Genomic DNA, 57,671 nt, shown 5'->3' with positions numbered 1-57,671 from the left:
TAGAAAGAATGGTAACAACGTCTGTTTTTAGTACATCTAGTAGGCCTTCAAACAGTTCAAACGACTCACGCTTGTACTCTTGTTTCGGGTTCTTCTGAGCATAACCACGAAGGTGGATACCTTGACGAAGGTGATCCATCGCAGCCAAGTGCTCTTTCCAAAGACCATCTAGCGTTTGTAGCATCACAGACTTCTCGAAGTTACGCAGTACTTGAGCACCAACCACTTCTTCTTTCTGTTTGTACGAATCAACCGCCATACCTAGGATTCGTTCACGCAATGCTTCTTCGTAAAGCTTGTCGTCTTCGTCTAACCAACCTTGAATATCAAAGTCTAGATCAAAGTCATTCTTCAGACGATCTTGCAGACCAGCGATATCCCACATATCTTCAAGAGATTGAGGAGCAATGTACTCATCGATAACCGAAGTAAACACGTCTTCACGGTTGTGTTCGATCATTTCGCTGATGTCGTCAGAACTCATCAGTTCGTCACGAAGCTCATAAACCACTTTACGTTGGTCATTGGCTACATCATCGTACTCAAGAAGCTGCTTACGAATATCGAAGTTACGACCTTCAACTTTACGTTGTGCTTTTTCAATTGAGCGAGAAAGCATCTTAGATTCGATCGCTTCGCCTTCGTCCATACCACTTTGGATAAGACCAGCCATACGATCCGATGTAAAGATACGTAACAGAGAATCTTCCATTGATAGGTAGAAACGAGAAGAACCCGCATCACCTTGACGACCAGAACGACCACGTAGCTGGTTATCGATACGGCGAGATTCATGACGCTCAGTACCAATAATGTGCAGACCACCTGACTCAAGTACTTTATCGTGGATGATTCTCCAATCAGCTTTGATCTTATCGATCTGCTCTTTGGTTGGATTCTCTAGCTTCTCAACTTGTGCCTGCCAGCTACCACCTAACACGATATCGGTACCACGACCAGCCATGTTAGTTGCGATAGTTACCGCACTCGGCATACCAGCTTGTGCAACGATCTCTGCTTCCATTTCGTGGAATTTAGCATTTAGAACGCTGTGCTTAATTTTTGCTTTTTTCAGTGCGTTAGACAGTAGTTCAGACTTCTCGATAGAAACCGTACCAACCAATGATGGTTGACCAGCTGCTACACGGTCTTTGATGTCTTCAATGATCGCATTGAACTTGTCTTCTTCAGTACGATAAACCACATCAGGCATATCGTTACGAACCATTGGCTTGTTGGTTGGGATAACCACAGTTTCTAGGCCGTAGATAGACTGGAATTCGAAAGCTTCAGTATCGGCAGTACCTGTCATACCTGACAGTTTTTCGTATAGACGGAAGAAGTTCTGGAATGTAATCGATGCTAGAGTCTGGTTTTCATTCTGAATCTTCACACCTTCTTTAGCTTCAACAGCTTGGTGTAAACCTTCAGACCAACGACGACCTGGCATAGTACGACCAGTATGTTCATCAACGATAACCACTTCGCCTTCTTCAGTAACGATGTAGTCGACGTCTTTCTCAAACAATACGTGTGCACGAAGCGCTGCATTAACATGGTGCAATAGGCTGATGTTTGTTGGAGAGTAAAGCGTATCGCCCTCTTCCATCAGGCCGTTTTTCACCATTAGCTCTTCTACAAATTCTTGACCGTTTTCAGTCAGGTGAACCTGCTTCGATTTCTCGTCCATGGTGTAGTGACCTTCACCACGGTACTCTTCAGAATCTTCTTTATCTTGGCGCTCAAGGTTCGGAATTAACGTGTTAATACGCGTGTAAAGGTCTGAGCTATCTTCAGCAGGGCCAGAGATAATAAGTGGAGTACGAGCTTCATCAATTAAGATTGAGTCAACTTCATCGACAACAGCAAAGAAGCGTTCGCGTTGAACACGATCTTCAGCACGGAAAGCCATGTTGTCACGTAGGTAATCGAAACCAAACTCGTTGTTTGTTCCGTATAGGATGTCAGCTTGGTACGCTTCTTTTTTCTCTGGCGGAGCCATGTTTGGCACGTTCACGCCAACGGTCATACCAAGGAATTCAAATAATGGGCGGTTTGTTTCCGCATCACGTTTCGCTAGGTAGTCGTTCACCGTTACTACGTGAACACCTTTGCTAGGTAGGGCGTTAAGATAAGCTGGTAAGGTTGCTGTAAGAGTCTTACCTTCACCAGTACGCATTTCTGCAATTTGGCCAGCATTTAGAACCATGCCACCAATCATTTGCACGTCAAAGTGACGCATGCCGTAAACACGCTTAGACGCTTCACGTACCGTAGCAAATGCTTCCGGTAGAAGTTGGTCTAGCGATTCACCTTTATCTAAGCGCTCACGAAACTCAACCGTTTTTGCTTTTAGCTCTTCGTCTGAAAGTGCTTCAAACGTTGGTTCGTAGTTATTAATTTCTTTTACAATTTTTCTAAGGCGGCGCAGTGTTCTGTCATTGCGACTGCCAATTACCTTTGTCAGCAGCTTAGTAATCATGTGCTTGGAATCTCTTCGTTCTCAGATCGTCCGCGATCTATTTTAAATGCCGTCAGTCTCTACTAGCTATGAACTAGTCTTCAGTTACTAACCAAGGATACTGAGATAAATCTAGTATCTTTGATATTGTACTTGAGAGTAGAGTTTTCAAGGCTTGAGTTAAAATTAATGCCCTTTAGTGTAAGTAATTTTCACACCAACGACCATTAATAACCCCATTTGTTTGATGTGCTTGGAACTTTTCTTTCTAATTGCTGACGGATTAGCCAGACTGTAGCTCATTGGTAGACAACTTTCGGATGTTGACGACACTGTATCTGGAAAATAGATACAAAAAAACCAGGTCAATGACCTGGTTTTCGAAATCTTATATTGTTGTAAACAACAATTACGCTAGAACCATTCCTGGCTCAGCAAATGCAACAGGAGAGCCTACTTCCTCTTCGAATGTTGCCCATTCCCAAGCTTCTGCGTCAGCAAGTACTGCACGTAGTAGTTGGTTGTTTAGGCCGTGACCTGATTTGTATGCACGGAACTCACCAATAATAGCGTGTCCACACATATACAAGTCACCAATCGCATCGAGTACTTTGTGAGTTACGAACTCATTGTCAAAACGTAGACCTTCTTCATTAAGAATTCGGTATTCGTCTAGAACGATAGCATTATCGAAGCTACCGCCAAGTACTAGGTTTTGAGATTGTAGATACTCAATATCACGCATGAAACCGAAAGTACGAGCGCGAGAGATCTCTTTCACAAAGCCTTGTGAAGAGAAATCAAACAACAAACGTTGCTCATCAGATTCAATTGCTGGGTGGTTAAAGTCGATCTCAAAGTCCATGCGGAAGCCGTTAAATGGAACAAATTCTGCCCACTTATCGCCATCTTCAAAACGGATAGGCTTTTTGATACGAATAAAACGCTTCGCTGCATTCAGTGTTTCTACACCTGCTTGCTGTAGCAAGTATACGAATGGGCTTGCGCTACCATCCATAATTGGGATCTCAGGAGCATCTACTTCAACAATAATGTTGTCGATGCCCATACCCGCTAGAGCTGCGTTAAGGTGTTCCACTGTAGAGATACGTACGCCTTCGTCATTAACAAGAGCTGTACATAGCATAGTGTCACGAACTGACGCTGGATCAGCTGGAAAATCTACAGGTGGATTTACATCTGTACGACGATAAACAATGCCTGTATTTGCAGCTGCCGGGCGAAGAGTAAGTGTGACTTTACGACCAGAGTGGAGACCCACACCAGTTGTTTTCACAATTTCTTTCAGAGTACGTTGTCTGATCATCTGCTTGCCTCGTTATCAGTGCTACAAATCACGGTCAGTATTTACCGACCGCGAATTTTACCATTAATTCGACGATAGTCAAATTTTGGGTATTTGTTAATCAGCCTGACGTCGTAAGAATGCTGGAATATCTAAGTATCCACTCTCTTTCTCAGCTTTAGGTGCTGCACTTTGGCTAGCGCCTGTACCTGAAGAAACAGGAGACGTTGTTGGCTGCGGCTTAACTTGAGGTTTAACCTCAGTTTTTTCCTGCAATGGCTGTGCCACTTTCTCTTCCACTTTTGGTGCAGTTTGAGCCGCTACCTGTGGTTGAGGAGTTGTTGCAACCTTAGCTTTACCACCAGCAACTAATGTAATGTCTGGTTTTTTCTCTGTACCGATACCTGTTGCAACAACAGTTACACGGATTTCATCCGTCATATCAGGGTCTAGAGAAGTACCAATCACAACTGTTGCGTTATCAGATGCGAATGCCTTAACTGTATTACCTACTGTTTCGAACTCATCTAGACGCATATCTAGGCCTGCTGTGATGTTCACAAGAACGCCACGCGCGCCAGCTAGGTCGATGTCTTCTAGTAGTGGGCTAGAAATTGCCGTTTCAGCAGCTTCTTCAGCACGGTCTTCACCTTTTGCGATACCGCTACCCATCATTGCATGACCCATCTCAGACATCACGGTGCGAACATCCGCGAAATCGACGTTAATCATACCAGGGCGAGTAATTAGCTCTGCGATACCTTGTACAGCATTTTTAAGTACATCATTTGCACTTGCGAAAGCTTCTAGCAGAGTTACGCCGCGGCCAAGTACTTTAAGTAGCTTCTCATTTGGAATCGTAATTAAAGAATCCACATGTTTAGAAAGCTCTTCAATACCTTGCTCAGCAAACGCTAAACGCTTTTTGCCTTCAAAGCTAAATGGCTTAGTTACCACAGCAACCGTTAGCACACCCAACTCTTTCGCAACTTCAGCAATAACTGGAGCAGCACCTGTACCAGTACCACCGCCCATACCAGCTGCGATAAATACCATATCGGCGCCAGTTAGAACTTCTTTAATTCTTTCTCGATCTTCGAGAGCTGCATCACGGCCTACTTGTGGGTTTGCACCAGCGCCCAAGCCTTTAGTGATATCACCACCAATTTGGATCACGCTGCTCACGCTTGTTTTACGAAGTGCTTGTGCGTCAGTGTTAACACTGATGAACTCTACACCTTCGATTGACTCACGCACCATGTGCTCAACAGCGTTACCGCCACCGCCACCAACTCCAACGACTTTAATTACCGCATCGTCAGACATTTCCATCATCGGTTCAAACATGTGTTATCTCCGTTTTTTCCTGCAACTCAGGTTAAAACTCTTTTTGTATCCAATTACGCAATTTACCAAATAAACCAGACATAGAAGGTGCTGAACGCTTAGGTTCGCTATAATCACCTTCATCACTGATCTGACAATCTCTTGCGTAATGAAGTAAACCAACCGCCGTAGAATGATACGGCTCTTTAACATAGTCAGTTAAGCCACTAACTTCTAACGGCTTACCAACTCGAACTTGATTGCGGAAAACACGTTCCGCACACTCTACCAACCCGTCAATTTGTGCCGCTCCACCAGTGAGAACGACGCCAGCTGCAAGGTGGTGTTTAATACCCTCATCGCGTAGCTGTAATTGAACCGTATCAATAGTTTGGTTAACGAGACCCATAAGTTCAGTGTAACGTGGTTCGATCACTTCCGACAAAGTTTGTCGTTGCAAACTTCTCGATGGGCGACCACCAACACTTGGGACGTTAACAGAGTCATCCTTGCTTACGAGTTCACTCAGAGCGCAACCATGGTTTACTTTTATCTCTTCAGCATCGCTCACTGGCGTGCCGAAAGCGAAGGCAATATCACTGGTTACTGCATTTCCTGCGTAGGAAAAGACTTCTGTGTGTCGAAGTGCGCCGCCAGTCCAAATGGAAATATCCATCGTACCCGCACCGATATCGACCACACACACTCCAAGCTCTCTCTCGTCTTCAGTAATTACCGCATTGCTTGAGGCAAGTCCTGAAAACACGATTTGTTCTACTGTGAGACCACATCGTTCAACAGCTTTAATAATGTTTCTCGCCATGTCGCTATGGCAAGAAATTAGGTGAACACTGACTTCCATTCGAACACCGGATAAGCCAAGTGGGTTCTTAATCCCTTCTTGATAATCAATGGTAAATTCTTGTGGGATCACGTGCAGAATTCTCTGCTCATCACCTATTTTAATTGATTTCGCGGTATGGATCGCTCGATCCATATCGTCTTGAGACACCTCTTCATCAGAGATAGTGCCCATGCCTTTTTCAATTCGGCTTGCGATATGTTTACCCGATAGCGAGATAAATACATTGCTGATTTGGCATTCCGCCATCAACTCTGCTTGATCAATAGCTCGCTGAACCGACTTCACTACCGACTCTAGGTCGTTTACACCACCTTTATCCATACCTCTGGATGGGCTTTGCCCAGAGCCAATGATATTGATTTGACCATCAGGCAATATTTCACCAACCAGAGCTGATATGGTCGCAGTGCCTATATCAAGACCAACGATTATGTTGTCATCTGCGGTCTTAGTCATCTGTGCTCTCTTCTAACTCTTGCTCTGGAAACCAGCCTACAGCGGCTCCCGTATCATACCTGAGGTCGATGTAGCTCACTTGATTCGCTTTACTACCAAGTTCGTTGTAAAGCGAAATAAAGCGTTCAACACGCTCATCTAAAGAATCTTTACCTAGTTCTAAACGGATACCGTTATCTAGGATTATTTGCCAAGCGCGACGCTCATTGAGAACGAGCGAGGTAACGGTTAACCCTAGACTGTTAATCAAAGGGGTTATCTGTCGCCACTTTTCTATCACTTCTTGGCTGGTGCCGTCTGGGCCGTAAAGCTTAACTCTATCACCCTTCAACAGGCCGATATCACCATTAAACACCTGACCATCGTCATTCAGCAGCATGTTGCCGTTCCAGATTGCTGCTGCATGGTACTCAGTCAAAAATACTTTTATTGTGTCTGGCCACTGCTTACGAATGGAGACCACTGAAACCCAAGGTAACGCTTCTAAACTGTCTTGCAACACACCAATGTCTTGCGACATGAATGTTCCGATATGCTCTAGCTCGCTAAACGCATGTTGAACATCACCAGCGGTTACGTAAGTTAAGTCGCCTTGAAGTACTATTTTGGAGAGAGGCAATCGCTGATCGTCCCACATCCAAGTCAGTGTGGTATAGAAAAGAAACCCAATGAAAAGCAATACCATGACAAAAAAAGACCCACCTAAGGCGTGTTTCTTGAGCGACGGTAAACTGAATAGGTGGCGGTTTTCGCTAAAAGTACTTTCTACCAAAGCCCGCATTCCCTGTCGTTGGTTCGCAATTCTATTCCCTATCTTCGTAATAGAGGTAAAAGCACTTACTTTAACCTATGAATTATACTGAGCAAAATCAAACTATCAAACGTTGATAATAAGATTTTTGGTCAATTTTAGGTCAATCGCAAGAAGTGAGCGATTGACCACAGTCTGTAGACAGTATTCTGTTACGCGTTCTGCATTTTATTAATGTCTAACTGTAACGATTCCAACTGCTTCGCCACTCGACCAACATCGCCTGCCCCCTGCGTTAAAACAAGGTCACCGCCTTGAATTACATTGGCTAAAGCCGACGGCAGCGCGTTGATATCGGCAACAAAGATTGGATCTATCTTACCACGCCCGCGAATAGTTCGACTTAATGAACGTCCGTCTGCCCCTGCAATAGGTTTCTCACCTGCAGAATAAACATCTAACAGAATTAGGACATCAACCTGTTCAAGAACGTTCGCGAAATCATCATACAGATCGCGAGTACGGCTATAACGGTGTGGTTGGAAGATCATCACAAGACGTTTATCAGTCCAGCCACTTCGTGCAGCTTGAATCGTCACATCAACTTCGGTTGGGTGATGACCGTAATCATCAACCAACATAGCAACGCCTTTACCTGTTTCGTACTCACCTAGGTGATCGAAACGGCGACCAGTGCCTTCGGTTCCCGCCATCGCTTTTAGAATCGCTTCATCGCTGATGTCATCTTCTGTTGCAACAGCGATCGCCGCTGACGCATTCAGTGCATTGTGACGACCCGGAATATTTAATGTGATATCAAGGTTAGCTTTACCTTCACGTACCACCGTGAACTTACCTTGTTGACCTTCTTGTACGTAGTTCTCAATACGAATATCCGCATCTTCTGAGAAACCGTAAGTAATCACTTGGCGACTTACCTGAGGGATAAGCTCACGTACTACAGGATCATCAACACACATCACAGCCTGACCGTAGAATGGCAGGTTGTGTAAGAAGTCAATAAACGTCTGCTTTAGCGTTTCAAAATCGCCACCGTAGGTATCCATATGATCCGCTTCGATGTTAGTTACGATACTAACCATTGGTTGCAGATGTAAGAATGACGCATCACTCTCATCGGCTTCAGCGATAAGAATACGGCTTGAACCTAAACGTGCGTTAGTGCCTGCACTTTTCACCAAACCACCGTTTACGAAGGTTGGATCTAGGCCTGCTTCCGAGTAAATCTGTGTCACTAGCGCAGTCGTGGTTGTCTTACCGTGCGTACCTGCCACAGCAATGCCGTGACGAAAACGCATCAGCTCAGCCAGCATTTCTGCACGACGAACGATAGGTGTACGCGCTTCACGAGCAGCAATAATTTCTGGATTTTTTTCGTTGATAGCGGTTGAAACCACCACCACACTTGCGTCGGCAACGTTACTTGCTTGGTGACCGATATAAACGGTCGCGCCCTTGCTAACTAAACGATCAGTCACTGGGTTTTGAGCAATATCAGAACCCGTGATCTGGTAGCCTTCATTTAGCAAGACTTCAGCAATCCCGCTCATTCCAGCACCACCAATACCAATGAAGTGGATAGATTTAACACGGCGCATCTCTGGCACCATTGCACGGATTTGCGCTAAGTCTTGGGTATGTTCAATCGTCATCAATTCAATCTCATTATTTTGCTAAAGCTTTAATTGCTTCAGCGACGGTCACATCAGCATCAAGCTTGGCTGCTTGACGAGCTTTTGTTGCCATCATTTTTAATTCATTTCTATCAAGCTGAGCGATAGTGTTCGCTAACTTATCAGCCGTCAATTGAGGCTGTTCAATCATTAACGCTGCTCCACATTCAACTAAGTGGTCGGCATTCAACGCTTGTTGCCTATCTTTATGCATAAACGGAACGAAGATAGAACCAACACCTGCTGCAGATACTTCTGATACGGTTAATGCCCCTGACCGACACACTAATAGATCTGCCCACTCATAAGCTTGCGCCACATCATCAATAAATTCAGTCACTTGTACATTATCTACAGAATGTGATTTGTATTGTTCAATCACTTGCTGTTGATTGTTTTTACCGGCTTGGTGCATCACAGTAAAACCAGCGCCTAACTGAGCCAATGTCAAAGGCAGTGTATCATTTAGGATTTTAGCGCCTTGGCTACCACCCATAACCAAAATGCGGATGTCACCATCACGCTCAGCCATGCGTTGATCGGGTTCAGTTAAGGCAACAACATCTTCGCGTACTGGGTTACCCACGACTTCTGCAGTAGGAAACGCACCCGGAAAAGCTTGGAAAACCTTTTTAGCAATCTTAGACAGCCATTGGTTGGTTAAACCTGCCACTGCATTTTGTTCATGCAGAACTACTGGAATACCAGACAACCAAGCCGCGATACCACCGGGACCACTCACGTAACCACCCATGCCGAGCACCACATCAGGCTGCCATGCTTTAATGTGTTGTCTTGCTTGAAGTATGGCATTAATAATCTGGAACGGCGCTTTAATTAGCTTGCTAATGCCTTGACCACGAAGGCCTTTCACCTTGATAAAGTCGATCTCAATACCATGCTTTGGCACCAAATCCGCTTCCATTCTGTCTGCAGTTCCTAACCAGCGAATTTCCCAGCCTTGTTGCTGAAGCTTTTTAGCCACGGCTAAGCCAGGGAAAACGTGACCGCCAGTACCACCAGCCATCACTAAAAGTTTTTTGTTTTTTGTCATCACGTTAGATTCTTATTCTACTAATTCGTTTTGATTATCGGCTTGTTCTTTTTGTTGTATCCGGCACTCGTGATCGATACGCAGCAACATAGAAACCGCCACCGACATCACGATAAGACTTGAACCACCATAACTGATCAACGGTAAGGTTAGACCTTTGGTCGGGACGATACCTGAAGCAGCACCCACATTAACAAGCGTCTGAAAAGCAAACCAAATGCCGATGCCAAATGCCAGGTAGCCACTGAACACTTGGTCATTTTCAAAGGCCTTTTTACCAATAAGAATGGCTTTAAAAACCAAGCTAAAGATCAGCATCAACACCAAGGTTACGCCAACAAAACCCAATTCTTCTGCCAACACAGCAAATACAAAATCGGTGTGCGCTTCGGGTAGGTATTCGAGCTTTTGAATTGAGTTACCAAGCCCTTGCCCCATCCAATCACCACGGCCGAACGCCATCAATGACTGAGTTAACTGGTAACCACTACCGAAAGGGTCGTTCCAAGGTTCCCAGAATGAGGTAACACGTCGAACACGGTAAGGCTCTATAACAATCAAGCCGACGACTGCGGCAATACCCGCCACCATCAAGGCGATAAACTGTGAAAGCTTGGCACCAGCAATGAATAGCATGCCAAACAAAGTAACTAGCATTACGACTACGGTACCTAAATCGGGCTGGCCCAATAGCAACACGGCAAAGGCGCCAAACACCATGATGGGTTTGGCAAAACCACCGAAGAAGGTTTTTCTCACTTCGTCCTGTTTACGAACCAAGTAGCCCGCCATAAAGATAAACAGCGATAACTTGGCTACCTCAGCAGGTTGTAAGTTAAATAACCCTAATGGGATCCAACGCGATGCGCCGTTAACCGATTTACCGACGGCTAATACCACAATCAGCAAGAAAAAGGATAAGCCCAGTAGATACATACTGTATTGAAACCAGCGCTGCATAGGGATTTGCAATATGACGCTGGAGACACCTAATGCCAACACAAGGAAGATGGCATGACGGAACATAAAGTGAAACGGTTGATCGGTTAAACGAGCACTGATTGGGAACGAAGCCGACGTTACCATTACCAAACCCGTCAGCATCAGTCCAAGAGCAATCCATACCAATTGACGATCATAGAGCGCCTCTGGTGTGGCACGGTTAAGCCATTGCCAAATAGATTGATTGATCTCTTTCACTCTTTGCACTGAATGTTAGTCCTTCAACACGTTAGGCATACTCATGAGCAAGTTCAGTGAACGCATCACCTCTTGCCATGAAGTTATTAAATTGATCGAAGCTTGCGCACGCAGGAGAGAGCATCACCATATCTCCAGCCACCAACTGTGGTGAGATGGATTCGATTATCTGCTGCATGGTATCGAACTTTTGTGCAGATGGGTGTAGAGGCATGAATTGATCGGCATCTTCACCAAAACAACACAGTTGAACGCGTACTAGTTGCGACAACACAGGCTTAAGCTCACTGAAGTCGGCACCTTTACCAACCCCGCCAACCAGAAGATACAAAGTACCTCGGCACTCTAAGCCCGACAGAGCCGCTAATGTACTGGCTACGTTGGTCGCTTTTGAGTCGTTAACCCATTTAATTTCGTGTTTGTCAGCCACTACTTGGCAACGATGCGTTAAACCATTATAGGCTTTCAGGGCTTCAAGGCTTTTTCTGTAATCGATACCGACTTGTTTAAGCAGTGCTAGCGAGACTAACGCATTTGCCACATTGTGACGTCCAACCAATGTTAAATCTTGGGTAGAAAGTACAGGTCTACCGTTGTCCATTAGCCATTCGGTACCATCAACTGTCGCGACACCAAACTCTTGGTCGTCGAGCCCGAATGTTACTAATGACATGCTGTGGTCTGGATACGTCTCTTTATCGTCGCGGTTTACAATCGCATATTGAGCATTGTTAAAGATTCTTAGCTTGGCATCGCGGTAGTCGGCCATGCCTTGATAACGATCCATATGATCTTCAGACAGGTTCAGAAATGCTGCTGCTGCTAAGTTTAGGCTTGATGTTGTCTCTAACTGAAAACTTGAAAGCTCAAGAACATATAAATCAGCATTAAGCTCTAAAAGTTCTAAGGCAGGGATACCAATATTGCCACCCACACCGACATTCAAACCCGCAGCCTTTGCAAGTACACCAGTAAGGTCGGTCACGGTGCTCTTGCCATTAGAACCTGTTATTGCCACGACGGGTTTGTCTACCGCCCAGCCAAACAGTTCAATATCGCCAACAACCGGAGTTCCCGCTTGAATAACATCTTGTATTTCAGGGGTCGCTAAGGCGATACCTGGGTTAGCGACCACTAAATCAGCCTCAGCTAACCATTGGCTATTCCAGCTTCCAGAATGCAGTTCTACCGATTCAGGCAAAGACTCTCTGCCCGGTGGTAGTTCTCGCGTATCAATGACCTTCACATGAGTGTGAGGCTGATATTTTACGAGATGTTTAACGACAGAGAGCCCGGTAATACCGAGCCCCACAACCACTACATTTTGAATATTTTGCCAACGTTCCATTTAAACAAGATGCTCTTAATAGTTTTAAAGAGCCTCTATGACAGAGGCTCACATAGGATTAACGAACTTTCAGTGTCGCTAGGCCAACCAGTACTAATACCATTGAGATGATCCAGAAGCGCACGATTACGCGCGGCTCAGGCCAACCTTTAAGTTCATAGTGGTGATGAATCGGTGCCATGCGGAAAATACGCTGGCCACGCAATTTGTAAGAGCCTACCTGCAGGATTACTGACAGGGTCTCCATTACAAACACACCGCCCATGATAACCAGTACCAACTCTTGGCGAACCAACACAGCAATCACACCCAGAGCACCACCTAGTGCTAGAGAGCCAACATCGCCCATGAATACTTGTGCTGGGTAGGTGTTGAACCATAGGAAACCAAGTCCAGCACCAACTATGGCAGTACATACAACCACAAGCTCAGAAGTGTATGGGATGTATGGAATGTGTAGATATGCTGCGAAGTTAACGTTACCTGTCGCCCAAGCAATCACAGCAAAACCAGCAGCAACCATAACCGTTGGCATAATCGCCAAGCCATCTAGGCCGTCTGTTAGGTTCACCGCGTTACTGGTACCCACAATAACAAAATAAGTCAGTACGATGTACAATAAACCTAATTGTGGCATCACATCTTTAAAGAAAGGAACAACCAATTGGGTTGCCGCAGTATCGTGCCCGTGAGCATACAGCGCAAACGCCACAACCAGTGCAATAGCCGATTGCCAGAAGTATTTCCAACGCGCAATCAAGCCATCTGTGTTTTTACGAACCACTTTACGGTAGTCATCAACAAAGCCAACCGCACCGTAACCGCCAAGGACAACCAATACAGCCCAAACGTAAGGGTTAGAAAGATCAGCCCACATTAATACCGTAATAATGATGGCAGCTAGGATCATCACGCCACCCATGGTAGGTGTGCCACGTTTGCTAAAGTGAGATTCAGGGCCGTCGTTACGAACAACTTGGCCAATTTGTAGCATTTGCAGACGCTCGATTAAACGAGGTCCCATCCACAGCGACAGGCATAAAGCCGTCAAAATACTCGCGATTGCACGAAACGATAGGTATTCGAACAAACGGAAAAAAGAAAAGTGTGGCTGTAGTAGCTCTGCAAGCCAAATTATCATGAAAAGTTCTCCTTTAAAGCAGCGGCTATTTTACTCATTCCTGCACTATTAGCGCCTTTTACCAACAAGGTATGCGACGCGTTTTCTGGCAAGCTTAAGTGCTGCTCTATGTGCGCGAACATCGCTTGATGCGTTGCAAAGTGGGTACCATTACAGACCTCACTAATCACCTTGGTATCATCACCGTAAGTGAGTACATGCTCAAAAGCGAATGGGGCAGCATATTCACCGACTTGACGGTGAAGTGCAAGGCTTTCGTCGCCTAATTCAGCCATATTGCCTAAAATCAACCAACGTTGACCTTTGAAGCTCGACAGCAGTTTAGCTGCCGCTTTCATCGCAGGTACGCTGGCGTTGTAACTGTCATCTATCAGCTTGATATTCTGACTTAATTGTTGAACCTCAACTCGTCCTTTGACAGAGATAAGATTTGCTAAACCATTTTTCACTTCATCTAGCGTGGCGCCAAATTGGATGCTCAACGCCGCTGCTGCTAATGCATTCGCTACGTTATGTTGACCGATAATACCGAGCTCAACCGGCATAGCGCCTTGCGGAGTTTGCATCTCAAAGCAGGCTTCACCCTGCTCATTAATACCAATGTTCTTAGCAAAGTAATCTGCATTGCTGTCGCTTTCTGAAAATGTCAGTACCGTTTTATCGGCAAGTACTTCATTCCAAAAGTCACCACCGTTGCTATCTAAATTAACAATAGCAGCATCACCGGCAGCAAGCCCTTGAAAAATTTCACCTTTCGCTTTTTTAACACCATCAATTGAGCCAAAGCCCTCTAGATGCGCGGCTGCGACGTTATTAACTAAGGCCACCTGTGGTTTCACAAGTTGCGTAGTATAGGCGATTTCACCAATATGGTTCGCACCCAGTTCTATCACGGCATAGTCGTCATTTGGTTCACTGCGCAGTAAGGTTAGTGGTACTCCAATATCATTATTGAAGTTACCCGCCGTATACAGCACCTTGCCACGTTGTTGCAGAATGCTCGCCACCATCTCTTTGACGGTCGTTTTGCCACAGCTTCCTGTTATCGCCATGGTTGGCACGTCACATTGTTTGTGGATCCAAGCACTTAGCTGACCTAAAGCAAGTTTAGTGTCTTCAACAACAACTTGAGTAATATTTAGGTCAAGTTTTCGTTCGACTAACAACGCACTCGCATTTGCCTCAACCGCTTGATGACAAAAGTCATGCGCATCAAAGCGTTCTCCAACAAGAGCGACAAACAATGCGCCTTCTTCAACGGTGCGAGTGTCGGTAGAAACGGCATTAATTACGGCATTGTTTGAGTTACTAGACTCAATCAACTCACCGCTGACCGCAGAACAAATCTGTTCGAGTGATACATCAATCATTATGAAATACCTAAAAGTTGAAGCGCAGACTCTCGGTCTGAGTAATGTACCGTTTTGTCTTTCAATACTTGGTAATCCTCATGGCCTTTACCAGCCAAAAGAATAATGTCATTGCTGTCTGCCTGTTCAAGCGCGAACTTAACCGCTTGGTAGCGATCGTGTTCCACAAATGCAGATTCAGGTTTGCTTAAGCCTGACAGCATGTCTTGGACAATCAAGGCAGGAGCTTCGCTACGAGGGTTGTCATCTGAAATAATGATTTTATCGGCGAACTGCTCTGCGGTCGCTGCCATCATAGGGCGTTTACCAGTGTCACGGTCACCGCCGCAGCCAAAGATAGCCCACAGTTTTCCAGAACAATGAACACGCAATGCTGCTAATGCTTTTTCTAAAGCGTCTGGCGTATGCGCGTAATCGACAACCACTTTTGCTTTGCTCGGCACTTGGAACAGTTCCATGCGACCAATCACAGGTTGTAGCTGAGGCGCAGTGTCGACCAAGGTTTGCTTATCGATACCTAATGACAGCAAGGTCGTAAAGGCAACCAATACGTTTGATGCGTTGAACTGACCAATCAGTGGAACCGAAAGATCGCCTTGTCCCCAACTACCATCAAAAGAGAGCTTAATCCCAGTTTCTGCATAGGCAACGTCAGATGCCCATACCGACTGCTGGTAGCCCGTTAATGGAAGTAATGAAACAGCAATCGCACTCGATAAATCTGTCATCCAAGCTTTACCTACTTCGTCATCAACGTTTATGACAGCGTGATTGCATTTGTGCTCAGTAAACAGGCTCTTCTTAGCCAAAGCGTACTCTTCCATCGTGCCATGGTAATCAAGATGATCACGGCTCAAATTCGTGAATACACCTACTTCGAAGTCCAAGGCTTTAACTCGACCTTGCACCAAACCATGAGAAGATATTTCCATTGCTGTATAAACGGCGTTTTCTTCAGCCAACTCACTCAGTGTGCGTTGTATTTCGATGGCACTGCCGGTGGTATTCGCCGCCGTTTTAAGGTTACCTAGAAAACCGTTACCCGTGGTGCCCATTACTGCCGAACGTTGGCCGACTAAATCAAGCCACTGAGCAATCAATTGGGTGATGGTGGTTTTGCCATTGGTGCCGGTAACACCAATCAACTTAGTCGCTTGAGACGAGTAAACACGGCCGGCCAACTCAGATAACACCAAGTTAAGGTCTTTAATGTAAATGACCGGAACAGTACCCAACCACTCAATCAGACCATGGGGCTTTTCAGCATCGGCCTGTGCAATAACAGCATGAGCTCCCTGTGTGACCGCTCTGTCAATGAAACGACGGCCATCGACAGCATGTCCGACTACAGCAACAAAAATATCACCGTCCTTGATCGCACGGCTATCCAACTCCAACTGCTCAACAGCAATCGCATCTAGCTCAGAAGAACCGAAGTCTCCCCAAGGAGAAAGTAAAGATGACAGCGTGAGGCTATTACTCATATTGAATCCTGATTGGCTCTATTCTTGAAATTTGTTTTCATCAGCAGGGACATTAAGTATTTGCAGTGCACCCTTCATGATTTCAGAAAAAACGGGGGCTGCGACTGAACCGCCATAGTAAAGGTCACCTTGAGGCTCGTTAACCACAACAACCAGCGCCACTCTAGGGTCACTGACTGGGGCAAAGCCAGATGTAATAGCGATATATTCATCGCTGTACCCACCAGCTTCTGCTTTACGAGATGTACCTGTTTTTGCTGCTACTCGGTAACCAGGCACAGCAGCTCTCGTTGCCGTACCACCCTTTTGAGTTACCCCTTCTAGCATTTGCAGAACCAGCTCAGCGTTCTCACGCTTGATGATCTGCTTAGAGAAATCTTGGTCGTTACTTTTGATGATGTGAATTGGTTCATACATACCTTTGTTAGCTAACGTTGCGTAAGCATGAGCCAATTGAAGTGGCGTAACTGCTAATCCATAACCAAATGCCAAGGTAGCGATTTCAAACTTAGACCAGCGACGACGGTTCGGGAAAATACCCGCCGTTTCCCCCACCAGGTTCAACCCTGACATCTCACCTAAACCGACAGAGCTGTACATCCCAAGCAAGGCTTCAAGTGGCATATCAAGCGCTAACTTCGCTACACCGATATTACTCGATTTTTTGAGGATCAACGCTAAATCAGCTTTGCCGACTTTCGACGTATCACGTACGCGACTGCCACCAATCTGCATGATACCATTACCTGTATCAATGATGGTTTCCGCGTCTGCCGTCCCATTCTCCAGTGCCGCTAACACCACGAAAGGTTTTACTGTCGAACCAGGCTCCATGGCATCAGTGAGCACGCGGTTTCGCATCTTAAAGCTTTGTAAGTCAGAGCGGTTGTTCGGGTTGTAAGACGGTGCATTGACCATGGCTAACACTGCGCCCGTCTTGACATCGAGTAACACTGCAGAGCCCGAAGTCGCCTTATGATCGGCTACAGCTTGCTTGATCGCTCGATAAGCTATCGCTTGTAATCGTTGATCGATTGTGAGCTCGAGTGGCTTACCTTCTTCACGCTCTTCTAAAGCAATGTTTTCAACAACGCGTCCATAGCGGTCTTTACGAATCGTTCGCTTACCCGCCTCGCCCGTAAGCCATTTGTCGTAGCTGCGCTCAACACCTTCTAGGCCGTGCCCATCAATCCCGGTAACGCCGATAAGGTGCGCGCTGACTTCGCCTGCAGGGTAGTAACGTCGAGATTCAGCTTTCAGACCAATACCCACTAGCTTCAGATCGCGAATATATTTAGCCATCGCAGGGCTAACTTGTCTTTGCAGGTAAATAAATCGACGGGATTTGTTGCTAGAGATCTTGTCGATCATTGATTGTCGTTCTAACCCAAGCACATCAGCTAGCGCATACCAACGATCAATGTTGGCCATGCCGTTTTTGTCAAAAATCGTTTTTGGATCAGCCCATACCGCCTCAACAGGAACACTCACAGCAAGCGGCTCGCCATTGCGGTCTGAAATAATACCGCGAGCAGAAGGAATGGCCTTAACACGTACTGAACGAAGGTCGCCCTGACGAATTAAGTTATCTGGTTCAATAATTTGAATGTAAGCCACACGGCCAACCAGTGCAGCAAAGGCAAGAAACACGAAAGCAATAACGACGTTAAAACGCCATTTAATAAGAATTGGATCCGAATCCTTTTCGCTCTTCACACGCTCTTTCGTTGATTTCTTAACGGTTTTTGCGGGTGCTTTTTCCTTTTTACCGGTCATTTCAGTGTGATCACAACTTCTTTGTCAGAGTCTGGACGTTTCATGTCTAGCTCTCTTTTTGCCGATGCTTGAACGCGACTGTGTTCAGCCAGAGCCGTCTCTTCAAGCATTAAATTTCGCCACTCATCATCAAGCTGTTCTCGCTCCACCAATGCCATGTCTTTTTGAGTGATCGCCTGACGTGACATATGTGTCGTAAGAACGACCCCCATCGCACTTGCAAAGATACAGATAAGAAGCATCAATGGGATCTTACCCACGGAGATCAAATCAAAAAATATTATCTTGGCTAAGTTAGGTTTGGAGGTCTTCATTGACTATAGCTTTTCTGCGATTCGTAATACTGAGCTACGTGAACGAGTATTCTCATCCACTTCGCCTTTTGATGGTTTAATCGCTTTACCAACAGGCTTAAGATCAGCACTGCCTAGCGCTTTGATCTGCTCTTCTGTTAGTGGCAAGCCATGTGGTACTTGCGGGCCTTGGCTCTCTTTACGGATAAAGCGCTTCACCATGCGGTCTTCAAGTGAATGGAAGCTGATAACAGATAAACGACCTTCTGGAGCAAGAATACTTGCAGCACCTTTCAGTGCCGTGTCGATCTCTTCAAGCTCGCTGTTGATGTAGATACGGAATGCTTGGAAAGCACGTGTCGCTGGGTGCTTTTTCTCTTTAAAGCTTTTTGGTGCTACATCTGAGATAAGCTTAGCCAACTGGCCAGTGCGCGTTAGCGGTTCGTTCTCTTCATTCTCTTGATAAGCAATGATGCCTTTCGCGATACGGCGAGCGTGTTTGTCTTCACCAAACTCACGGATAACCCATGTGATGTCATCAAGGTCAGCTTCAACTAACCACTGAGATACAGGAATGCCAGTTGTTGGATCCATACGCATATCAAGCGGGCCGTCTTTCATGAAGCTAAAGCCACGCTCTGCGTCATCCAGCTGTGGTGAAGAAACACCTAAATCCAGTAATACGCCATCCACTTGACCGACTAAGTCGTAACGCTCTGCATATTCAGCCATACCTGAGAATGGGCCATGAATAATCGTAAAACGAGGGTCATCAATCTTTTGTGCTTCTGCAATCGCTTGTGGATCGCGGTCGATACTAAAGAGTCGTCCATTCTCGCCCAGTTTAGACAGGATTGTACGGCTGTGACCACCACGACCAAAAGTACCATCGATGTAGGTACCGTCAGGTTTGATCGCAAGTCCGTCAATAGATTCGTTAAGCAATACTGAAATATGTTTGAATGCTTCTGTCATAGTCTTCTCAGTGAGTGGATTGAGCCATTAGTTCGGCAATAATTTGTTCTATTAACGTTTTAGTGTACTGATTTCACGCTGTATCTCCACCATATTGTGTCTAGGCTTTGGGAATTTTTGACCCAAGCTCATATCAGGGTGAAGGATTCTAAGGAAATCTAAATAATTTACGTCAATATAAAGCAAAAAACCCATCACTACCGTTAAGTAATGATGGGTTCTTTATATAGGTGGAGTTGACACATACGCCGGGTTCTGTTCCGCTTGCGCGGCGGTAACCATTCGTCTAGGCCTGCAATCGCTCACAGGCTCAAGCAATCTACCCGCCCCCATACGCGAGCAACGCAATGTGAGGGCCTATTTGATCTTGCTCCGGGTGGAGTTTACCTTGCTACGAACTGTTGCCAGTCGCACGGTGCGCTCTTACCGCACCCTTTCAGCCTTACCTGTGCCCCTTCCGAAGAAATGAGGCCATCGGCGGTCTTCTCTCTGCTGCACTTGTCGTGGGCTCGCGCCCCCCAGACGTTATCTGGCACCCTGCTCTATGGAGCCCGGACGTTCCTCCCCTCTACCAGTCTCCCGAAGGACTTCAACGTCAGTTTCCCGAAGGACCTCAACGTCAGTCTCCCGAAGGACATCAGCAAAGCAGCGATTACCCGTTCAACTCCGAGGGCGGATTGTATAGAGATTAGAGCGCAGTGTCTAGCGAGATCACAAATATGCTGCAAACCTCTAAGCAACTGCATGAATTTCACACAATTAAGACAAAAAAGAGGAGTGACGGTATTACCCTCACTCCTCACAAGCTTTTCAATACAGGTTAGCTACTCTATAAAGAGGTTTCTACTCAACAAAAAGGTATCTAGTTGTCTAGATGCTCTAGGCCCCATTTGTATAAAGCGTTCTTTTTCAGATTGTAGATTTCTGCCGTCATCGCCGCCGCTTTTTTAAGGGGCAACTCTTTGGTTAGAATACCTAGTGTGCGAGTCGCTTCGTCTGGCAATTCTGTGCTCGCTTCTTCACGGTGACCATGAATCAGTAACACCATCTCACCGCGCTTACGGTTCGCGTCTTCTTCAATCCACTCAATAAGTTCACCCAGTGGTAGACCTTGGATGGTTTCAAAGGTTTTGGTTAGCTCTCGCGCCAATACAACCTCACGGTCAGGGCCAAGAATCTCAAGCATGTCTTGTAGAGAATCTGAAATACGGTGTGGTGATTCATAGAAGATGCAGGTGCGCTCTGCCTTTGCGATCTCTAAGAACTTGTCTTTACGACCTTTGCTCTTTGGCGGTAAAAAGCCTTCAAAGCTGAAACGATCTGACGGTAAACCAGAAGCACTCAACGCCGTAATCACAGCACAAGCACCAGGAAGTGGCACAACTCTCACACCCGCTTGACGACATTGTGAGACAAGATGGTAACCTGGGTCACTAATTAAAGGAGTACCCGCATCAGAGACTAATGCGATAGACTGACCTTCTAATAACCTTTCGACTAGAACTTGCGCTTTAGTTTGTTCATTATGATCATGTAAAGCGAACGTTCTGGTTGATATATTGAAGTGAGCAAGCAGCTTACCCGTGTGGCGTGTGTCTTCGGCTGCAATAACATCGACACTTGATAAAATTTCAATTGCTCTTTGAGTGATATCTCCCAAATTTCCGATTGGGGTTGGCACAATGTAGAGAGTTGGGCTCTCTGTGAGCAAGGTTTTGTTATCTGTCATTTGTTTACCATCACTTCAACGATTAATATAGATACAAATTTATACGGAATTTAAAGAACTCATGGCAACGATGAACCATAAGAGACTCAGTGTACCACGCTTACTAACTCCAATTGCATTAGCAATTACATTGGCGGCTTGTTCTTCAGGTCCTCAAGCACCAACGAGCGTTGATATTACACTAGATCCAGCGCAATCAACTGAAAGTTACATGATGCAGGCGGATAGTAGTAAAGGAAGTCTACAAAACGACTGGTTAATCATGGCGCTTAAGGCTTCTGTGCAAGCTGGAAAAACCGATCAAGCAACTCTGCTGATCAAACGCTTAGCCAAACAAAAGCTGAGCGAAACGCAACAAGCGGAATGGCAATTAGCTCGTGCTCAACTGTTGGTGAATAACTCGCAGCCGGAGCAAGCTTATAGCCAACTGAACTTTCAGCCTTGGTGGAAAATTCCGAACGAGCAGTGGAAAGATTATCACGAGCTACGCGCGAACATTTCTGAAATGCAAAACGAGTATTTTGAAGCAAGCCGTGAGTTAGTTCTCTATTCAGAGTACCTAGACGCTGACGACGAGCTCCAACAACAAGCTGCTGACCGTATTTGGCAAAACCTAAATAGCTACTCTCAATATGAGATTCTAGAGCTTAAGACGTCGCCTACAGAAGACGTTCTTGCAGGTTGGTTACAACTGGCGATTTACATGAAGACGCTGAATTCAAATCTTCCAAACCTACAGGAAACCCTGTCTGATTGGCTAGCAGAGAATCCTCAGCACCCAGCAGCGACATATACACCTCAGGCGATCACTGACATCTTGGCGCTAGAGATCAGCAAGCCAACTAGCACTGCACTATTACTGCCTCTAACCGGTAAGTACGGCAAGCAGGCACAACTTGTGCGTGACGGTTTCATCTTTGCGATGATGAATGACAAAGAGCGTGAAGAAGATGCAACGCTGACGGTAATGGATACCAACGTGCAAAGTGCCGCTGAGATTAAAGCGACACTCGAAGAGAACAACGTTGATTTCATCGTTGGCCCGCTGATTAAGAGCAACATCACTAAGCTTCAGCAAGCGCAGAAAAACCACGAGAACTCGATTCCAGCTTTAGCTTTGAACATTCCAACGCAACTAGAACCAGATACCAACATTTGTTATCTCGCTCTATCGCCAGAGCAAGAAGTCGCTCAGGCAGCGAAGCACCTATTTGCTCAAGGCTACAAGTACCCGCTTATCCTTGCGCCAAGAGGGCGTTTAGGTGAGCGTGTTGAGCAAGCGTTTAAAGAAGAGTGGAAAAAATACAGCAGCAACGATGTTGCTATCAGCTTGTTCTCTGACAAACGCCAACTGCAACGTAATGTGAATCAGGTATTCGGCTTGCAAGAGAGCCAACAGCGTATCGCTCAAATGGACGGGTTACTTAACCTAGACCTAGAAACAGAGCCACGCAGCCGTCGTGATATCGATTCTGTCTACATTGTGGCTAAGAACTCAGAGCTAACGCTAATCAAACCCTTCATTGAAGTGGCAATTAACCCTGATGCTAGCCAACCCGCTCTTTTCTCAAACTCACGCAGCAACAGCGGTGATAAGCAGTATGAAGACCTAACCGGTGTATTCTACAGCGATATCCCACTATTGGTTGAAAACAAAAACGAGCTTAATAAAGAGCTAAACGACCTATGGCCAGCACATTCAAATGGCCAAAAACGTCTGCAAGCATTGGGAATGGATGCATACTACCTAATGGATGCACTACCACAGATGAAAGCCGTACAGGGATATAGTATTCCAGGTGAAACGGGGGTGTTAACCATCGATAACAACTGTGTGGTCCAACGTGAAATCAGCTGGGCAGAGCATGGGGCTTTTTAGCCGAAAGTTCCGATCCAAACCAACTATCACCCACAAACAAGTGGGTGATAAATACGAGGCCGTGGCAAAATCTTATCTGATTAACCACGGTTTATCGTTAATAGAAGAAAACTTCATAGCAAAATGTGGCGAGATTGATCTTATAATGCGCCATAACAATACGGTTGTGTTTGCTGAGGTAAAATACCGCAAGCAAACCCGCTACGGACATGCCGCTGAAATGGTGACTGCCAAGAAGTCACAGAAGCTGCTCAAAACAGCCAATGTTTGGCTTATGCAGCAAGGCTTGTCGGTGCACTCTACAGATTTCAGGTTTGATATCGTTGCCATTGAAGGGCCGAATGACAATATCGACTGGATTCAAAACGCGATTACCCAAGGATAAACATGCTAGACAGCATTAAAGAAAGTTTTACAGAAAGTATTCAAATCCAAATTGCGGCTGCAGAAGCTCTGCCTGACGCAATCACGCATGCCGCTCAAGCAATGGTTGCGACCTTGCTTAACGGAAACAAAATTCTTTGTTGTGGTAATGGTGGTTCGGCGTCGAATGCTCAGCAATTTGTATCGTGTCTACTCAACAGATTTGAGACAGAGCGCCCTAGCCTTCCAGCGATGGCACTCACTGCAGACAACACTACGCTAACGGCGGTAGCTAACGATTACCACTATGAAGAGATCTTCTCTAAGCAGGTACGTGCGTTTGGTCAAACTGGCGATATTCTGTTGGCTATCTCTACTAGCGGTAATAGCAAAAACATCATCAAAGCAATGGAAGCCGCAGTAACTCGCGACATGACAATCATCGCCTTTACAGGCAAAGATGGGGGTGAAATGGCAGGCTTGCTTGGTGAACACGATGTAGAAATTCGTATCCCTTCACACCGTACAGCGCGCATTCATGAAGTACACATGGTGACACTACACTGCCTATGTGACCTAATCGATCAAGTACTCTTCCCTGCTCACGAAGAGTGATATACGGAGCATCACAATGAAATCATTAACCTCTATGATGCTGTTTAAGCTGATTAGTGTTTCGCTACTTACACTATCCCTATCTGGTTGTGCTGGCATTTTCATTGCTGGTGCAGCAACCACAGCAAACCTAGTCACAGATACGCGAACGACCAAAGAGATTTGGAACGATAACAATATCGAATTTGAAGTTGCAGCTATCACCAATAAACAACCATACCGTGGTAGCGTGCGTGTCACCGCAAGCTCTTACCGCGGCTCTGTAGTGTTAATGGGCCAAGCAACGACAGACGCTGAACGTCGTGCTTTTGAAAGCCAAGCCAAGGAAGTAACAGGCGTCGAAAGTATACATAACCAGATTCGAGTCAAAGAGCCTTTGTCAGTTAGCGCGATTAGCAAAGACAGCTGGATTACCACTAAAGTGAAATCAGCTCTGCTTGCGAATGCTGAGCTTAACGGCATCAAAGTAAAAGTGATTACTGAGGATTCAGAAGTATTCCTGCTTGGACTCGTCACTCGAGAGCATGCTGATATCGCTACAGAAGTTGCGCGTAACATCTCAGGTGTAAAACAGGTCATTCGAGCGTTTGAATATGGCGAAGAAGAGACGGCCGTTAACTAGCCTTAAGCCAGTCAATTAAATGCCATTTAGCAGACAAGAAAAAGCAGCGACGAATCGCTGCTTTTTTATTTGAGTCGTTTTAACTAACGTTATTTGATAACACGAAGGCTTGGGCGACCTTTCACTGGACGAGGTGGCTCAGGATCTGAGTCAGGCTCTTCAGCATCTACGTCTGCCGTTGCTACGCTCAAAGATGGACCTTTTTCTGGTTCTTCAAAAGGAGTTTCTTCAATCCCTTCTTCAAACGATTCCATGTAAGCCTCTTCAGGTTCAAACATAGTACCAGCACCATTCTCACGAGCGTAAATCGCTTGTACAGCATAAAGTGGAACAATCACAGAGTGTGGGCGACCACTAAAGCGAGCACTAAACGTCACAGCTTCGTTACCCAATTCAAGTTGTCCAACCGCACGAGGCGCGATGTTCAGAATGATCTGACCATCTTGGACAAACTCTTCTGGAACTCGCACACCTGGTAGTGTTGCTTCAACAACAAGGTGTGGAGTTAGTTCGTTATCAACCAGCCATTCATAAAATGCACGAAGCATATATGGTCGGCGTGGAGTCATATTTGAAATATCCATAACGCTTAGCGAACGAGTCGCATCTCACGCTCAGCTTCAGTTAGAGAAGCTAGGAATGAATCACGTTCAAATACGCGGTTCATGTAAATCTTAAGCTCTTTAGAACCAGGACCAATTAGTTCAATACCAAGCTCAGGTAAACGCCATAATAGCGGAGCTAGGTAACAATCAATTAGGCTAAACTCTTCGCTCATGAAGTATTCATACTCAGCGAAGATAGGAGCAAGAGTCAGTAGGTCGTTACGCAATTTAACGCGGGCTGCTTCAGATTCTTCAGCGTTGCCTTTAACGATCTTCTCTGCAACTGAATACCAGTTACGCTCAATGCGGTACATCATTAGACGGCTATTACCACGAGCAACCGGGTATACAGGCATCAATGGTGGATGAGGAAAACGCTCATCTAGGTATTCCATGATGATCTTTGAGTCATATAGAGCAAGCTCACGATCAACAAGAGTAGGTACTGATTTGTACGGGTTCAGTTCAACAAGTTCTGCTGGTAGATTTTTTTCATCAACCAACTCAACTTCAACACTTACGCCTTTTTCAGCAAGAACAATGCGCACCTGATGGCTATACATATCAGAAGCACTTGAGAAAAGAGTCATTACAGAACGTTTATTGGCAGCTACAGCCATGGAGCCCTCCAGTACACTTTAAATAAAAACAATGGAGGCCTAAAGCCTCCATTGAACATTAACATAATTTGGGAATTAGCACGGTATTATAGCACAATTAGTGCACATCACGCCAATACTCTTTCTTCAGCAAAATCACGATGATAGTGAAGATTACTAAGAAGGCCATTACCCACCAACCCATAGCATGACGCTCAAGTTGAACTGGGTCGCCCGAGTAAACCAAAAAGTTAACAAGGTCACGAACCGCTTCGTCGTATTCACCGGCACTTAATTCGCCAGAACCGTCAGTTTCAGTACCAACAACAACCGTCACTTCCTCGCCATCTACCATATGCGTATCGTAGATTGGTGTTGGGATACCTTGCAGTTCTTCAAGAACGTGCGGCATACCTACACTTGGGAAAACAATGTTGTTCACGCCAAACGGACGAGACGGATCTTCATAGAATGTACGAAGGTACGTGTATAGCCAATCTGCGCCACGAACACGAGCCACCAAAGTTAGGTCAGGTGGCGGAGCACCAAACCAACTTGCCGCTTGCTCAGAAGGCATAGCGTTAACCATCAAGCTACCAATTTTCGCCTCTGGGTCGAAAATCAGGTTTTCCTTCATTAGATCAACAGGGATCTCTAAATCATTCGCAACACGTTCATAGCGCTGGTACTGCGTTGAGTGACAAGCGAAACAGTAGTTCATGAACATCTTAGCGCCATTTTGCAATGAAGCTTTGTCTGTTAAGTCATTGTTCGCTTTGTCTAATGGTACGTTTGCACCAGCTGCCATCGCCAATGACGGCAACATAGCAAATAAAATTACAATCCACTTTTTCATTTGAATGTCACCCTTTCTGGTAATGGTTTCGTCGCTTCATTTTTACTGTAGAACCACAGTAGAACGAAGAACATGAAATAACCTAAGCTAAAGATTTGAGCCAGTAACGTGTATGTTGGCGTTGCAGGAAGCGCACCAAGTACACCAAGCGCAATAAAGCTTATTGTGAATTGGATGATGTTGATCAAATGCAGTTTGCTACGGTAACGGTAAGAACGAACCTTACAGCGGTCAAACCATGGCAATAGGAATAGCACAACAATTGATGCGCCCATTGCGACTACACCTAACAGCTTATCAGGAACAGCACGAAGTACAGCGTAGAACGGCGTGAAGTACCAAACTGGAGCGATATGCTCAGGTGTTTTCAGCGGGTTCGCAGCTTCAAAGTTAGGCGGTTCAAGGAAGTATCCACCCATTTCTGGGTTAAAGAACAGCACGTAACAGAACAAGAATAGGAAGCCAGCAACACCTACCATATCTTTCACCGTCCCGTATGGGTGGAAAGGAATAGAGTCGATGATGTCGTATTTCTTAGTGTAATCCTTATGGAATGGGAACTGAGTTTTGTAATCGTCGCCCATTGTGCCTTTAGGAAGTTTAGTTTCGATACCGTCAGGGTTGTTCGAACCCACTTCGTGTAGCGCTAGTACGTGAAGCACGATAAGCAGCAGAAGTACGATTGGTAGCGCGATAACGTGCAGTGCGAAGAAACGGTTCAGCGTTGCACCAGAGATGATGTAGTCACCACGGATCCAAAGCGTTAGGTCATCACCGATAACAGGGATCGCACCAAACAGAGAAATGATTACCTGAGCACCCCAGTAAGACATTTGACCCCATGGTAGTAGGTAACCCATGAAAGCCTCAGCCATAAGCACTAAGAAGATCAACATACCGAAGATCCAAAGTAGCTCACGAGGTTTTTGGTAAGAACCGTAAATTAGACCACGGAACATATGCAGATAGATAACAACGAAGAATGCCGAAGCACCTGTTGAGTGCATGTAACGCAGTAGCCAGCCGTATTCCACATCACGCATGATGTATTCAACAGAAGCAAATGCACCGTCACCAGACGGTACGTAGTTCATTGTTAACCAAATACCAGTAAGAATTTGGTTAACCAGTACCAACATAGCTAAAGAACCGAAAAGGTACCAAAAGTTAAAGTTCTTAGGCATTGGGTATTCAGACAAGTGCTTTTTATAAGCATTCATCGCGGGTATACGTTTCTCTACCCAGTCTAGTAGTCCTTGCATTATGCATCTCCCTCGTCAATACCGATAAGGATCTTGGTGTCACTTAAATACATATGCTTTGGCACAACAAGGTTCAACGGTGCAGGTACACCTTGGAATACTCGACCTGCCATATCAAACTTCGAACCATGACAAGGACAGAAGAAACCAGACTTAACGCCCTGAACTTGTTCTGCAAAAGAATCTGGCAGGTAAGTTGGAGAACAACCTAAGTGCGTACAGAAACCAACAGCAACGAAGAATTCCGGCTTAATTGAACGGAACTCGTTCTGCGCGTATTCTGGTTGTTGTTCAGCTTCAGATTGAGGGTCACGAAGTTGACCACCGATAGCTTTTAGGTTTTCTAGTACCGACTCAGCACGGCGTACAACCCATACAGGTTTACCTTGCCACTCGACACGAACCATTTGTCCCGGTTCTAACTTACTGACTTCCACTTCCACCGGCGCGCCCGCAGCTTTCGCCTTGGCACTCGGATTCCATGATTTAATAAAAGGCACGGCTACAGCAGCTGCTCCTAAACCACCAACAACGGCTGTTGTTGCGGTTAAGAAACGCCTGCGACCGTTATTTAAAGGCGCGTTGCTCATCCAAACATTCTCCCATTTGCTCCTTATGGATTGAAATAATTCCGATTAAAGAGCATGGCTAACAAAATATGTATTTAGTTCTATTTATTGACGGCAAATGATAAATAAAACCCTACTTTTTGACAAGATAAAGCTACCTTTTTGTAACAATCATGAGGCAAAGCGCACATTGGGTTACAAAAGCTTTCAAAATATAAGAATTTGGGAATAAAACGAGGGAGAGGAAGCGTTTAGAGTGGGTATAAAAACAAAAAGCCCGGCATATAGCCGAGCTTTGAACCACAATTCCAGTAATAAAACTGGGAGCGTGTACTTTTTCGTAAAGAAAAATTAACGCTTAGAGAATTGAGGTTTACGACGTGCTTTACGTAGACCAACTTTCTTACGTTCAACGCAACGAGCGTCACGAGTAACGTAGCCAGCTGCACGTAGAGCAGGACGTAGAGTTTCATCGTACTCCATAAGAGCGCGAGTGATACCGTGGCGGATTGCGCCAGCTTGACCAGAAATACCACCACCAGAAACAGTGATGTAAAGGTCAAGTTTCTCAGTTAGTTCAACTAGCTCAAGAGGTTGCTTAACAACCATACGAGAAGTTGGACGACCGAAGTAAACATCAAGGCTACGCTTGTTGATTACGATCTCACCAGAGCCTGGTTTGATGAAAACACGAGCTGCTGAGCTTTTGCGACGACCAGTGCCGTAGTATTGATTCTCTGCCATTTTCATAATCCCCTTAGATGTCTAGTACTTGTGGCTGTTGAGCAACATGGTTGTGCTCAGTACCAGCGTACACTTTAAGCTTACGGTACATCGCGCGGCCTAGAGGACCACGTGGAAGCATACCTTTAACTGCTAGTTCTAGAACCATTTCTGGTTTCTTAGCAATTAGCTTTTCAAAAGTGATAGTTTTAAGACCACCTGGGAACTCAGAGTGACGGTAGTAAACCTTACCCTTAGCTTTGTTACCAGTTACAGCAACTTTCTCAGCGTTAACAACGATGATGTAATCACCAGTGTCTACGTGAGGAGTGTATTCTGCTTTGTGCTTGCCGCGTAGGCGAGAAGCGATTTCACTTGCTAGACGGCCAAGAGTTTTGCCTTCAGCGTCTACAACATACCAGTCGCGTTTTACAGTTTCTGGTTTAGCAACGAAAGTTTTCATGCTAATAATTACCTATTTAAAAAATTTACACTTAAGGAATACTCGCGTATTCCCACTGTCTAAGAGTTACCATTCATCACCCCTTCGAGTGTTGGAAAACTCTTGGCATAACGTGATTTTACTCATCGCTAGAGGCCCGCAGTAACGGTAGGTCGCAGGATTATAGAGAAGAGCGAAGAAAAAATCACCTCTTTTTGAACAAAATCACGATTTTTTTAATTCTATTTCTTATTCGAGATAATCAGAGCTAACTTAAGTGTTCTTTTGCCAAATATTCATGGCTCTGCATTTCGATTAAACGCGATTGACAACGTTTAAATTCAAACTCTAGCTGCCCATGGGTATACAATTTTTCTAGCTCAACTTCCGCTGAAATAATCAATTTCACATTACGCTCGTAGAACTCATCCACCAACGCGATAAAACGTCTCGCTGCGTCATCTGAAGTCGCGCCCATTTGCAATACATCAGCCAACAGAACGGTATGGTAAACACGTGAGAGCTCAATGTAGTCATTCTGGCTACGAGCCGACTGACAAAGCTGAGCAAAAGTACCATGCAGCACACCATCACTCGCTTCGACTACATCTAATTGACGGTGGTTAACCTCAATCTGCTTCAGCTTCTCTTTATCTTCACCGACTAATTGTGCGTAATATTTTTCTAGGTTGATATTCGCTTGGCTATCCAATGGGTAATGATAAATTTCAGCCTGCTCTAGGGTACGTAGGCGATAATCAATGCCGCTATCAACATTAAGAATGTGGCAGTTGTCTTGAATGAGCTTAATGGCCGGTAAGAAACGCGCTCTCTGTAACCCGTTACGATATAGATCCACAGGGGGAATATTAGAGGTCGCGACCAAAATAACGTTTCGAGCGAATAACTCTTGGAACAAGGTTCCTAAGATCATCGCATCGGTGATGTCTGAAACAAAGAATTCGTCGAAACAGATAATGTCCGCTTCTTCCTTCAACTTGTCTGCGACTAAAGGCAGTGGATCACTCACATTACCTAACGCCTTTAGCTCATCATGAACTCGATACATAAAGCGGTGAAAATGAACGCGCATTTTTTTAGTGGTCGGTAAGGCATCGTAGAACGTATCCATTAGATACGTTTTTCCTCGCCCTACGCCCCCCCAGAAATAGAGACCTTTTGGTGGTTGTGGTAGCTCTGGCTTTTTGCCCAGTAATTTCTGGAGTCGAGTCAGTTGAGGAATAGGCGTATTCATGTAATTTTGGAATTGATGAAAAAGTTCATCTAAAGATTTAACGGCTTGCTCTTGTGCAGGATCTCTTTGAAATCCATGTTCTTTTATATCTTGTTCGTATTTTTTAATGGGATTCATGACGACATTTCCACAATGAAAGCAATATCAGACAGCAACTAAGATGAGCCCAAACAGTACGAGATATAACGTAACGTGGTGAATAATGCAGCATCAAACTGCTAACTAGCGCACACGCATTTCTCTTTATACTGCGGCTATCTCATAGTACCATGGAGCCGTATCACGTGTAACTAAGCAGTAACAAACATGTTAAAAAACAATAATAAGGAGCTGTTATGCCTTGGATGTATGCCGTTGCCGGTTTACTAGTCGGAGTTATTTTAGGGGTCGCTATTTCTCGTCTCATGACACCTGAATACAAAAAACAAAAGAACGTACAGAAAGAATTAGATAGCGCAAAGTTTGCCCTTGAACAGCAGCGACAAGAGCTGGCTGATCACTTTGCGAAATCAGCAGAAATGTTGGACACCTTAGGTAAGGACTACACAAAACTGTACCAACACATGGAAAAAACAAGCTCAGAGCTGATTCCTAACCTGCCAGAGCAAGACAACCCGTTTGTGAAAACAGCCGCCGCTCATTCGGACAAATCACAAGATAAGCCGTCAATTAAAGAAGCGACACTTGAGGAGCAACCGAAAGATTACGCTAATGGTGCAACCGGTTTATTTAAAGAACAGAAGAAAGAAATCATTGATGCTCCTGATGTAGTGACAGCAAAAGCATCGTAAACATTTAACACTTCTTGAACTTTACAAAGGTTTTTGAGTCATAACTTTCACTCAGGTCATTTGAAACTTCTCATACTTATTATACGTATAAGAGGGTTGAGACCTTAACTAGAGAGGAGTTTATGATGAAAAAACCTTTGCTTGCTTTATCAGTACTGACTTTAAGCTTAAGTTCAATCATCACCCCCATTCAAGCAACGGCCGCACTGCCATTAAGTGTGGGTAATGAGCAATTGCCAAGCCTCGCTCCTATGCTTGAACAAGTGACCCCCGCTGTGGTTAGTATTGCCGTAGAAGGCAAACAGGTACAACGTCAGCAAATCCCTGAACAATTTCAATTCTTTTTTGGTCCAGAACAAACACGAGAGCGTCCATTTCGCGGGCTAGGCTCTGGTGTCATCATTGATGCTAAAAAGGGCCACATTGTGACCAATTACCATGTCATCAATGGCGCGGACGATATAAAAGTAAAACTGCATGATGGTCGAGAGTACGATGCTGAGCTTATCGGCGGCGACCAGATGTCTGATATCGCACTGCTAAAATTAGAGAAGGCTAAGAACCTTACCCAAATAAAAGTCGCGGACTCAGACAAACTAAGAGTTGGTGATTTTAGTGTCGCGATCGGTAACCCATTCGGACTCGGTCAAACAGTGACATCCGGTATTGTTTCTGCGCTCGGCCGTAGTGGCCTGAATCTAGAGAACTTTGAAAACTTCATTCAGACCGATGCAGCAATCAACAGCGGTAACTCTGGTGGTGCGCTAGTGAACCTCAACGGTGAACTGATTGGTATCAACACTGCCATTCTTGGCCCTAACGGAGGCAATGTCGGTATCGGCTTTGCAATTCCATCCAATATGATGACAAACCTGACAGAACAAATCCTCGATTTCGGTGAAGTAAAACGCGGCATGCTAGGTGTTCAAGGTGGAGAAGTCACCTCTGAATTAGCTGAAGCCCTCGGTTATGAATCAAGCAAAGGGGCTTTTGTTAGCCAAATTGTACCTGATAGTGCCGCAGACAAAGCAGGTCTGAAAGCGGGCGATATTATTGTCTCTATCAACGGTAAGCGCATTGATACCTTTAGCGAGCTAAGAGCTAAAGTGGCAACTCTAGGTGCGGGTAAGCAGATTGAGCTCGGTGTGGTTCGCGATGGAAAGAGTAAAACCTTTGATGTAACCCTTGGTGAATCGACCAATAGTAAGACACAAGCTGAAAAACTCCATGAAGGGCTTGCTGGTGCTGAACTCACCAACACAACAGACAACGACTCAGCAACAGGCGTGAAAGTGTCAAGTGTGGCTCAAGGCTCACCAGCAGAGGCTTATCAACTTCTCAAAGACGACATCATTATTGGCGTCAATCGCCAAACCGTTAAGAACCTTGCTGAATTTAGAAAGATACTTGAGAAACAACCGGGCGTATTGGCGCTAAATATCCAACGCGGCGACAGGACTATCTACCTCGTTATTCGATAGTCATACGTCAGCGTAATAACAGAGAGGCTCGGTAAGTTTGCTTTAAACTTACTCAGTCTCCCTTTTCTTTAGATCAATCAAAATGCTATGCTTCACAAGTAACTCAAACAGGTCACCCGTGTGCGGAGGCTCAATACCTTACTTGTCGAAGAGGGAAACATGCTGTCCTTTCTATTTCGTTCTATTTCCCTTGGACTCGTTTCAGCGGCGCTTATTCTTCTCGCATTCCCGAGCTTAAGACCAGCGATTGTTGCTGACGTCACTAGCCCTAAAGTTGATAATATTGGCTCTCTTCAGATTTCATTTAACCAAGCAGTTCGCCGCGCGGCACCCGCTGTGGTTAACATTTATAGCCGCAAATACGCTGAAAGTGATCGTAACAAACTGCTCACTCAAGGTTTGGGCTCTGGGGTGATTGTTAGCGAGAAAGGCTACATCATTACCAACTTCCATGTTGTGGCTCAAGCAGACCAAATAGTTGTGGCGCTTCAAGATGGCCGAGTAGCAGCTGCGCAACTTGTCGGTTCAGACAAGCGCACCGATATCGCGATACTTAGAGTCAGCGGTGACAACCTACCGGTGATCCCACTCAACCCTAATTACAAAGCCAATGTCGGTGATGTAGTACTGGCTATCGGTAACCCATATAACCTAGGTCAAACAACAACCTTTGGTATCATCTCTGCAACCGGCCGCTCTTCGATCAGTGCCGATGGTCATCAAGCCTTTATTCAGACCGACGCGGCAATCAATGAAGGTAATTCAGGTGGCGCGTTGGTTAACTCGCAAGGTGAGCTAGTCGGTATCAATACCGCTTCTTTCCAACAAGCTACCGACATGGAAACCTATGGGATCTCATTTGCTATCCCCTATCCACTTGCGAATAAAATCATGGAGAAGATCATCGCCGATGGCCGTGTAATTCGTGGTTATATCGGTATCGATGGGCAAGACATCAACTCTGTCACCTCACGCATGTTGGGTACTAAGAATATAGGTGGGATTGTTGTGTTAGGTATCGATCCAAATGGCCCTGCAGCGGATGCCGGTTTTGAAGCTCAAGACATTATTGTCAGCATCAACAATAACCAGGTAAATGGTCGTCAGAGTGTGATGGATACTGTTACTGATTTGCGTCCAGGTACCGTGATTGATGTAGGCATCTTACGCCAAGGTGAAAACAAAACCCTCAAAGTAACGATTGCTGAAGATACTCGCCTGTAGAGTAAACTCTGTAAGCAGTGATTCAAGCTGCCAATACACAAATACAAAAAACCCAGCTCACAGGCTGGGTTTTCTTTTATCTAAAGATTGTATCAGGTATCTCTACGATTCACTTGGCTCTTCGATATCGATGCGAGTCACTCGCTGTAAACCTCTTGGTAGTAGGCCACCACGGCGACCACGTTCACCACGGAAGTTTTCAAGATCTGCTGGTTTCAAGCCAAGTTTCCGTTTACCTGCATAGATAGTCAGCGTCGCATTCTCTGGGATAGCCATCAAGTGCGAGACAAACTCTTCACGCTCTTTTGCTTTCGCAGAAGGGATATTGATGATCTTGTTGCCTTTACCCTTGCTCAACTGAGGTAGGTCTTTAATAGGGAACAACAACATACGGCCTTGGTTAGTAATCGCCAGAATCTGGTTACTGTCCAAGTCAGCAATAGGGCTTGGCATCATCACCTCAGAAGCTTGTGGCAAGTTAACCAACGCTTTACCGCTCTTGTTCTTAGACAGCAGATCGCTACCCTTACAAACAAAGCCATAACCAGCATCAGAACCGACTAACCATAATTGCTCATTCTCTCCCATCACCACTTGGCGAATAGAAGTACCAGGGCTGACGTTCAAGCGGCCTGTAATTGGCTCACCTTGGCTACGTGCCGACGGTAATGAATGAGATTCAAGGGAGTAGCTTCGGCCATCACTGCCGAGGAACACCGCTTGCTGGTTACTCTTACCCTTAGCACTCGCTAAGAATTTATCACCTGATTTGTAGTTCAAGCCTTCAGCATCAACCTCATGCCCTTTAGCATGACGAATCCAACCTTTCTCAGACAACACAACCGTAATTGGTTCGCTTGGTACTAAGTCGCGCTCTGTTAGCGCTTTCGCTTCAGCACGCTCAATCAGAGGTGAACGACGATCATCACCGTATTTATCCGCATCTGCTTGGATTTCTTTCTTGATCAGCGTATTCAAGCGACGCTCTGAACCGAGTAGCTTTTCAAGCTTTTCACGTTCAGCTTCAAGCTCTTCTTGTTCCGCTCGGATTTTAAACTCTTCTAACTTAGCTAAGTTGCGAAGTTTAATATCAAGAATCGCATTGGCTTGAATTTCAGAAATGTTGAAACGGCTCATCAATACAGGACATGGTTCGTCTTCTGTACGAATGATCTCAATCACTTCATCGATATTAAGATAAGCAGCAAGCAAGCCTTCTAAGATGTGCAAACGTGCCAATACTTTATCTAAACGATACTGCAAACGACGACGAACTGTTGTGCGACGGAACTCAATCCACTCTTTCAGGATCTGAACTAAGCCTTTAACTTGAGGACGGTTATCTAAACCAATCATGTTCAAGTTAACGCGGAAGTTTTTCTCTAGATCCGTCGACGCGAACAGGTGACTCATCAATTGATCACAGTCGATACGATTTGAACGAGGAACGACAACGATACGCGTTGGGTTCTCATGATCAGATTCATCACGCAAGTCGTCAACCATTGGCAGCTTCTTAGCGCGCATCTGGTTCGCGATTTGCTCAAGTAACTTCGCACCTGACACTTGATGAGGTAAAGCCGTGATAACAATATCAGAGCCTTCCTTGTGCCAAACCGCGCGCATCTTGATGCTGCCACGTCCAGTACGGTAGATCTTTTCGATGTCCGATTTCGGAGAGATAATCTCAGCTTCTGTCGGATAATCTGGACCTTGAATGAAACTCATCACATCTGAAAGCTCAGACTTAGGCGTATCAATTAGGTGAATGGCTGCATTAGCGACTTCACGCACGTTGTGTGGTGGAATATCGGTCGCCATACCTACCGCGATACCAGTGATACCGTTAAGTAGGATATGAGGCAGACGAGCAGGCAACATTTGAGGCTCTTTCATCGTGCCATCAAAGTTTGGTTGCCAGTCAACAGTGCCTTGACCTAGTTCACCTAGAAGAACCTCAGCAAACTTAGATAATTTCGCTTCGGTATAACGCATCGCAGCGAACGATTTCGGGTCATCCGGAGCACCCCAGTTACCTTGACCATCGACCAATGGGTAACGGTAAGAGAAAGGCTGCGCCATCAATACCATCGCTTCGTAACAAGCAGAGTCACCGTGTGGGTGATACTTACCTAATACGTCACCAACGGTACGTGCTGATTTTTTGTATTTCGATGCAGCCGATAAGCCTAGCTCAGACATCGCGTAGATAATACGACGCTGTACTGGCTTCAAGCCATCACCGATATACGGCAATGCACGATCCATGATCACGTACATTGAGTAATTTAAGTAGGCATCTTCGGTGAACTTGCGCATTGGCAGCTGTTCAACGCCATCATATGTAATTTCGTTAGACATCCATTATACCTCGGCCATATCACCGTTAGTCTGTAGCCATGTACGGCGATCATCTGCACGTTTCTTACCAAGCAGCATGTCCATCATCTCGTTGGTCGCTTCGCTGTCATCAATCGTTAACTGCACAAGGCGACGAGTGTTTGGATCCATGGTGGTTTCACGCAACTGAAGTGGGTTCATTTCACCCAGACCTTTGAATCGTTGCACGTTGATCTTGGCTTTCTTCTGCGATAGTCGCTCAAGCACACCGTCTTTCTCTGCGTCATCAAGTGCGTAGAACACTTCTTTACCGCAATCGATACGATACAGAGGAGGCATTGCCACATAGATATGACCCGCTTCAACTAATGCATGGAAATGGCGAGTAAACAAAGCACATAGCAGTGTCGCGATATGAAGACCATCCGAGTCCGCATCGGCAAGAATACAGATTTTACCGTAACGCAGGCCTGATAAATCATCGTTGTCCGGGTCGATACCCAGAGCCACCGAGATGTCGTGCACTTCTTGCGAAGCCAATACTTGGTCTGCTGACACTTCCCATGTATTTAAAATCTTACCGCGAAGTGGCATCACCGCTTGGAACTCACGGTCACGTGCTTGTTTAGCGGAACCACCCGCCGAGTCCCCTTCCACGAAGAAGATTTCGGTACGGCTTAAGTCTTGAACTGAACAGTCCGTTAGCTTACCTGGCAAAGCTGGACCTGAAGCGATTTTCTTACGCACAACCTTTTTGCTTGCGCGCATACGGCGGTGGGCATTCGCAATACAAGCTTCTGCTAACTGCTCTGCCAGTTGTGGTTTTTCGTTCAACCACAAGCTAAATGCATCTTTAACCACACCAGAAACAAACGCAGCGGTTTGACGCGAAGACAAGCGCTCTTTTGTTTGACCAGCAAACTGCGGATCTTGCATCTTCACCGATAATACGTAAGAACAACGGTCAAAGATGTCATCACCCGTTAGCTTAACGCCGCGTGGTAACAAGTTACGGAATTCACAGAACTCACGCATTGCATCAAGCAGACCTTGGCGAAGACCGTTTACGTGTGTACCACCTTGTTTAGTCGGTACTAAGTTCACGTAACTCTCGGTAATCATATCACCGCCTTCTGGCTGCCAGATGATCGCCCAGTTCGCCATTTCTGTTTCAGCTACGAATTCGCCAACATACGGTTCTTCAGGCAGTAAGGTGTAACCTTTCACGCCTTCGGCAAGGTAGTCTTTTAGACCATCTTCATAGAACCATTTATGCTCTTCGCCACCGACTTTGTCGATAAAGGTAATTTCTAAACCTGGGCAAAGCACTGCTTTTGCACGTAGGTTGTTAATCAGACGCAGTGTCGAAAATTTAGGGCTATCGAAATACTTAGGATCAGGCCAAAAATGTACAGATGTACCACTGTTACGATGGCCACAAGTGCCCGTTACAGTCAGTTCTGTTACAGCATGACCACCTTCAAGTGCGATCTCATGAACCTGACCTTCTCGGCGTACGGTCACTTCAACACGTTTTGACAGTGCGTTTACAACCGAGATACCTACACCGTGCAGACCACCTGAGAACTTGTAGTTGTTGTTCGAGAATTTACCGCCAGAGTGGAGCTTAGTTAAAATCAGCTCAACACCTGAGATCCCTTTTTCAGGGTGAATATCGACAGGCATACCACGGCCGTCATCGGTAACTTCTAACGATTGGTCTGCATGAAGCACAACTTTGATCTTCTTAGCGTGTCCCGCTAGTGCTTCATCGACCGAGTTATCAATGACTTCTTGGGCAAGGTGGTTAGGTCTTTCTGTCTCGGTATACATTCCCGGGCGGTGTCGCACAGGATCGAGACCTTCAAGTACCTCGAGGTCTTTTGCATTATATTGTTCAGTCATAATACGGAGTTTACTCAAAAAGTTTGCGTCAGTTCGCTGGCTCCAGTTTCACTAAAGCAGAATCATTACTATGAACCGTCATAGTAGAGCGAACGAGCGAAGTATTGGGGAATATAGTCTGGAAGCTGAGTAATGATGTCAAGCTAGTTCAAAAACTAAGACATCAAACTATGATATTTCACCATTGATAGATGAAATAACAGGCAAACAAGAGAAAATCACTTAGTTGGTGGAACAGATTAGATATTTAGAAAGGTGATGATTTGTTGTGGGTAGCGTTCAAAATCAACAAAGCTATGATCCCCCCCCTCTTCTACTGTCTGTGTTGCACCTTGGTACTTCTCTACCGCTTGTCGGTAATCCAGAACTTCATCTTCCGTTTGCTGAAGTAACCAGAAATCACTCGGCTTAGTGATAACCGGAACCTCTAACGCCTTCAGTTCATCGATATGCTTTGTTTCCAGTACATATCGCTCATCAGTGTATGGGTTTACTTGTTCACCTAAATAGTCAGCAAGAAGCTCAAATGGCTTTACTGCTGGGTTTACAACCACAGCTTTAAAACCATAGTGACTATTCAGCCATGTTGAAAGATAGCCACCCAATGAGCTACCCACCAACGCTATCTGATATTGCTCTTTATATTGCTCCACCAACTGCTGTAAATGCAGAGCTGCTTGCTGAGGAAAGCTCGGCAGTTGAGGGGTAACGACTTTAATATCAGAGCGATACTTAGCACAATAATCTGCCATCACGTTCGCTTTATGAGAACGTGATGAACTGTTGAAACCGTGAATATAGAGGAGCAGTGATGGCTTAGTGGTTTGCAGTTCAGAACCAGACATTAATAGACTCCTACATCAATAATCAACAGCATTAATAACCAGCCGCTTCAAAATCAGGCAAGAACTGCCCATCAGGCAAACGACGAACTTTCGTGCTGACCGTTCCGTCTTGATGCAGTTCAATCTCTCTCCAGCCCGGAGACAAAGTGTCTACCGCGAAGTCATCTGAGTTAGGTTTGAATTGCACACAAGTCGACGGTGTTGCCATGACTTGTACACCATGATGATCTCGGTTCATATCTTGATGAACGTGGCCACACAGTACCGCTTTAACATTGGTGTGCTGTTGAACCACATCCCAAAATTGGTCTGCGTCTTTTAGGTTATGTTGATCCAACCATGCACTGCCAACCAATAACGGGTGGTGGTGCAATAGAACCAATGTATTACGTTCAGGGAATTCCGTCAGCTTTTGTTCTAACAGATCAAGCTGTTGATCGCTGAGGCGACCATGAGGCACACCCACCACTTGCGAATCCAGCATCACCATCTGCCAGCTATCGCCTAGCAAGACATGCTCAACGCACTGTATTTGGGTTGATGGTAAAACACTGCCCATATTAGGCTTAAAGTCATGGTTTCCTGGCAGCCAATAACATGGCTTTTCCAAAGGCTGAATCCCTGACTCAAATTTCTGGTACGACTCTGCACTGTGATCTTGAGAGATATCACCGGTTGCTAAAATCGCTTGATAGTCAAAGCCCTGGCTAACAATGCCACCGACTACAGCACGAAAGCTATCTTGAGTGTTGATGCTTAATAAGCTGCCATTGCTCGGCGCAAATAAATGCGTGTCCGTTAGCTGCACAAGCTTAATAGTGCTCTCATCAAATTTTGAAGTGTGTGATAATTCCAAAATAACAAATCCAGATACGTTACTGTTTAGACTTTAAAAGTGTTGTTCAATAAGCTCAATTAAAAGGCAATTGGAGTTCGGCTGATACCCGTTTTTAAACAAAACGTTAACCATTCCCCAAGAAATTTATTCAATTGAAATTTCTCGTCCTTTTGCAGAAGCTTAGTGTTGGGATAGTCATATTTAGCTTTGACTCGTGAAAAATCCCCGCTAGCGCACACTTCTGCAACTCGAGCATCGTGATATAGCCTGACAGACATTTTTGGCAAAGGAAACACTGGCATCGCGTCACTCTGACATATGTCTATTAAAGTGGTGTATTTTGTGACCTCATTCACTGTCAATTGATACACCATATTAACGGCTTGGTAACAGCGAACGTCACCAACCTCATGCCCAACCGGTAACAAAGCGTTAAGCTTGGCATAGTTAGTCTCGTAAACTCGCATCAACTCAGCAAGATCAACATGATACGGTTTTTTGACCGCTATATTTGGCATGACGTTAATCTATCCACTCTGACTGTAATTCTTGGTAGTTCAATTGTAGCCACTGTAGCGCAATGATTGTGGCGCCATTTTCAAACACACCATCTGTTACCAACTGATAAGCGGCCTCGCGAGTCATCACTTGTACCCTAATGTCTTCACCTTCGTAATCCAATCCATGCACCCCTTTAGCTGTCGTTGCATCAACACAGCCAACAAAGACGTCGAGCTTTTCCGAGCAACCGCCAGATGAAGGGTAATACGAAGTAATAGGTAATACAGATCCGACTTCGACTCCAGCTTCTTCCATCGCTTCACGACGGGCAACATCTTGTGGTGACTCGTCAGTATCGATAATCCCGGCAACAATCTCATATTGCCATGGGTTTTCATGCTCTAGAGCACCGACACGGATCTGTTCGACGATCACAACTTCATCACGAACAGGATCATAAGGTAGCAAAGCGGCAGCATGACCACGCTCAAACATTTCACGTTCTATTGGTTGGCTCCAGCCCCCCTCAAACAATCTATGTTTAAATGTGTACTTAACCATTTTAAAAAAACCACGAAACAGCGTCTCTTTTGAGACTATTTCCACATCTTGCGGAGTAAACTCATGTCGTTGATTGTCAGACTGTTGCATTTGGCACCTCACTAAGTGATCTTTATAGTTTACTCATTGTCCGAGTTAACTACCAAGGATAAGGTTCAACTTTTTATACAAAACTTATAATTAAAGTTAAGTTTTAAAAAATAAATATTGCACAAGTGGACAGTTAATTGTAAAAAAGTGCAAAGTTTCGAGTAAATTACCACCAAACTGGGTTAAACTCTTTTAAAGAAAAATTCTATTAAAGGCAGGAATAGGAAAATGAAAAAACTGCTTCCACTATTTATCAGTGCAGCAATTGGCAGCCTGAGTTCATCAGCTTTTGCTGATACGCTAGCTGAAGTTTACGACCAAGCAAAACAGAACGATCCACAACTTCTTCGTTCAGCAGCGCAGCGCGATGCCGCTTTTGAAGCAGTAACGTCAAGCCGTAGTGATTTGCTACCACAAATTAACCTAACAGCGAACTACGACATTAACCGTGGTGACAGAGATACTTCAGGTCAAGGTAGCTCAAGTATCGATAACAACACTTGGGGAGCAGCTATCGGCTTCACTCAAGAGCTTTATCAACGTTCTTCATGGATCACGCTCGATACAGCAGAAAAAAGTGCTCGTCAGGCTGATTCAGCATACGCGGCAGAGCAACAAGCTTTGATCCTGCGTGTAGCAACCGCATACTTCGAAGTACTTCGATCTCAAGATAACCTAGAATTTGTTCGTGCCGAAAAAGCAGCAGTTGCTCGTCAACTAGAACAAACAAAACAACGTTTTGAAGTAGGTCTTTCAGCAATCACCGATGTACATGATGCACAAGCTCAGTACGATGGCGTTTTGGCAGACGAAGTCTTAGCAGAAAACACTCTGATTAATAACTATGAAGGTCTACGTGAGATCACAGGTCAAGAACACTCTAACCTAAGCATCCTAGATACTGACCGTTTCTCTGCAAGCAAATCTTCCGAGTCGGCTGTTGCACTTGTTGAACAGGCTGAGCAGAAGAACCTTAGCCTACTTGCAGCGCGTATCTCTCAAGACGTAGCAAAAGATAACATCTCACTAGCAAGCTCTGGTCACTTACCAAGCCTGACATTAGATGGTAGCTACTCTCTTGCAGATCAATCAAACAGCTCTCAAGATTATGACCAAGACAACCTAAACCTAGGCTTGAACTTAGTTGTACCTCTATACACAGGTGGCAACACTACTTCTTTGACTCGACAGGCTGAATACAACTACGTTGCGGCAAGTGAAGACTTAGAAGCAACCTACCGAAGCGTTGTAAAAGACGTACGTGCATTCAACAACAACATCACAGCTTCAATCGGTGCTCTACGCGCTTACGAACAGTCTGTAGTTTCTGCTCAGTCTGCTTTAGAAGCAACTGAAGCCGGCTTTGATGTAGGCACTCGTACTATCGTTGACGTATTAGATTCGACTCGTCGTCTATACGACGCGAACAAGAACCTTTCAGATGCTCGTTACAACTACATCCTAAGTGTACTTCAGCTTCGTCAAGCGGTTGGTACTCTAAGCGAACAAGATATTGTTGATGTAAACGCAGGTCTAAAAGTCGCAAGTAAGTAATTCTAAATTACACTAGCTACAGCTACAAAAATGCCGCTCATTGAGCGGCATTTTTATTATCTATTCAAAGCGAGATTTACTGCCTAGCTAAAAGCTTAGCACCAAAAGACTAGAAACTAGCCTCGACCACCCTTAATCGCTTTAATAATTTCAGTCGTAGAGCAGCCATCTTCAAAGTTAAGTACTTTCACTTCACCGCCAGCTGCAATTACTTCCGCACCACCAGCAATATCTTCAGGTTTGTAGTCACCACCTTTCACAAGAATGCTTGGTAAAACCTCAGAGATCAACCGTTGAGGTGTGTCTTCAGAAAACGGCACAACCCAATCAACTGCACCTAAGCCAGCCAATACCGCCATACGGCGATCGGTTGGGTTCACAGGGCGACCAGGGCCTTTCAAGCGCTTAACAGACTCGTCAGTATTAACGGCAACGATCAAGCGGTCACCTAGCTCAGCTGCGTGGTTCATGTAAGAAACATGGCCGGCATGCAGAATATCAAAGCAGCCATTGGTCATAACGACCTTCTCACCTTTCGCTCGAGCACGTTTCACTGCTTCAACCAGTGCCGCTTCCGAGATCACACCATAATCTGTGTCTTGGCTGCCGTGAATCGCTTCCGCTAACTCAATCGTAGACAGTGTAGATGTACCAAGCTTACCAACTACCACGCCAGCAGCCGCATTCGCTAATGCACACGATTCATCAAGTGGTTTCCCCGCAGCAACAGAAGCCGCCAGAACTGAGATAACCGTATCTCCAGCACCCGTCACGTCGTACACTTCTTTCGCTTGAGTCGGTAAATGGAATGGTGCCTGACCTTTACGTAGTAACGTCATACCGTTCTCACTGCGAGTCACCAATAAAGCTTCAAAGTCATACTTCTCGATCAAGGCAATACCCTTCTCGATAAGATCTTCTTCTGACTTAACTTTACCTGTAACTAGCTCAAACTCTGCCATATTTGGTGTAAGTAATGTCGCACCACGGTAGCGCTCTAAATCCGCGCCTTTTGGATCGATGAATACTGGAACATTTGATGCGCGTGCTTTTTGAATGAAGCTCTGTACATGCTCTAATGCACCCTTCGCATAATCTGACAAGATAACCGAGCGGACATTTGGCAGTGCTTGCTCCATGCGAGACAGAATAAACTCTGGATTGGTGTTTTCAAATTTGTCTTCAAAATCAAGACGAATCAACTGCTGACCACGGCTCATAACTCGTAGTTTTGTGATGGTTGGATAGTCTTCTAACTCAACAAAATCACACTTAACCTTCAGCGCACCCAAAGTGTTTTTCAACACCTCGGCTGGCTCATCTTTACCTGTTAAACCAACAACATGAGCATGACCGCCAAGCGAGGCAATATTCATTGCTACGTTAGCAGCACCACCAGGGCGCTCCTCGTTATTTTCTACTTTTACCACAGGCACTGGCGCTTCTGGTGAAATACGGCCAGTTGGACCATACCAGTAACGATCAAGCATGACGTCACCGACAATAAGAACACCTGATTGGCTGTAGTCAGGTAGAATTGGTTTCATTGTTGAGCTCCAAAAATCGAATCTGGCTAGAGTCTAGCACACTGATTACAGTGGCTAAACCTTAGAAAAATGAGTAAAGCCTACCTCGATAGGCACTGTGACAGCTAAGCGAAAGACAAGCTACGCTTCCATCCACTGCTTCCATGCTTGAACAACATGTTCTCTTTCCATTTCAAACTTTTCAATCGCCACATCCGCATCAAGATTGAGTAGATTACGGTGGTGGATTTCATCTCTTAACGTTGTATAAGCATGGGTTAATGCCACCCCTTGTTGCTCGTCCATAATCCCTTGTGACAACAGGCTTTCAAAGATTCTGACATTGTCACACCAACGAGTAAGCTTTGGCTTCTCATTACTGTATCGAAGGACTAAATATTGCGCCAAGAATTCAATATCGGTAATGCCACCAGCATCCTGCTTTAGCATGAATCGATCAGCTTTTTTACCGCCGAGGTGATCACGCATTTTTTCTCGCATATCCACTACCGCCTTCTTCAACGTTGCTTCATCACGTTGTAGGCATAACACCTCATGACGTGTTTTATTGAATGCGGAAGCCAATAAGTCATCGCCGTAAATCATGCGAGCGCGTGTCAAAGCTTGGTGTTCCCAAGTCCACGCGTCATTGTGCTGATACTCGTCAAAGGCATCGGTTGGACTCACCAACAGGCCAGATGCACCAGAAGGGCGTAAACGAGTGTCGACTTCGTACAGAATGCCGGAAGCGGTTCTGGTCGAGAAAATATGAATAATACGCTGCGCTAATCTTAAGTAGAATTGGCGTCCATCGATCTCTTTCTTACCATCAGTATAGATATGTACCGGGCAGTCATGCATAAACACAATATCGAGATCGGAATTATAACCAAGCTCCCAACCGCCCACTTTGCCATAACCGACAACAGCAAAACCACGACCTTCACGATCTTTAAGATGTGTCGGCTCACCAAACTTTGCTGACACCTGTAACCAAGCCTGGTTAACTCCGGCTTCAACAATGGCTTCCGCTAAGTAGGTCAAATGATCACTAACCTTCATGACAGGTAGAGCACCCGCAATATCCGCAGCTGCGATCCTCAAAATACAAGTCTGCTTAAACTGACGCAGACCTTCCATCTGTTGCTCCATATCATCTTCAGGGATACGGGCTAGGTAATCACGCAATTCGGTCTTGTAAGACTCTAAGGGTACTGGATTGTAGAGTTGCTGAGGATCGATAAGTTCATCTAACAGAATTGGGTAACGACCCAGCTGTTCTGAGATCATCGGGCTTGCTGTACATAAGCGAACTAACTGAGTCAACGCAGCAGGGTGTTCATCTAGTAGTTCAAGGTAAGTGGTACGCGTAACGATTTTTTGCAGTAGATGCAGCACTCGAGATAAACCAAACTCGGCATCCTTAGCGGTGTACAGCGCTTGAAACACTTTAGGCATCAAGCGATTCAGAACTTCTCGTCCACGTGGGCCAAGGGTTTTTTTAGCCAAATCGGCTTTAAACTGAATGATCGTTCTCGCAGCTTCAGGCGGGCTAGCAATCGCAATATCATGCTCCAGTACTTGTTCAATCACGTCTGGTTTATGGGCCATATCCCACAGTTCACTAAAGTGACTCGCGATTGGATTGGCGTCATCTTCATCGACACCAATCAGATCTTCGAACACAGTATGTACATTCGCCATATGAGTTCGAGTTGCCGCAATCAAACTGTCCCAATCAGTGAATTGCATTGCGACAGCGAGTTGCAACTGTTCGAATTCACCATCAGGTAAGGTTTGAGTTTGCTTATCAGCCATCGCTTGTAATAGGTTCTCAAGGCGACGCAGAAACAGGTAAGCCTCGCGTAAATGCCTTACCTCTTGGGACTCTAGCAGATGAAGAGACTCAATCGCACTTAACGTTTCCAATAGACCTCTACCACGAAGGCTAGGTTCACGCCCACCACGAATCAATTGGAAAACTTGCGCAATAAACTCCACTTCACGAATACCACCAGAGCCAAGTTTGATGTTATTTGAGAGGCCACGACGGCGAACTTCACTGCTGATCATCGACTTCATACGACGCAAAGATTGAATCGCACTGAAATCAATATAACGACGGAAAACAAACGGGCGTAGCATTTGGCGAAGCTCTTGATACTCAGGATACATTTCGCTGCCCATCACTCGCGCTTTGACCATCGCGTAGCGTTCCCAATCACGACCTTGTTCTTGGTAATAATCTTCAAGTGCTGCATAGCTCATCACAAGTGGACCACTCTCACCAAATGGACGTAAACGCATGTCGACTCGATAACAGAATCCATCAAAGGTTTGCTGGTCAAGTGCCTTGATAATACGTTGCCCCAAGCGTGTGAAAAATTGTGCGTTGGCGATACTTCGTCTTGCACCCTGGGTTTCGCCATTCTCAGGATAGGTAAAAATCAGGTCAATATCAGAAGAGAAATTGAGCTCCCCCCCCCCTAGCTTGCCCATACCAATGATCAACATTGGCTGTGCTTCACCTTGTTCATTACAAGGTGTACCCCACTCTGTACAACAAATATCGTACTGCCATTGATAGGTCTCGAAGATCATCGCCTCAGCCAACATCGATAGGTGACTTAAGCTCTGTTCTAGCTCCCATGAGCCCATAAAATCACGCCAAGCAATGTAGGTCATTTCTCGATTGCGAAATTGACGCAGCACGCGCTGACCGCTCATTTCATCGGTGCAGCCAGAAAGTAATTCAGCCAGTCGTTCTCGGTACCCTTCAGCACGTTCTTCGCATGCCAACATATTAGGTAAATCACCACACAAAACCGTATCACGCTGCAAGCAATCACTAATAAAACAGCTTAAACCGAGTACACGTTTAAGATCCTCAGTCAGTGGCTCAGGCCAAGTATTGATGGCTTCACTTTGATGCTCTAATAATTGCTCAAAAGCAGACTGTGAGTGAGTGACGATTTGAGAAGGCAATGGCATGTTTCTTCCTTGTATAAGCTGCGCGCTGAACAATCGGTTTATCGATTCAGTTCTTCAATAACGAGTTTTCATAACTAAAGATAAGTTATACCAAAGTTACGCCAATAAAAAACGCCCACATTAGCAATGTGGGCGTTTTATCGATTAACTTATCTGGTTGAGCTTACAACCTAGAAAAAGTCTCTGGGAATAAGCCTTTACGGATGAAGATTAGGTGCTAAGGACTAAACCTTAAATTGCTTAATCTTACCGTCGAGTTCTTGCGCGTTGCTCTCCATAAGCTGAGAGGTCTCTAACAGCTCACCAACAACCACAACTGAAGCTTCGACAAGTTCACGAACATTGGTCAGGTTGACACTCATCTCTTCTGCAACGCTGCTCTGTTGACCTGCAGCTGTCGCGATTTGGAAGTTCATGTCATTGATTTGGTTAACTTGGCTTACGATACCATCAAGCTCTGTGCCAGCATTAGTCACCAAATCAACGCCTTCAGCCGCTTCAACAACACTCTTCTCCATCAGCTCTACCGCAGAATTAGCACTGCTTTGTAGGTGACTGATCATGTCCTGAATCTCTACCGTCGCTTGTTGAGTACGCTGCGCAAGGTTACGAACCTCATCGGCAACAACCGCAAAGCCTCGACCCGCTTCACCTGCACGCGCCGCTTCGATCGCAGCGTTCAATGCTAAAAGGTTTGTCTGTTCTGAAATGCCTTGGATAGTACCAACCACACTACCAATTGAGTCAACGCGCTCTTCAACTTGGTTTACCGCTGCTGCAGATGCTGCGATATCTGAAGATAACTCACTCATCTTAGAAACTGAGCCTTGAACGAACTTCTGACCGGTCAATGCTTGGCCTGATGCCTGTTCCGTCAATGAAGAAGCGCTTTGTGCATGCTCGGCTACAGTTTGCACCGTAGAGGTCATCTCGCTCATTGCTGTCGCAAGCTGATCGATCTCATTGAACTCTTCTTGAGCTGACTCTTTGGTTTCAGACATGCTGATGGTCATCACTTCCGTCAGAGCAAACAGTTCATCAGAAGAGGCCACCTGAGTTTTGATCATGTCGTTCAGTTGGACACGAGTTTTTTCAAGTTCACGTGCCACATCGCCGTATTCATCTTTACAATCCATTTGAATCGGCACTGATAGGTTCTTATCGGCCATAGTTTTAATTGCGTCATTAAGGTATTGAGTCTGACGCAGCATAACGCGAGCCGCAGCTAATAGAAGAATCACAAACACAATGATCATCAAGGCTGTTTGCCAAGCCACTTGAACTAGGTAAGTCTCGTAATGCTGTTGTGCGACTTGCGCATTGTTGGTTACAGCAAGCAATGAATCGTAAAACGTACTTGCGTCCCAAAGCTGCTTCGAAATGATCAAGATAGTGCTGAATATCATCAGCATAATCATTTTCGGAACGAGACGAACGTCAGAGATTATCCTTTCCCACGGCTTGAATGACAGTTTAGTCATTGTCAGTTCTCCATTAATTCTTATATATTGATGGCTTCTATATCCGCGAGGTGGCTATGTCAGTCAAAGTTCGCGATTTATTTTGAGCCTCGTATGAATGTTGAATAATACCAAAGACGCCACTAAGCCGATGAGCTTATTGTCACTGATTCTCTCTTTCTTAGCGTTATTTGTGATCTCAGGCTTATTGTTCGTACCGATCGATAAAGAATCGAAACAAGTCCTTATCGGCCTCGATTTTATAATCTGTAGTGTTTTTCTTTTTCAGCTCACTATTGATCTATTCAGATCACAAAACAAAAAAGAATATATAAAAGTACACTGGATCGATTTCTTGGCAAGCATCCCAATGATCGAGCCTCTTCGTTTCGCTCGCATTTTTCAGATCCTGCGTGTCATTCTTGTTCTTCGTTCGGGTAAACGCGTTCTCAGAGAGCTATTTCGCAACCGCAAAGAAACCACCCTCGCCTCGATTATATTGCTGCTGGTCATTCTCCTGACCATAGGAGCCGGAACAATACTGCTGTTAGAGCACAAAGACCCCAACGCCAACATTACCACTGGACAAGATGCTTTGTGGTGGGCTTTCGTTACCATCAGTACCGTAGGATATGGCGATCATTATCCAGTCACGAGTTCAGGAAAATTAGTCGCTTCTCTGGTGATCATTTGCGGTGTGGGTGTGTTTGGTATGATTTCAGGCTTGATCACTTCTTTGATTACCTCCCCAACTCACCTTGAGAATCAACGCGCTGAAAGCAAAGAGAAGCATCTTGAGAAGATCATTGAGCAACAACAGAAAATCCTCGAACGACTAGAGAAGCTCGAACAACAAATAAAAAAATAGGGCCGAAGCCCTATTTTCAAATTCATACTTATATTGATACAGGTGTTGAATTTAGTCTTGCCAATATGGCTCAACCTCAACACTGATTTGGCGTGTCTGTTCCATCGCATGCAAAATGGACACTTCTTGACGAGCCAACCAACGCTCTAGCTGAACCTTCTCATCGCCTTCCAACTTCTCAGTTAACGGCTCTAATGTTTTCAGTGCCAGCAAGTCATCAATGCCTTGCACCATATCGGCCCATGGCAAACGGAAGCTGTTGCGCTCATCGTCGTCATACAAACTCGCAAAACCGACGCCAGAGTATAGATTACGCATCAAACGGTATTGCTGATCGATATACGCTTGGCTGGTCATCACTCGCTCTGGAGGGAAAGCTTCCATCAAGTCAGCCCATGTACGATCGAGTTGCTGCACCGAAAACCATTCGATACCACGCCCCATTTGTTCACGCGCTTTCTCATCTAAGAAAGGTTGCCAGCCACGAGATAAGATCCAGCGGCTCAGATCTAACAATAAACCAGTGTAACGAGCAGAGCTCAACAAGGTAAGCAGCTCTTCACGATCGGGAAGTTGCTCTTGCATCTCTTTAAGCTCAGCAACCAAGAACTTGCGCGCATCGAGTTTACGTAGCACATGGCCTTTATCTTCCAACAAGTCTTCGAAGTGATCATAGCTTTTCAGCCAATCGAGCTCTTGCTCAAGCCACTTGAGCTCTTGGCGTAAAATAGCACTTGCACGTCTTGGGACAATACCACCATAGATAGTGAAGGTTTGACGAATAAAGCTGAGCGAGTGGCTGATCTCATGCAGTGCTTCAATAGATTGGCGCTCGGTGAAGATCTGCTCATGATAGTGCCAATGAGCGAGAGCGTGCTCTAAAGATTGAATGAAACACGATTCAACGGTATCACTTTTATCAGTATCAACTAAAGTCAAAGGAGTAACTTCATCTCCTTGATAACCTTGAGCAAGGCGGTAACCCTTAGCTGCTTTACTTAGGTTACCCAAACGCATGCCACCTTGCTCGCAGAATTGACGAGACAATGTAAATAGCGCATCCGTTTGACCGGATTTAAGCTCCAATTCGACTTCGCAAATCGGTTCTTGCAGGTCGCCTGATTCAACGAAGCCCTGGTCGAATGCGACCTCGACTTGGCTACCATCAGGCATACCAATCAACCACTGCTCACGCGTGAAGTTGGTAGAGAATAGAGGAGTCAGCTCAGCTTGCAACGTTTCGATGTCTTTACCTGCTGGCCAGATGTCCTCTGGGTGCAGGGCTAACTTAGGTTCGTTGCTGTCGTGTTCTGCATTGTATTCAGGCCTTTGATGTAGGCCAGCAACCACACGACCAGCCGTCTTTACGGTTTGTACAAATACGTCATCAAAGCGTCGAATGCGTAAGCCTGTATCGTGCTTACGTAGCCAGTTGTCAGCGGTGTCAAAGTAGATGTTACCTAGCTCACGACAACTGTGCTGAAGTACTTTAGTTTCAGCAATTTTATTGCGTAAAGTCTCTGAAAATTCAGGAGAAACAAAAAACTTCAGTTCTATCTCGGTTTCCATAGTTATACCTTTCTGTGAAGATAGGGACAGGATATTGCCAATTTGAAAAGTCGGCAAGTCAGAAATATCGCCCTTATGATGATCTAAAACAGTTTTAATGAGAGATTGATTAGGTTAACATGCGCGACTTTGTAGCCATCGCTTAACATTTCACCATGAATATGGTGTATGTTGTTTTAAGGTTATTATTTATTAGGTTGGATGACCATGCCAGTAAATACAATTATGGGGTTATTTGCAAAGTCCCCAATTAAACCTTTGCAGCGTCACGTAGTATGCGTGAACGAATGTTGTTCTCACCTAGTTAATTTCTTTGAAGTTTCTTCAAAAGGTGACTGGGAAAAAGCATCAGAAATTCGAGCTCAAATTTCTCACCTTGAGAAAGAAGCTGACGTACTAAAACGTGAAATTCGCCTTAAACTTCCTCGTGGTTTGTTTATGCCAGTTGATCGCACCGATATGTTGGAGCTATTAACGCAACAAGACAAACTCGCAAACCTAGCGAAAGACATTGCTGGCCGTGTATATGGTCGTCAACTTGTCATTCCTGATCCTATGCAAGAAAACTTCATCGCTTACGTTAAACGTTGTCTAGATGCAGCGAACCAAGCACAAAACGTAATCAATGAATTAGACGAATTACTTGAGACTGGCTTTAAAGGCCGTGAAGTAACACTCGTTGCCGAAATGATTCATCAATTAGATGTAATTGAAGATGACACGGATGCGATGCAGATCGAACTACGCCAACAACTAATGGCGATTGAAGGCGACCTGAATCCAGTTGATATCATGTTCTTATACAAAATTCTTGAATGGGTTGGTGGTATTGCAGATCAAGCACAGCGTGTTGGCGCTCGTCTTGAAGTAATGCTTTCTCGATCTTAAATCATACGTTAACCATATAACGAAGAGCATTTTTTGAACAAACCACTTATGCGCTGAGTATTTCTCTCGCTGAGCGGTTTTTTGCGTCTAAATTTGTTCCGCTTGTTATCAAACAACTAGGTATTACGATGGATATCCTTGCTAACTACGGCACTGTCCTGATTATTGTTGCAGCAGCTTTCGGTTTCTTGATGGCTATTGGTATTGGTGCAAATGACGTTGCGAACGCAATGGGCACTTCAGTAGGCTCTAAAGCTCTAACCGTTAAACAAGCGATCATTATCGCAATGATCTTTGAATTCGCAGGTGCTTACCTTGCGGGCGGCGAAGTAACAGACACGATCCGTAAAGGTGTTATCGAAACGTCTCTATTCGCTCATCAACCTGATGTACTTGTGTACGGCATGATGTCAGCACTTCTTGCTGCTGGTACATGGCTACTTCTCGCTTCTTACATGGGTTGGCCTGTTTCTACGACTCACTCAATCATCGGTGCGATCATCGGTTTTGCTTGTATTTCTGTAGGTACTGAAGCGGTAGACTGGAACAGTGTTCAAGGTATTGTGGGCAGTTGGATTATCACACCCGTTATTTCCGGCTTCTTCGCTTACGTGATATTTGTAAGTGCTCAACGACTGATTTTTGATACTGAGAACCCGCTATTCAACGCGAAGCGCTTTGTACCGGTATACATGTTCATCACAACGATGGTGATTGCACTTGTAACCATCAAGAAAGGTCTTAAGCACGTTGGTCTTCACCTAAGCAACACTGAAGCGTGGGTTTGGGCTGCTGGCGTTTCTGCTCTTGTTATGATCGGCGGTTACCTATACATCCAGAAGAAATTTGCTAACCGCGAAGAAGACCACGGCTTTGCTGGTGTTGAAGGCATCTTCTCGGTACTAATGGTTATCACAGCGTGTGCGATGGCATTTGCACACGGTTCAAACGATGTTGCAAACGCGATTGGTCCACTGTCTGCTGTTGTATCAACCGTTGAGCACATGGGCGAAATCACAGGTAAGAGTACTATCGCATGGTGGATTCTTCCTCTAGGTGGTTTCGGTATCGTTGTTGGTCTTGCAACAATGGGTCATAAAGTAATGGCAACCGTTGGTACTGGTATTACAGAATTAACACCAAGCCGTGGCTTTGCTGCACAACTTGCAACGGCCTGTACGGTAGTACTAGCTTCAGGTACTGGCCTTCCAATATCTACTACACAAACCCTCGTTGGTGCAGTATTAGGTGTTGGTTTTGCTCGTGGTATCGCAGCACTAAACTTAGGCGTTGTACGTAATATCGTGGCTTCTTGGATTGTGACACTGCCAGCAGGTGCTCTACTTGCTGTTGTGTTCTTCTACGGAATTCAAGCTGCGTTTACTATGTAATCGCGACTGCGTTAGTGAATACTAGCGTCAGAATAGTGTGAGCTTCAGTAACGATATGTAAATGCCATGTCATTATTGACTCAAACGCACAGAAAGGGAGGCTTTGCCTCCCTTCTTTGTTGCACCGCATAAAGAAACTAAATATTATTTGCTGATTGAGGCTGACTCATACGCCTACCCAATTTGAATCGTTAAGGGATTTACTGTGAAAAAACTGATTAGCTTAGTTTTGTTCGCAATGCTTGCGGCTCCAGCTGCCTTTGCACAAGACCGTTATATTGCTGACAAACTATTTACTTATATGCATTCTGGCCCAAACAACACCTTCCGTATCATCGGCAGTGTTGATGCTGGTGAAAAGATTACATACCTACAAACTAACAAGAGCACGGGTTACACCCAGATTCAAGACAACCGCGGCCGTAAAGGTTGGGTTGAAAGTAAGTTTGTAAGCACAAAAGAAAGCATGGCACTACGTATGCCCAAGCTAGAGAAAGAGCTGACTGAAGTTAAAGGCAAGCTAGCGAACGCTCGCCAGAGTGCTGACAGCGAAAAAGCAGGCCTAGCGAGCTCTCTAGATTCTCGTAACAAGCAGATTGCTGAACTTGAGCAAAACTACAGCGAGATTAGCCAACAGCTAACGAGCTCTCAAACAGAGAACCGTGAACTGCGCGCTAAGCTAGACACTCAAAAAGACGACCTACTATTAAAGTACTTCATGTACGGTGGTGGTGTTGCGGGTATTGGTCTACTTCTTGGCCTTGTTCTGCCACACATTATGCCTCGTCGCAGAAAGTCACCAAACGGTTGGGCGTAGACTTAACGCTTGTCTCAGGTACAGTAAATTCAGTATCGAATATCAAAAAGGAGCACCGAGGTGCTCCTTTTTATTTGCCTGTCATCTAGTGCCCTTGAAACTCGCTAGCCTTTCCACTCGTACAGAGCTGGGATTTCTATCTTCTGCTGGTTGAACTCTATGATCACCGATTGTGGCTTAATCTCGAGTAACTGAATGTCTCGCCCAATCCAATCCCCTTGCGCCACCTCTTGGCCATTCACTTTGACCCAACGCTTGGTTTCGCTACTCGAATACATGTGAGTTTGTAAGTCTAACTTAGGTAACACCCCAGACAAGCTATTGGTATGCGTTTCCAACTCAATGACCTGTGACCCTACTTGTCCTGCAGGTCTTGAATCCATCGGTTCAGGTGCGCTTTGTTGATCACCCATGATAGATTCAAGCTTCAATGCTAAATCAGGTGGTAACTCACTGAGGTCTAGCCCTTGCAATAAATCACTGTCCGATTGCAGAGCCCTACCCTCATTGCTTGCACCTGGCTGAACCTCAGGCTGAGCCAGTGATAGCTCTGACTCTTCTGATGTTCGCGCACTGCTCTCCGAGCTAGCAACAGGCACAATAGCTCCACCAGCGACATTCGTACTTTCAGAGTCAATCTTTGCATACATTTCTTGGCGCGGAAGTGTTTTCAAAGGTTGGCTTGCCGGTGCCGGACGAACGGCGAACAGTACTTCGTCTTCCGCACCCGCTGACGCGGCTTCCATGCTTGCTATGTCAGCCTCAGATATTTGAGAGTCAAAGTCTGACGGAAGCTTTAACTCTGGTAGATCTACATTGGCAACTTGGCTAATCGAGTTTTGCTGTTGATTGTATGATTGATAAACCAAGGTACCGCCTACCAACAAAGAAGGCACAAGCAAAAGAAGTAACCCCATGGCTAACGACGAACCACGTTTGTTGCTGATGCCCTTTGCCGAGTTCGGCACATGGTGATTTTGGTAGCCTTTAAAGCTAGGTTTATTGATAGATGATTGTGTAACCGAAGACTGATTCAGCTCGTGCATAATACGTGACATTAGCTTGCCCCTCCACTTAATGACATCAACTTCGGAGAATCAAGCTGAGCTAATCTTTGCAACCTTGCTAATGTTCGTTGACCTGCGATGCCGTCAACCGACATACCTTGCCAAGTTTGAAACGCTTCAACCTTCATTTTTAATTCGTAATCAAATACATCACTACCAGACACAACCTCTCCCAACACCTCAGAAAGCAACAAATCGAGCAAAGCCACAGCTTCACCTTGGTAACCCTCTTTCAGCGTCTCTCGCAGCGGCTGTTTCCAAACCGCGACATAATCACCCTGCCAGATCTGCTCTAGAGATTGCTTAGGCATGACTAAGAGTTTTTCGTTAACCAGTAGTTCGACAGAATCTTGTGATACGCCATAAAGCACAGCAAACACAGATTCTTGTTCTATGTCTAAGTTCAACACCACAGGAACACCTAACTCAAGTAGGTCATCCAAGCTAGATTGTTGCTGTTCACATACGAAAACACTTTGCGGCTCGCTTAGACATAAACCGTCTCGCAATGAAGACTGGTATCCCCAAAGGGTGTATAAATCCTTGATAGCCAGCGAGCGGTTAGTCCCTTGCATCAAGTGTTGTTGAATATGTGCTGGCAGTGCGAACTTGTCTGTCTCAAACTCAACCACCTCAGGCGTATCCGCGACTAACGACCGTTGCATCTTTGCTGAGCCTACAGCTTGGACTTCATTTGAAGGTTTGGTTGTTAACCATGAATCTATGTACGTTGGGGCAAAGTTAAAGGTTGCCATCGCAAGTGCGACACTCAAGGTAGCTGCACCAGCGTACTGAACGAACTTTGGTAGCACGCTCGCTGCGCGAGGTTTATCGACATGATAAACCTCGGCCTGAAAGGACATAACCTGCTGACACGCTCGGTTAACCGTTTCATTGCTCGGTGTTTGCTCTCCCTCATGAAAAGCTAACTGCAGCGCCTTATCACACACCAAGTTAATCAGCCTTGGAATGCCATGAGTATATTGAGCAATCAGCTTGACGGAGCGATTCGAGAACAACATCTGCTCGCCACCTGCCGTCTCCAGACGAAACGCGATGTACTTACCGGTCTCTTCAATATTGAGAGGCAATAAATGGTAACGCCCTGTAATACGCTGCGCCAATTGACGCAGTTGCGTGGTCTGCAAATGCTGTTGTAATTCAGGTTGACCAACCAACAATACTTTTAATAGCTTACGACTGTCTGTTTCCAAATTGGTCAGAAGGCGAAGCTGCTCCAACACATCGGCAGCAAGGTGTTGAGCTTCGTCTATCACCAATAAGGTTTGAATGCCCTCTGCATGGCTATCCAATAAGAAGTAGTGAATCGCCTGACTCAGCTGCTTCAGCGATGCTTGTTCTGGGTACTCGACCTCAAACTCATCGCAGATAGCTTCAAGTAAATCTGTATTGGAAAATGTAGGGTTAAGTATAAGGCCGGCTTGAGTCTGATTATCGAGTGAAGACAACATCGCCTTAGCGACCGTTGTTTTCCCTGTACCCACCTCACCAGTAAGCATCGCAAAGCCCCCACCCTCGCCTAAACCGGCTTGTAGGTTCTGCATCGCCTCTTGGTGGCGCTGACTTAAAAACAAGTAGCGAGAATTTGGTACAATCGAAAATGGCATCTCAACGAAGCCAAAATATTCCTTATACATGTGCTGCCCTATAATTACGATTAATGGAAAGTACCATTGCTCGCAGTAAAGTCCAGCAGTGATAAAACATTTCGAGGTGATAAGTTGCAAATATACGATAGCCTACCAAAAGACAATGGGCTACAGCGCTATCTAGTCGGTGGAGCGGTACGCGATAAGCTGCTCAATATTGATAGTTATGATAGAGATTGGGTCGTGGTAGGAAGTACCCCTCAAGAAATGGAAAGCCTTGGCTTTACTGCTGTCGGAAAAGATTTCCCTGTATTCTTACACCCAAAAACCAAAGA

The 57,671-nt window shown here is 45.3% G+C and carries 49 protein-coding genes and 1 other RNA gene (2 of these 50 cut by a window edge); 13 read left to right on the top strand and 37 right to left on the bottom strand.

The window, feature by feature from the left end:
• From secA to rsmI, 17 genes are all read right to left on the bottom strand, one after another.
• Positions 1–2,482, bottom strand: the 5' portion of a protein-coding gene (gene secA, locus FTW16_RS06935) for a preprotein translocase subunit SecA (protein ID WP_061019049.1). 245 nt of this gene lie to the left of the window's left edge; only the first 2,482 of its 2,727 coding nucleotides appear in the window; the start codon lies at positions 2,480–2,482; its stop codon lies off the left edge, out of view.
• 388 nt (positions 2,483–2,870) lie between these two features.
• Positions 2,871–3,788, bottom strand: coding sequence for a UDP-3-O-acyl-N-acetylglucosamine deacetylase (gene lpxC, locus FTW16_RS06930; protein ID WP_010434751.1), 918 nt, complete (start codon positions 3,786–3,788; stop codon positions 2,871–2,873).
• A 96-nt stretch (positions 3,789–3,884) separates the two neighbouring features.
• A complete protein-coding gene (gene ftsZ / locus FTW16_RS06925) occupies positions 3,885–5,114 on the bottom strand; it encodes a cell division protein FtsZ (protein ID WP_146490529.1) in 1,230 nt (409 codons plus the stop codon).
• 31 nt (positions 5,115–5,145) lie between these two features.
• A complete protein-coding gene (ftsA, locus tag FTW16_RS06920) occupies positions 5,146–6,414 on the bottom strand; it encodes a cell division protein FtsA (RefSeq protein WP_010434747.1) in 1,269 nt (422 codons plus the stop codon).
• A complete protein-coding gene (locus FTW16_RS06915) occupies positions 6,407–7,099 on the bottom strand; it encodes a cell division protein FtsQ/DivIB (RefSeq protein WP_017059290.1) in 693 nt (230 codons plus the stop codon). Before FTW16_RS06915 ends, ftsA begins: the two co-directional genes overlap by 8 nt.
• A gap of 278 nt (positions 7,100–7,377) precedes the next feature.
• A complete protein-coding gene (gene murC / locus FTW16_RS06905; RefSeq protein WP_146490528.1) occupies positions 7,378–8,838 on the bottom strand; it encodes a UDP-N-acetylmuramate--L-alanine ligase in 1,461 nt (486 codons plus the stop codon).
• A 13-nt stretch (positions 8,839–8,851) separates the two neighbouring features.
• Positions 8,852–9,913 (bottom strand): undecaprenyldiphospho-muramoylpentapeptide beta-N-acetylglucosaminyltransferase, encoded by a 1,062-nt coding sequence (gene murG, locus FTW16_RS06900; protein ID WP_146490527.1) that lies wholly within the window; start codon positions 9,911–9,913, stop codon positions 8,852–8,854.
• A gap of 12 nt (positions 9,914–9,925) precedes the next feature.
• Positions 9,926–11,122, bottom strand: coding sequence for a cell division protein FtsW (gene ftsW / locus FTW16_RS06895; RefSeq protein WP_146490526.1), 1,197 nt, complete (start codon positions 11,120–11,122; stop codon positions 9,926–9,928).
• A gap of 22 nt (positions 11,123–11,144) precedes the next feature.
• A complete protein-coding gene (gene murD, locus FTW16_RS06890; RefSeq protein WP_146490525.1) occupies positions 11,145–12,461 on the bottom strand; it encodes a UDP-N-acetylmuramoyl-L-alanine--D-glutamate ligase in 1,317 nt (438 codons plus the stop codon).
• 58 nt (positions 12,462–12,519) lie between these two features.
• Positions 12,520–13,602 carry a phospho-N-acetylmuramoyl-pentapeptide-transferase gene (gene mraY, locus FTW16_RS06885; protein WP_048658030.1) on the bottom strand — a complete coding sequence of 361 codons (1,083 nt, stop codon included), beginning with the start codon at positions 13,600–13,602 and terminating at the stop codon, positions 12,520–12,522.
• Entirely contained in the window at positions 13,599–14,972 is a 1,374-nt protein-coding gene (gene murF / locus FTW16_RS06880) for a UDP-N-acetylmuramoyl-tripeptide--D-alanyl-D-alanine ligase (protein ID WP_146490524.1), read from the bottom strand. The genes mraY and murF overlap by 4 nt, the downstream gene beginning before the upstream one ends.
• Entirely contained in the window at positions 14,972–16,456 is a 1,485-nt protein-coding gene (murE, locus tag FTW16_RS06875) for a UDP-N-acetylmuramoyl-L-alanyl-D-glutamate--2,6-diaminopimelate ligase (RefSeq protein ID WP_146490523.1), read from the bottom strand. The genes murF and murE overlap by 1 nt, the downstream gene beginning before the upstream one ends.
• Positions 16,457–16,474: 18 nt before the next feature.
• Positions 16,475–18,232 carry a penicillin-binding transpeptidase domain-containing protein gene (locus tag FTW16_RS06870; protein WP_146490522.1) on the bottom strand — a complete coding sequence of 586 codons (1,758 nt, stop codon included), beginning with the start codon at positions 18,230–18,232 and terminating at the stop codon, positions 16,475–16,477.
• Complete coding sequence (ftsL, locus tag FTW16_RS06865) at positions 18,229–18,546, bottom strand: cell division protein FtsL (RefSeq protein ID WP_061019056.1); 318 nt, start codon at positions 18,544–18,546, stop codon at positions 18,229–18,231. The genes FTW16_RS06870 and ftsL overlap by 4 nt, the downstream gene beginning before the upstream one ends.
• Positions 18,547–18,549: 3 nt before the next feature.
• The gene (gene rsmH, locus FTW16_RS06860; RefSeq protein ID WP_017059280.1) at positions 18,550–19,500 is read right to left on the bottom strand and encodes a 16S rRNA (cytosine(1402)-N(4))-methyltransferase RsmH; all 951 of its coding nucleotides are present in this window, start codon (positions 19,498–19,500) and stop codon (positions 18,550–18,552) included.
• A 228-nt stretch (positions 19,501–19,728) separates the two neighbouring features.
• An RNA gene (rnpB, locus tag FTW16_RS06855) (RNase P RNA component class A) lies at positions 19,729–20,168 on the bottom strand.
• A 194-nt stretch (positions 20,169–20,362) separates the two neighbouring features.
• Positions 20,363–21,229: a 16S rRNA (cytidine(1402)-2'-O)-methyltransferase gene (gene rsmI / locus FTW16_RS06850; RefSeq protein WP_019824587.1), complete on the bottom strand. Its 867-nt coding sequence runs from the start codon at positions 21,227–21,229 to the stop codon at positions 20,363–20,365.
• 61 nt (positions 21,230–21,290) lie between these two features.
• Here rsmI and FTW16_RS06845 point away from each other — a divergent pair, with 61 nt between their 5' ends.
• Genes FTW16_RS06845 through FTW16_RS06830 form a run of 4 tightly spaced genes read left to right on the top strand, consistent with a single transcriptional unit; the run spans position 21,291 to position 24,708 of the window.
• On the top strand, positions 21,291–23,108 hold the full coding sequence (locus tag FTW16_RS06845) for a penicillin-binding protein activator (RefSeq protein WP_146490521.1): 1,818 nt from the start codon (positions 21,291–21,293) through the stop codon (positions 23,106–23,108).
• Positions 23,095–23,493, top strand: a complete 399-nt coding sequence (locus FTW16_RS06840; protein WP_146490577.1) for a YraN family protein — start codon at positions 23,095–23,097, stop codon at positions 23,491–23,493. The genes FTW16_RS06845 and FTW16_RS06840 overlap by 14 nt, the downstream gene beginning before the upstream one ends.
• A gap of 2 nt (positions 23,494–23,495) precedes the next feature.
• Positions 23,496–24,086, top strand: a complete 591-nt coding sequence (locus tag FTW16_RS06835) for a phosphoheptose isomerase (RefSeq protein WP_004729817.1) — start codon at positions 23,496–23,498, stop codon at positions 24,084–24,086.
• 16 nt (positions 24,087–24,102) lie between these two features.
• A complete protein-coding gene (locus FTW16_RS06830) occupies positions 24,103–24,708 on the top strand; it encodes a BON domain-containing protein (RefSeq protein ID WP_146490520.1) in 606 nt (201 codons plus the stop codon).
• Positions 24,709–24,797: 89 nt separating this feature from the next.
• Here the strand turns inward: FTW16_RS06830 and sspB are convergent, their stop codons facing one another.
• From sspB to zapE, 8 genes are all read right to left on the bottom strand, one after another.
• Complete coding sequence (gene sspB / locus FTW16_RS06825) at positions 24,798–25,292, bottom strand: ClpXP protease specificity-enhancing factor (protein ID WP_061019061.1); 495 nt, start codon at positions 25,290–25,292, stop codon at positions 24,798–24,800.
• Positions 25,293–25,297: 5 nt separating this feature from the next.
• Entirely contained in the window at positions 25,298–25,933 is a 636-nt protein-coding gene (sspA, locus tag FTW16_RS06820; protein WP_009848943.1) for a stringent starvation protein SspA, read from the bottom strand.
• Between the two features lie 97 nt (positions 25,934–26,030).
• Positions 26,031–26,768 (bottom strand): cytochrome c1, encoded by a 738-nt coding sequence (locus FTW16_RS06815; protein WP_048658023.1) that lies wholly within the window; start codon positions 26,766–26,768, stop codon positions 26,031–26,033.
• Entirely contained in the window at positions 26,765–28,030 is a 1,266-nt protein-coding gene (locus FTW16_RS06810; RefSeq protein ID WP_017629361.1) for a cytochrome b, read from the bottom strand. Before FTW16_RS06810 ends, FTW16_RS06815 begins: the two co-directional genes overlap by 4 nt.
• Positions 28,030–28,620: a ubiquinol-cytochrome c reductase iron-sulfur subunit gene (petA, locus tag FTW16_RS06805; RefSeq protein ID WP_061019062.1), complete on the bottom strand. Its 591-nt coding sequence runs from the start codon at positions 28,618–28,620 to the stop codon at positions 28,030–28,032. Before petA ends, FTW16_RS06810 begins: the two co-directional genes overlap by 1 nt.
• 330 nt (positions 28,621–28,950) lie before the next feature.
• Entirely contained in the window at positions 28,951–29,343 is a 393-nt protein-coding gene (gene rpsI / locus FTW16_RS06800; protein ID WP_004740758.1) for a 30S ribosomal protein S9, read from the bottom strand.
• A gap of 13 nt (positions 29,344–29,356) precedes the next feature.
• On the bottom strand, positions 29,357–29,785 hold the full coding sequence (rplM, locus tag FTW16_RS06795; RefSeq protein ID WP_010434689.1) for a 50S ribosomal protein L13: 429 nt from the start codon (positions 29,783–29,785) through the stop codon (positions 29,357–29,359).
• Positions 29,786–30,032: 247 nt separating this feature from the next.
• Entirely contained in the window at positions 30,033–31,136 is a 1,104-nt protein-coding gene (gene zapE, locus FTW16_RS06790; RefSeq protein WP_146490519.1) for a cell division protein ZapE, read from the bottom strand.
• A gap of 218 nt (positions 31,137–31,354) precedes the next feature.
• On the opposite strand from zapE, the gene zapG reads away from it, so the two are divergent.
• From zapG to degS, 3 genes are all read left to right on the top strand, one after another.
• On the top strand, positions 31,355–31,810 hold the full coding sequence (gene zapG / locus FTW16_RS06785; RefSeq protein WP_146490518.1) for a Z-ring associated protein ZapG: 456 nt from the start codon (positions 31,355–31,357) through the stop codon (positions 31,808–31,810).
• 125 nt (positions 31,811–31,935) lie between these two features.
• Positions 31,936–33,291: a Do family serine endopeptidase gene (locus FTW16_RS06780; RefSeq protein ID WP_146490576.1), complete on the top strand. Its 1,356-nt coding sequence runs from the start codon at positions 31,936–31,938 to the stop codon at positions 33,289–33,291.
• A 159-nt stretch (positions 33,292–33,450) separates the two neighbouring features.
• On the top strand, positions 33,451–34,515 hold the full coding sequence (gene degS / locus FTW16_RS06775; protein ID WP_060983027.1) for an outer membrane-stress sensor serine endopeptidase DegS: 1,065 nt from the start codon (positions 33,451–33,453) through the stop codon (positions 34,513–34,515).
• Between the two features lie 102 nt (positions 34,516–34,617).
• Here the strand turns inward: degS and parC are convergent, their stop codons facing one another.
• The 6 genes from parC to nudF form a co-directional block, all read right to left on the bottom strand.
• Positions 34,618–36,876 (bottom strand): DNA topoisomerase IV subunit A, encoded by a 2,259-nt coding sequence (gene parC / locus FTW16_RS06770; RefSeq protein WP_146490517.1) that lies wholly within the window; start codon positions 36,874–36,876, stop codon positions 34,618–34,620.
• A 3-nt stretch (positions 36,877–36,879) separates the two neighbouring features.
• The gene (parE, locus tag FTW16_RS06765) at positions 36,880–38,760 is read right to left on the bottom strand and encodes a DNA topoisomerase IV subunit B (protein ID WP_017061428.1); all 1,881 of its coding nucleotides are present in this window, start codon (positions 38,758–38,760) and stop codon (positions 36,880–36,882) included.
• A gap of 239 nt (positions 38,761–38,999) precedes the next feature.
• The gene (gene yqiA / locus FTW16_RS06760; protein WP_146490516.1) at positions 39,000–39,605 is read right to left on the bottom strand and encodes an esterase YqiA; all 606 of its coding nucleotides are present in this window, start codon (positions 39,603–39,605) and stop codon (positions 39,000–39,002) included.
• A 31-nt stretch (positions 39,606–39,636) separates the two neighbouring features.
• Complete coding sequence (gene cpdA, locus FTW16_RS06755; protein WP_146490515.1) at positions 39,637–40,461, bottom strand: 3',5'-cyclic-AMP phosphodiesterase; 825 nt, start codon at positions 40,459–40,461, stop codon at positions 39,637–39,639.
• A 59-nt stretch (positions 40,462–40,520) separates the two neighbouring features.
• Positions 40,521–40,961: a DUF1249 family protein gene (locus tag FTW16_RS06750; protein WP_008222561.1), complete on the bottom strand. Its 441-nt coding sequence runs from the start codon at positions 40,959–40,961 to the stop codon at positions 40,521–40,523.
• A 4-nt stretch (positions 40,962–40,965) separates the two neighbouring features.
• Positions 40,966–41,595 carry an ADP-ribose diphosphatase gene (gene nudF / locus FTW16_RS06745; RefSeq protein WP_146490514.1) on the bottom strand — a complete coding sequence of 210 codons (630 nt, stop codon included), beginning with the start codon at positions 41,593–41,595 and terminating at the stop codon, positions 40,966–40,968.
• A gap of 228 nt (positions 41,596–41,823) precedes the next feature.
• Here nudF and tolC point away from each other — a divergent pair, with 228 nt between their 5' ends.
• Positions 41,824–43,149, top strand: coding sequence for an outer membrane channel protein TolC (gene tolC / locus FTW16_RS06740; RefSeq protein ID WP_060983021.1), 1,326 nt, complete (start codon positions 41,824–41,826; stop codon positions 43,147–43,149).
• A 116-nt stretch (positions 43,150–43,265) separates the two neighbouring features.
• Here tolC and hldE read toward each other — a convergent pair whose 3' ends face one another.
• The 3 genes from hldE to FTW16_RS06725 form a co-directional block, all read right to left on the bottom strand.
• On the bottom strand, positions 43,266–44,696 hold the full coding sequence (hldE, locus tag FTW16_RS06735) for a bifunctional D-glycero-beta-D-manno-heptose-7-phosphate kinase/D-glycero-beta-D-manno-heptose 1-phosphate adenylyltransferase HldE (protein WP_146490513.1): 1,431 nt from the start codon (positions 44,694–44,696) through the stop codon (positions 43,266–43,268).
• Between the two features lie 120 nt (positions 44,697–44,816).
• Positions 44,817–47,666, bottom strand: a complete 2,850-nt coding sequence (glnE, locus tag FTW16_RS06730) for a bifunctional [glutamate--ammonia ligase]-adenylyl-L-tyrosine phosphorylase/[glutamate--ammonia-ligase] adenylyltransferase (RefSeq protein WP_146490512.1) — start codon at positions 47,664–47,666, stop codon at positions 44,817–44,819.
• 224 nt (positions 47,667–47,890) lie between these two features.
• The gene (locus FTW16_RS06725) at positions 47,891–49,147 is read right to left on the bottom strand and encodes a methyl-accepting chemotaxis protein (RefSeq protein WP_146490511.1); all 1,257 of its coding nucleotides are present in this window, start codon (positions 49,145–49,147) and stop codon (positions 47,891–47,893) included.
• A gap of 97 nt (positions 49,148–49,244) precedes the next feature.
• Between FTW16_RS06725 and FTW16_RS06720 the strand changes: the two genes are divergently transcribed.
• On the top strand, positions 49,245–49,994 hold the full coding sequence (locus tag FTW16_RS06720) for a potassium channel family protein (RefSeq protein ID WP_146490510.1): 750 nt from the start codon (positions 49,245–49,247) through the stop codon (positions 49,992–49,994).
• Positions 49,995–50,045: 51 nt separating this feature from the next.
• On the opposite strand, the gene FTW16_RS06715 is transcribed toward FTW16_RS06720, so the two are convergent.
• Entirely contained in the window at positions 50,046–51,563 is a 1,518-nt protein-coding gene (locus FTW16_RS06715; RefSeq protein WP_146490509.1) for an inorganic triphosphatase, read from the bottom strand.
• A 207-nt stretch (positions 51,564–51,770) separates the two neighbouring features.
• Here FTW16_RS06715 and FTW16_RS06710 point away from each other — a divergent pair, with 207 nt between their 5' ends.
• From FTW16_RS06710 to FTW16_RS06700, 3 genes are all read left to right on the top strand, one after another.
• Positions 51,771–52,451 (top strand): TIGR00153 family protein, encoded by a 681-nt coding sequence (locus FTW16_RS06710; protein WP_186728034.1) that lies wholly within the window; start codon positions 51,771–51,773, stop codon positions 52,449–52,451.
• A 128-nt stretch (positions 52,452–52,579) separates the two neighbouring features.
• Entirely contained in the window at positions 52,580–53,842 is a 1,263-nt protein-coding gene (locus FTW16_RS06705) for an inorganic phosphate transporter (RefSeq protein ID WP_017061418.1), read from the top strand.
• Between the two features lie 205 nt (positions 53,843–54,047).
• Entirely contained in the window at positions 54,048–54,659 is a 612-nt protein-coding gene (locus FTW16_RS06700; RefSeq protein ID WP_019826861.1) for a TIGR04211 family SH3 domain-containing protein, read from the top strand.
• Between the two features lie 104 nt (positions 54,660–54,763).
• Here FTW16_RS06700 and FTW16_RS06695 read toward each other — a convergent pair whose 3' ends face one another.
• Complete coding sequence (locus FTW16_RS06695; protein WP_146490507.1) at positions 54,764–55,717, bottom strand: general secretion pathway protein GspB; 954 nt, start codon at positions 55,715–55,717, stop codon at positions 54,764–54,766.
• Positions 55,717–57,384 (bottom strand): ExeA family protein, encoded by a 1,668-nt coding sequence (locus FTW16_RS06690; RefSeq protein ID WP_186728033.1) that lies wholly within the window; start codon positions 57,382–57,384, stop codon positions 55,717–55,719. Before FTW16_RS06690 ends, FTW16_RS06695 begins: the two co-directional genes overlap by 1 nt.
• A 36-nt stretch (positions 57,385–57,420) precedes the next feature.
• Here FTW16_RS06690 and FTW16_RS06685 point away from each other — a divergent pair, with 36 nt between their 5' ends.
• Positions 57,421–57,671, top strand: the beginning of a protein-coding gene (locus tag FTW16_RS06685) for a multifunctional CCA addition/repair protein (protein ID WP_146490506.1). The gene runs 1,066 nt beyond the window's last position; only the first 251 of its 1,317 coding nucleotides appear in the window; the start codon lies at positions 57,421–57,423; the stop codon falls past the right edge of the window.

The organism is Vibrio sp. T20, from assembly GCF_007858795.1.
Lineage (GTDB): Bacteria > Pseudomonadota > Gammaproteobacteria > Enterobacterales > Vibrionaceae > Vibrio > Vibrio satsumensis.
Note: the sequence above shows the minus strand (reverse complement) of the source record. Positions and strands in the feature narration are given on the sequence as shown.

What these genes read in the sequence shown, in the direction of transcription:
- murE (WP_146490523.1), bottom strand. Translation starts at nt 16,456, where the DNA reads ATGAGTAATAGCCTCACGCTGTCATCTTTACTTTCTCCTTGGGGAGAC.
- FTW16_RS06835 (WP_004729817.1), top strand. Translation starts at nt 23,496, where the DNA reads ATGCTAGACAGCATTAAAGAAAGTTTTACAGAAAGTATTCAAATCCAA.
- rsmI (WP_019824587.1), bottom strand. Translation starts at nt 21,229, where the DNA reads ATGACAGATAACAAAACCTTGCTCACAGAGAGCCCAACTCTCTACATT.
- FTW16_RS06690 (WP_186728033.1), bottom strand. Translation starts at nt 57,384, where the DNA reads ATGTATAAGGAATATTTTGGCTTCGTTGAGATGCCATTTTCGATTGTA.
- FTW16_RS06810 (WP_017629361.1), bottom strand. Translation starts at nt 28,030, where the DNA reads ATGCAAGGACTACTAGACTGGGTAGAGAAACGTATACCCGCGATGAAT.
- FTW16_RS06710 (WP_186728034.1), top strand. Translation starts at nt 51,771, where the DNA reads ATGCCAGTAAATACAATTATGGGGTTATTTGCAAAGTCCCCAATTAAA.
- petA (WP_061019062.1), bottom strand. Translation starts at nt 28,620, where the DNA reads ATGAGCAACGCGCCTTTAAATAACGGTCGCAGGCGTTTCTTAACCGCA.
- lpxC (WP_010434751.1), bottom strand. Translation starts at nt 3,788, where the DNA reads ATGATCAGACAACGTACTCTGAAAGAAATTGTGAAAACAACTGGTGTG.
- FTW16_RS06695 (WP_146490507.1), bottom strand. Translation starts at nt 55,717, where the DNA reads ATGTCACGTATTATGCACGAGCTGAATCAGTCTTCGGTTACACAATCA.
- zapE (WP_146490519.1), bottom strand. Translation starts at nt 31,136, where the DNA reads ATGAATCCCATTAAAAAATACGAACAAGATATAAAAGAACATGGATTT.
- FTW16_RS06840 (WP_146490577.1), top strand. Translation starts at nt 23,095, where the DNA reads ATGGGGCTTTTTAGCCGAAAGTTCCGATCCAAACCAACTATCACCCAC.
- glnE (WP_146490512.1), bottom strand. Translation starts at nt 47,666, where the DNA reads ATGCCATTGCCTTCTCAAATCGTCACTCACTCACAGTCTGCTTTTGAG.
- parC (WP_146490517.1), bottom strand. Translation starts at nt 36,876, where the DNA reads ATGTCTAACGAAATTACATATGATGGCGTTGAACAGCTGCCAATGCGC.
- murG (WP_146490527.1), bottom strand. Translation starts at nt 9,913, where the DNA reads ATGACAAAAAACAAAAAACTTTTAGTGATGGCTGGTGGTACTGGCGGT.
- ftsA (WP_010434747.1), bottom strand. Translation starts at nt 6,414, where the DNA reads ATGACTAAGACCGCAGATGACAACATAATCGTTGGTCTTGATATAGGC.
- rsmH (WP_017059280.1), bottom strand. Translation starts at nt 19,500, where the DNA reads ATGACAGAAGCATTCAAACATATTTCAGTATTGCTTAACGAATCTATT.
- FTW16_RS06915 (WP_017059290.1), bottom strand. Translation starts at nt 7,099, where the DNA reads ATGGTATTGCTTTTCATTGGGTTTCTTTTCTATACCACACTGACTTGG.
- sspB (WP_061019061.1), bottom strand. Translation starts at nt 25,292, where the DNA reads ATGGATATTTCAAATATGACTCCACGCCGACCATATATGCTTCGTGCA.
- rpsI (WP_004740758.1), bottom strand. Translation starts at nt 29,343, where the DNA reads ATGGCAGAGAATCAATACTACGGCACTGGTCGTCGCAAAAGCTCAGCA.
- sspA (WP_009848943.1), bottom strand. Translation starts at nt 25,933, where the DNA reads ATGGCTGTAGCTGCCAATAAACGTTCTGTAATGACTCTTTTCTCAAGT.
- FTW16_RS06870 (WP_146490522.1), bottom strand. Translation starts at nt 18,232, where the DNA reads ATGACCGGTAAAAAGGAAAAAGCACCCGCAAAAACCGTTAAGAAATCA.
- ftsL (WP_061019056.1), bottom strand. Translation starts at nt 18,546, where the DNA reads ATGAAGACCTCCAAACCTAACTTAGCCAAGATAATATTTTTTGATTTG.
- parE (WP_017061428.1), bottom strand. Translation starts at nt 38,760, where the DNA reads ATGACTGAACAATATAATGCAAAAGACCTCGAGGTACTTGAAGGTCTC.
- FTW16_RS06845 (WP_146490521.1), top strand. Translation starts at nt 21,291, where the DNA reads ATGGCAACGATGAACCATAAGAGACTCAGTGTACCACGCTTACTAACT.
- nudF (WP_146490514.1), bottom strand. Translation starts at nt 41,595, where the DNA reads ATGCAACAGTCTGACAATCAACGACATGAGTTTACTCCGCAAGATGTG.
- FTW16_RS06705 (WP_017061418.1), top strand. Translation starts at nt 52,580, where the DNA reads ATGGATATCCTTGCTAACTACGGCACTGTCCTGATTATTGTTGCAGCA.
- murF (WP_146490524.1), bottom strand. Translation starts at nt 14,972, where the DNA reads ATGATTGATGTATCACTCGAACAGATTTGTTCTGCGGTCAGCGGTGAG.
- murC (WP_146490528.1), bottom strand. Translation starts at nt 8,838, where the DNA reads ATGACGATTGAACATACCCAAGACTTAGCGCAAATCCGTGCAATGGTG.
- FTW16_RS06725 (WP_146490511.1), bottom strand. Translation starts at nt 49,147, where the DNA reads ATGACTAAACTGTCATTCAAGCCGTGGGAAAGGATAATCTCTGACGTT.
- FTW16_RS06715 (WP_146490509.1), bottom strand. Translation starts at nt 51,563, where the DNA reads ATGGAAACCGAGATAGAACTGAAGTTTTTTGTTTCTCCTGAATTTTCA.
- mraY (WP_048658030.1), bottom strand. Translation starts at nt 13,602, where the DNA reads ATGATAATTTGGCTTGCAGAGCTACTACAGCCACACTTTTCTTTTTTC.
- hldE (WP_146490513.1), bottom strand. Translation starts at nt 44,696, where the DNA reads ATGAAACCAATTCTACCTGACTACAGCCAATCAGGTGTTCTTATTGTC.
- degS (WP_060983027.1), top strand. Translation starts at nt 33,451, where the DNA reads ATGCTGTCCTTTCTATTTCGTTCTATTTCCCTTGGACTCGTTTCAGCG.
- FTW16_RS06780 (WP_146490576.1), top strand. Translation starts at nt 31,936, where the DNA reads ATGAAAAAACCTTTGCTTGCTTTATCAGTACTGACTTTAAGCTTAAGT.
- tolC (WP_060983021.1), top strand. Translation starts at nt 41,824, where the DNA reads ATGAAAAAACTGCTTCCACTATTTATCAGTGCAGCAATTGGCAGCCTG.
- FTW16_RS06720 (WP_146490510.1), top strand. Translation starts at nt 49,245, where the DNA reads ATGTTGAATAATACCAAAGACGCCACTAAGCCGATGAGCTTATTGTCA.
- FTW16_RS06815 (WP_048658023.1), bottom strand. Translation starts at nt 26,768, where the DNA reads ATGAAAAAGTGGATTGTAATTTTATTTGCTATGTTGCCGTCATTGGCG.
- zapG (WP_146490518.1), top strand. Translation starts at nt 31,355, where the DNA reads ATGCCTTGGATGTATGCCGTTGCCGGTTTACTAGTCGGAGTTATTTTA.
- rplM (WP_010434689.1), bottom strand. Translation starts at nt 29,785, where the DNA reads ATGAAAACTTTCGTTGCTAAACCAGAAACTGTAAAACGCGACTGGTAT.
- murD (WP_146490525.1), bottom strand. Translation starts at nt 12,461, where the DNA reads ATGGAACGTTGGCAAAATATTCAAAATGTAGTGGTTGTGGGGCTCGGT.
- FTW16_RS06830 (WP_146490520.1), top strand. Translation starts at nt 24,103, where the DNA reads ATGAAATCATTAACCTCTATGATGCTGTTTAAGCTGATTAGTGTTTCG.
- yqiA (WP_146490516.1), bottom strand. Translation starts at nt 39,605, where the DNA reads ATGTCTGGTTCTGAACTGCAAACCACTAAGCCATCACTGCTCCTCTAT.
- FTW16_RS06750 (WP_008222561.1), bottom strand. Translation starts at nt 40,961, where the DNA reads ATGCCAAATATAGCGGTCAAAAAACCGTATCATGTTGATCTTGCTGAG.
- ftsZ (WP_146490529.1), bottom strand. Translation starts at nt 5,114, where the DNA reads ATGTTTGAACCGATGATGGAAATGTCTGACGATGCGGTAATTAAAGTC.